The following is a 57,671-nucleotide window of genomic DNA, read 5'->3' on the forward strand; positions in this document are numbered from 1 at the left end:
CTTAATCGCAACTGGTTTATTACAACCATATGAATCCGGAAATGAATCACCAAATGCAATGACCGAAATGGCGTTGGCAAGATTGCGACAACTTTCTGCACATGAGGTTGGCCACACGCTAGGGCTGGCACACAACTTTGCGGCAAGTGTTAACAATCGAGCTTCTGTCATGGACTATCCACACCCGTATGTGAAAATGGATGAACAAGGTAACATTGATCTGAGCGAAGCATACGATGATAAAATAGGTGATTGGGATAAGGTAACTATCAAATATGGCTATGGTGATTTTCCAGGTGGGGAGAATGAAGAGAGACTGGATCAGATTCTGAATGATGCTTTTGACAATGACCTTCGATACATCACAGATCAAGATGCAAGGCCTGCGAGCGGACTGCATCCAGAAGCGCACCTTTGGGACAACGGCACCAACGCTGCGGTAGAACTGAATCGAATGATGAAGATTCGCAGAGCCATTCTCAATAAATTCTCTGAAAAAGCCATTCGTTCCAATATGCCGATGAGCTCAATTGAAGAAGTATTGGTCCCGATGTATCTTTTTCATCGCTATCAGGTAGACGGCACTTCTAAAATCATTGGAGGCTTAAACTACAGTTATGCACTCAGAGGAGGCAATCAGGTTGTAACTGAAATGCTTTCCTTCGATGAGCAGATGGGAGCACTGGAAGCTCTTTTAAACACAGTCAAGGTTGAAAACTTGAAACTCCCTGAAAACCTGCTCGGTCAGATTCCGCCAAGAGCGTTTGGGCACCCACGCTCCAGAGAAACATTCCAATCGAAAACCGGGCCCGCATTTGACTACCTGGCTGCTGTAGAAACTGCAGCAAGCGTTCCATTTAGCTTCATCCTCAATGCCGATCGATTCAATCGATTGCTTACCTACAAGGCAAGGGATAATAGTCAACCTGGTGTGGATGCTGTTTTAGATCGTATGATAAAAGCGGTTTGGATGAGCCCATCTCACAATAGTTTAGATCGCACCATTCAGCAAGTAGTAGAAATGGAAATGCTAAAGCACCTAATGGGACTGGCGATAAATGATCGTGCCTATGATGAAGTGAGGGCAAAAGCTACAGCTAAAATCAAAGAAATAAGATCTTATGCCAATAGCCGAAATGATCGAAAAACCAATGATGATGGTACCTATTATCGTTACGTGGTAGCACAAATTGATCGTTTTCTGGCAGAGCCAGAAGAGTTCAAAATGGAAAGTCCGATCCAGGCACCAGATGGGTCCCCCATAGGAAGCTGTGATTTTTAAAATGAAATATTATTGCTTTTAAAAAAATTATCACTTTCATTTGGCCCAACAATGAAAACGAACGTAACATATTTTAGCTATTTCTTTATTTATCTGATCGATAGATCGGGGTGGCTATAGTATGTGTTAAAAAATAAAACATAAGCCTCCCCATCGGGAGGCTTTTTTTTTGCCATGCAAAAACAAAAAGTAGCAATTCAAGGTCTAAGAGGAAGCTTTCATCACGAGGCATCTCATCATTTCTTTGGTGATAATATTGAGCTATGCGAGTGTGAAACATTCCCAAGTGTTATGGCTGCAGTCGTCTCAGGCCGTGCTGATGTTGCTCTCATGGCAATTGAAAATTCGCTGGCCGGATGTATCATCCCTAATTACGCATTGCTACGATCGAACCCTGTGGAAGTTTGCGGAGAGGTTGGTCTTCGGGTGAAAATGAACCTAATGACATTACCTGGAACAGATATTGAGCAAATAGCTGAGGCACATTCACATCAGATGGCTATACGACAATGTGGCGAATTTTTTCACAAACACAGGCACATGAAAGTGGTAGAAGCTTTTGATACTGCAGGGAGTGCAAAGAATATCAAAGACAATCAGCTGAAAAACATTGCGGCGATCGCAAGCTTACAAGCGGCCAAAGAGTACGACTTGGAAGTTGTAAAAGCTGGAATCGAAGACCATTCACTCAACTATACCCGGTTTTTGGTCATTTGCCCAAAAGGGAAATCTAATGTAGTAAACCCCAATAAGGTATCTGTGTACTTCCAGACAAAGAATGATGCCGGATCTTTGGCAAATACGCTCACCATAATCAGTGGTCTTGGTATCAATTTGAGTAAACTACAATCACATCCTGTGCCCAGCAAAAACTCATTGTATGGATTTTACGCTACATTGGAGATTCAGGATAGTTCACAACTTGATGATTTAAATCAAATCATGGAAAGAATGACCATTCAATTTGAGACACTGGGTATCTACAGAAAGGGGGAGACGCATGGTTAGTAAGCTCAAATCAAAAAGACTATCTGGGATTGGCGAATACTATTTCTCCAAGAAACTTCGGGAGATTGACACACTAAACGCAAAAGGTGAAAATGTATTAAATCTAGGAATCGGAAGTCCGGACATGCCTCCACCTTCTGCTGTGAAGGAAACCCTTGTCAACGGGTTTAATGAATTAAACTATCATCAATATCAGAGCTACAAAGGAATTCCTGACTTAAGAAATGCCTTTGCAAAATGGTATGCCAAATATTTTGGTGTCATGCTTGAGCCCGACGCTGAAGTGTTGCCATTGATCGGGTCCAAAGAAGGTGTCATCCACATCAGCATGTCCTTGTTAAATGAAGGGGATCAAGCACTTGTGCCAAACCCAGGGTATCCAACGTATGGTTCAGCCACCAATTTGGCTGGAGGGGAGCCGGTGTACTATTCGCTTGATGAAGCACATCAGTATCATCCGGATTTTGATGCGTTGGAACAACTAGACCTCAGTCGGGTAAAGCTTATGTGGGTAAACTATCCGCATATGCCGACAGGCGGAAACGGCTCAGACGATTTGTTTGCGCAGCTCATTCAATTCTCAAGAAAGCATCAAATAGTTATCGTCAATGACAATCCATATGGATTTATACTTACTGATAAGCGAAGAAGTCTTCTACAACAAAGACAGAATACTGACTTAGTGTTGGAGTTGAATAGCATATCCAAATCCCATAATATGGCCGGATGGAGAATAGGGGTTTTGGTTGGAAATGCTGACCTCATACAAACTGTTCTTGCTTTTAAAAGCAATGTGGATTCAGGTCAGTTTAAGCCAGTAATGAGATCTGCTGTAGCGGCATTGGAGGTGAGTGAAGATTGGTATGAATTGCTTAATGACGAATATAAAATAAGGAAAAAACTAGCTCAGCAGGTGGTTGAGTTAATTGGATGCACGTTTAGAGACGAGGAGGTTGGGATGTTTATCTGGGCCAGAATCCCAACTGAATTTTCAGATGGTGAATCCTTTGCTGATTTCCTTTTAAATAAATATCGAATCTTTATTCCACCGGGAAGTGTTTTTGGTAGCGAAGGCAAGTCATTCATTCGACTGTCTCTTTGCAGCCCAAGAGAGATATGGGAGGAAGTGATCAAACGCATAAAAGAAAAAGAATGAAAACGAACCCAATCCAATTATTTGAGCAAAAGAGGCCATTGGTAATTTCGGGTCCTTGCAGCGCTGAAACTGAGAATCAGGTGCTTTCAACTTGTAAGAAGCTTGCTGAAACCGGGAAGGTGGATGTGCTGCGGGCAGGCATATGGAAGCCGAGAACACGACCAAATAGTTTTGAAGGGATAGGGGCGGATGCATTGCCCTGGCTAAGTCGCGCAAAAAAAGAAACTGGCCTTCCAATAGCAGTTGAGGTTGCAAACTTTAATCATGTTTTTGAAGCACTTAAGCATAAAGTGGACATCCTTTGGATTGGAGCTCGCACCACTGTAAATCCATTTTCTGTTCAGGAAATTGCAGATGCACTTAAAGGAACAGATGCTACAGTCTTAGTCAAAAATCCAATAAATGCCGATGTAGAGCTGTGGACAGGTGCATTAGAGCGGCTCAATCAGGCAGGTATCACAAAACTTGGTATGATTCACCGTGGCTTTGCTCAACATGGCAACAGTATTTACCGCAATGAACCTAAGTGGCAACTAGCAGTTGAAATGAAAAGACGATTCCCTGAACTTCCGCTGGTATGCGATCCAAGCCATATCTGTGGTAACCGGGAGTTATTGCTAAGTGTATCACAGCAGGCACTAGATATGGATTTTGACGGGTTAATGATTGAATCTCATATTCATCCAGATGAAGCATTAAGTGATAAAGCACAGCAGGTTACACCCAATGATCTGGAGGCTTTACTGGATGAACTTGTGGTCAGAAGGCCAGACATTCCTGATGAAGAATTATCCAATAAACTTTCCCGATTGAGGAGTCAAATTGATTTAATCGATGACGATCTTATGAAACTACTTGGGGATCGGATGAAAGTGGCAGAAGAAATTGGCTTAGTAAAGAAGGAAAAAGGAATTACGATTCTCCAAACCAATCGATGGGAAGAAATTATCGAAAAGGCATCTGCCAACGGCGCCCTGCAGGGACTGTCTAAAAAATTCATGATCCGATACCTGAATGCTATTCATCAAGAGTCTATCGACCACCAAAATGATGTAATGAATACTTCTGAGTTAGAAGACAAATAAAACATACGAATCGGTTAGGGGTTTTATCTTGCAATCGAATGAAAGAACAACTTCAAAAAATTGAGGACGGCCTGGCTAGCCTGGCACTCGGTGATCAGCCCGAAAATCTGTATGATCCTATCCGATATTTACTTTCCCTGGGCGGAAAACGATTACGACCGATGCTGGTTCTGCTGGGGCATGGACTTAAAAAGGAAGATAACCAATCGGTGATTTCTCCGGCATTGGCTGTTGAGGTCTTTCATAATTTCACGCTAATGCATGATGATATCATGGATGAGGCACCTATTCGACGAGGACAGCCAACGGTGCATGAAAAATGGGATCAAACGGTGGCTATACTTAGTGGTGATACCATGATGGTCAAGGCCTACGATCAGCTGTTGGAAGGTCCAAGAGAATCGCTCTTAGATGCAATAAAAAAATTCAACAAGTGTGCAATTGAAGTGTGTGAAGGGCAACAGTTGGATATGAATTTCGAAGCGTTTGACACAGTAACCGAAGCTCAGTACCTAGAAATGATCCGTTTAAAGACTGCTGTTCTTCTGGGATTCAGTTTGGAGTATGGCGGTTTACTCGCTGGTATGGAGTCAAATCAATTAGCTCAGCTTAATGCCATCGGGGAAAAAGCCGGAATTGGTTTTCAATTGATGGATGACTTGCTGGATGTATACGGAGATAAAGCAAAATTCGGGAAGCTGGTGGGTGGTGATATTGTTTCCAACAAAAAAACGTATCTACTGATCAAAGCGCTTGAATTAGCAAACGATACTCAAAGAAAAGAAATGAATAAATGGCTGTCTGCTACTGACTTTGATATAAATGAAAAAGTAGCGGCCATTAAAAATATTTATGGAGAGTTAGGCATCTTTGAATTGACACAAAAGAAAATGAATAACTTTTATGATGAGGCTTTTGCTCTTTTGGATACAATGGACGCAAGAGAAGAAGGGAAGAAAGCTTTAATTGATTTCTTTGAAAAGTTGATGAAAAGAGAAAGATAAAAATGCTTAATTAAGCTTCTCTCACACTATTACTATTACTAAAAAGTACCTGATATGATCGCAGTAGTATCTCCCGCAAAAAATCTTGATTTCAAGACTCCACATCAGACAACTCCTACTCAGCCAAGACTGATGGAATGTACGGAGGAACTGATCCAAGTACTTAAGAAAAAGTCCGTTGATGAAGTAAAAGACCTTATGAGCATCAGCAGACAATTAGCTGGGCTAAATGTTCATCGATACAAGACGTTTGATTTTCTGCACAACGAGGAAAACTCAAAACCTGCAGCATTAGCATTTAATGGAGATGTTTATCAAGGGTTGAAAGCAGAGACCTTTGATGAAAAGAAAATGGTTTTTGCTCAAAAACATTTCCGTATTTTGTCCGGATTATATGGTTTACTCCGACCATTGGATTTAATCCAGCCGTACAGATTGGAGATGGGAACCAAGCTTGCTTTTGACGATTACAAAACGCTCTACGACTACTGGGACGAAAAAATTCTTAACCTCTTACTGAATGACCTTAAGGCTCAGGGAGATGATATTATATTAAATCTTGCTTCCAACGAGTATTTTAAATCAGTAGACAAGAAAAATGTGCCAGCAAGAGTAATCAACGTTGAGTTCAAAGACTTTAAAAATGGCAAGTACAAGATCATTTCATTCTATGCCAAGAAAGCAAGGGGATTAATGTCTCGATTCATGATCGAAAATCAAATAACTAATCCAGACGATTTACGTGCTTTTGATTATGAAGGCTACTATTTTGACGAGTCCGCAACGGAAGAAAACAAGCTGGCATTTAAGCGAGACAAGAAGAAATAGGAAACTCATTTTCATTTAAATATGATAGACCCACTCTTTATATTTAGCGTCTAAAGGATCAAAATCTGAGGGAACAAGAAAAGTTCTTTTTAAGATTTCTACATCTTCTATTTGCACCAGTGAGAGATTTCTATAGCCTTCAGAACCACCTCCTTTTGTATACCCTGAAACTTGTCTACATACCAGAACGACTTTGTTTGCAGTGGTTTGACAAACGCCAAAAGGTTGAACAACCCGCGGAAGAGGTTCACCCTTCAGGACTAGCCTACATTCCTTTCGACCATCTGAGGCAACCCAAAGTTGTTTTATAATATCTTCCATATTAGTTACTGCTGCATCCACCCAAAGAGTTCCATCAGCCAAGCAACTCCCAGGTGGATCAAAATGCCGCCCCAAATATTTCTGCTATTGTATGAAATAATTCCTAATAAATAACCACCGAACACCGAGCTAATAGTTTCTCCGATCGGCTTACCAAAATGAAGAAAAGCATACGTAACAACCATAGGCAAAACAGCATAACCACCCAGGGTTCTTGTGAAAGCAAAAATCAAAAAGCCTCTAAAAATCAGCTCCACCGAGATAAAATTGCTACCATAGCTCAGTTCGTAAATGGTAACCAGCCACGATTCAGAAATCCCTGGGTTGACACTTAAATAGAGATTTGCGCCTGAACCTCGATATCGAGGATAGAAGTCCTGAATTTCTCCCAAAAACGAACCAATGCCAATAAATACAGCCGCTATCCCAAGCATGATTAAGTACGGCCTTGGATCAAATTTTTGCCAGCTGAGACCATAGTAATTCTTAACATCATCCTTTTCCAGCAATGGATAAAGTATCAACATTGGGATGACCACCAGAATCAAACTAGATGCCCAGTTGGCGCATCGAATGACAAAATGGTATTCCATTTGAGGCAGGTACTTAAGCCATTCTGTAAATCCATAAAAAGATCGGTCCAAAGCCAATAAACCAAAGCCAACAATAAACTTAACCCAATAGCTCCGACTGCTTAGCCAGTCCCTTTTCTTGCCAAAAGCGAAAAGGATGAGACACACTATGAAAAAAGGCCCACCGTGAAATAAAAACATCCATAACCATTTGATCGGTTGGCCATTGTAGGAATCAATAACACCATCTTCAAAATCAAATTGATAATTTAATGTGATGCATATAGCAGTAAAGACGAATATCACGACGTACATCTTCAAATCGTAATGCTCGCGTTGATAGTCTTTGAGATATTGAAGAACTTTCTTCATTGGTCAGGTTAATGGAAATGAAAATCCTAAATTAGACCATTCATCCGAAAGCATTCATTCCATGTGTCTAATCACATTTGCATACAAGGCTCATCCAAAATACAAGTTTATTCTTGCCGCTAATCGTGACGAGTTTTATGCTCGTCCAACGGCACCTGTAGACTGGTGGAAAGATCATCCGGAAATTTTAGGAGGTAGAGACTTGCAAGCACTTGGTACCTGGATGGCCATCCATAAAAATGGACGATTTGCGGCAGTTACAAACTATCGGGATATCAAAAATATTAAGGATGAAGCCCAATCTCGTGGCGACCTTCCTGTCAATTTTTTACTAAGCGACCAAACGTCAGAGAATTACGCCAAAGATGTCTATCAAGCAGGCAGCAATTATAATGGGTTTAACCTGCTTTTACTAGCCAGGGAACTGGTACATGTGAGTAACTATGACAATGTCATTAATACATTAGAGCCGGGCATTTTTGGCCTTAGTAATGCACTTCTAGATACACCATGGCCCAAAGTGACACGAGCTAAACGGGCATTTAGTGAACTTATCCAAACAGATTTTACCAATGAAGTCCTGATTGAGATGATGCAAGATGATACGATAGCTCCAGATAATCATCTTCCTGAAACAGGACTGGATTATGATCGTGAGAAAGCCTTGTCAGCTATTTGTATTCGCACACCAGAGTATGGTACTTGCTGCTCTACAGCCGTCACCATAGATCATGAAGGAAACGTGGCATTTATGGAAAAAAACTATCCGGTAGGTAATCGGACAGAAGGAACAGTATCATTCAACTTCACCATTGATAACAACAGGCAATGAGTCAAAGTCATTTTGATAGACTAGAGCGGATGTACCTTTCAGCGAATGTCAATGCTATGATATTTGATACAACAACTATTAAGATCGAAGATGGTAGCGCACAAATTGGATTGACCATCCATGAGAAATATTTCCATGCACTCGGTGCTATTCATGGATCGGTATATTTCAAGCTGTTAGATGACGCGGCATTCTTTGCGACTAATTCTGTAGTTACCGATGTGTTTGTTCTAACCAAATCCTTTGAAATTCATTTCAGAAGACCAGTAGATAGTGGAGTCCTACGTGCAGTGGGATTGCTAAAAAAATCCACAGAAAATTCATTCATTGCTGAATCAGAATTGTTGAATGAAGATGGAAAAGTTGTAGCTCATGGTTCCGGAGAGTTTGTAAAAAGCAAGGTAAAATTGACACCCAAAATTGGATACAAATGAATTGGTTAAAGAAATATTTTGGTCCAAGCACACTAGTAACAGCGGCATTTATAGGACCGGGAACATTGACGGTGTGCACACTGAGTGGTGCAAATTTTGGCTATACACTATTATGGGTTTTGCTGTTTGCGACTATCGCGACCATTGTCCTGCAAGAGATGACTGCACGTTTGGGTTTGATTACACAAAAAGGATTGGGAGAAGCCATACGATCTCAAATTGAAAACCCAATCGCCAGAAGCACGGCTATTGTTTTGGTTTTTACAGCAATTATAATTGGGAATGCGGCGTATGAAGCAGGCAATATTTCTGGAGCAGTATTGGGAATAGAAGGTGTTTTCGGAACGACCCTGCCTTGGCCGGTAATCATCGGGGTAATTTCTTTTGCCGTACTTTTTGCAGGAAAATTCAAGCATATTGAACAGATTCTTGTTGTACTTGTCATCATAATGAGTATTGTTTTTGTGGCGACTGCTATCATCATAAAACCAGATGTTTCAGCCATTTTTTCTGGTTTATTTATTCCATCATTTACAGATAAGAATCAGTTGGCTATTTTGGGTTTGATAGGTACCACTATTGTTCCTTACAATCTATTTCTTCATGCCTCTTCTGTGAGTCAAAAGTGGAAAAGTGAAGATGACCTTGGTGATTTACAAAAGGAAAATGCAGTGGCTATAGGACTTGGTGGCTTGATCTCCATGGCAATTGTAATCACAAGTGCAGCCACAATCTATGGAATGGGTGTTTCTGGAATCAACGACATGGCAAGCCAGCTGGAGCCATTACTAGGTAGTTGGTCAAAATACTTTTTAGCAACGGGCCTGTTCGCTGCAGGTATCTCTTCGTCGATTACTGCACCACTGGCCGCAGCATATACAGCCAGAGGAATTTTTGGATGGAACACCGACACCAATGATAATAGATTTAGGACGGTTTGGATATTTATATTAGTAATAGGTACTACATTTTCAATGGCTGGCTATAAACCTATTCAAGTGATTCAAGTAGCGCAGATTGCCAACGGAATTTTACTTCCAGTTATCGTCTTCTTTTTGATCTACTTGTGCAACAAAAAAGAACTGCTTGATAAATATGTAAACAAGTCGTGGCAAAATGCTTTAGCGGGGTTAGTTGTTATAATTAGCCTTATTGTGAGTTTTAGGAGCTTAAATAGCGTTTTTAACTTTATTTAATGTCATTAAGAATCGATCTCAATGCAGACCTTGGAGAACACCCAAATTCCAATTTGGATGAACAGATTATGCCTTACATTTCATCATGTAACATCGCATGTGGAGGTCACATTGGGGATGAATCTTCTGTCAGACAAACCATTCTTCTTGCCAGGAAAAGTGGTGTTTCCGTTGGAGCACATCCATCGTATCCTGACCGAGAGAATTTCGGAAGGAAGATCATGCAAATGCAACCTCAACAACTAGCTGATAGCATTTCGGAGCAAATAGAATTGGTTAGACGCGTATGTGCAGAGGAAGATGTCATCCTTCATCACGTTAAACCACACGGCGCACTTTACAATCATGCTGCGTCTGATGGATTCATCTCAGAACTTGTTTTGAATGTACTTAAGGAAGTTGCAAATGGTGTTTATTGGATGGGTTTGGCTGACTCGCAATCAGCTCGCGTAGCACATAATAAAAACTATCCATTTATCGCTGAAGGCTTTGCTGATAGACAGTATGAGCCTGATGGCTCCCTGCGATCTCGAGCCATGGAAGGGGCTGTTTTGAAAAATAAAGCTGTGATTGGCCAAGTAGAGCAATTAGTTATTAATCATCGTGTGCACACGGACAATTGGCTGAAGTTAGACATTCAATCCATTTGCTTGCACGGAGATACAGAAGGCGCCGTAACTTTAGCAAAAGAAATCAACGATCATCTTGTCAGTAAAGGAGTCCAAATCGCTGCTGTTTAATGATATCTCCTGGAGAGTTTCACATCTTGGTGAAACTGTGATTCTTATGGAGTGCGGGAGCACAATTCCCATTGAAAAAATTCATCAAAGCAGCCATACCATTGTCAATATTCTTAGAGATAAGCTCGAAGACATTGTTCCTGCCTATCACTCAATAGCGGTATTCACTTCGTTAACTATTGACCAGCTAACAGTCCTATTGGCGAGTGCACCAATTGAAGAAAAGAAACCTTCTGATTCCAATGACATTATAAAACTCCCTATCTGCTATGAGTTGGGTCTGGATTTAGATCGCATCGCAAAACATGCAAATCTTTCCCATGAAAAACTCATAGAACGACATCTGGAAGGTGTTTACCGTTCGTTGTTTATCGGCTTTACTCCGGGCTTTATTTATGCTGACGGATTGGATGAAAATCTTAGTTGCCCAAGATTGGAAAATCCACGGAAAACTATTCCTGCAGGATCTGTTGGAATAGCAGGGAATCAAACAGGTATCTATTCATTGGCAAGTCCGGGTGGTTGGAATATTATTGGGTTGACGCCGGCAAAAGTCTTTGATCCAAATGAGCCAAAACCCATGTTGATAGATGTAGGGATGAAGTACAGATTTTATCGTATTGCGAAGAAAGAGTTTGAATCATGGGAAAGTTAAAGCTGATAAAAACAAGCCCATGGGCAGCTATCCAGGATTTTGGACGGTTTGGGTATCGAAGATTTGGCATTCCCCAATCAGGAGCTATGGACCGGGAATGGATGATCGCTGCGAATAGGTTGGTTGGAAATCCAGACGACTTTCCCGTTGTTGAAATTGCTATGATGGGGATGAAACTGGAAGCATTGGAGTCATCTTTCATTGCCGCTGTAGGCGCAACAATTAAAATTAACGGAGAAAAGAGGATCGGAGGCCTTTCACTGAGCATAGGAGATGTACTACAAATAGATGCTCCAGATCATGTTTATGCATATCTGGCTATCGGCGGGCGACTATCGGCAAAAGAAGATTTTGGTAGTGTTTCCACCTATCCAAGGGCAGGTTTTGGTGGTTTGAATGGTGATGTGCTCAAAGTTGGGGATGTCCTTGAATCTGATAATGCAAATGGAAGAGTAAAAGACAATTCTATTCCAGAGCGAAATAATCAGGATACTGTTATTCGAATTATGAAGGGCCCTGAGTGGGATTTGCTTAAGGAAATTCCTGACTCAAAACGATTTGAAATAGATGCATCAAGCAATCGAATGGGCGTCCGATTGAATGGAAAAATAGATTGTGACTACAAGGAAATTGCATCTTCGGCTGTCGTACCGGGCACCATTCAATTACCGGCTAATAACCAGCCCATAATACTAATGAGTGATTGTCAAACCACTGGAGGATATCCAAGAATTGGTAAAGTGTTTGATAAGGATTTGGGAAAATTAGCGCAGGTTAAAGTCGGATGTTCACTTAGACTTAAAACAGTTTCTTGATCTCCGCAGCTAGCATTTCTGCAGACTGCTCATTGTTTCGAAACCACATTTCAGGCTCTACCAACTCTAGTTCTGATACAGCCGGCTTTCCATTGTTATCGTTGACTATATCAACCCGAGCATAGAGTGGTTTAATCTCGCAAGCTGCCACTGCTGCCACTGCCAAATCAATCTCAGCTTGTGTAGGCGTGTAGTCTTCCACAGTCCCGCCAAAGTCATCTTGCACTCTGAAGTCTCCTGGTTTAGCCACTTTTAGAACAGCATGAGTATACATTCCGCCGATAAGCATGAGTGAGATTTCTCCTCGTTTCACCACATCTTCCTGAAAGGGTTGGATCATCAATGTTTCATCTTTGATGAGCTCTCGATAGCGTGGTTCAAGGTCAGCAATCTCTTTAGATCTCAATTTATAGGTATCCTTTGCAGCAGCTGAAATTGCTGGCTTTAGTACGGTATGCTCCCATCCCAACTCACTGTGTATCTCTTGCAGTAAACGACGATCTCCCGGCTCAATGAAATAGGTTTCTACTACATTGACACCAGCTCTTTCAAGGTCTTCTAAATAATGCTTGTCGAGATTCCAGATGATCGTTTCATAATCATTTACAAGTTTAGTCATCATGGACACTTCCATGAGCCAGTCGCTGAATTCGGTAAATTTTTCAGCATAATCCCAGGTAGTTCTGAAAAGTGCAATTTTAGTTTGAGACCAATTAAATGAAGAATCAGACCAAGCCACCTTCTTCGTTTGAAGCCCATTTCTCTCCAGTGCGTCCATCACCAATTGATCTTCCTTCAACACATTGTTGACATATGCACTTTGACTTTTGGGATCGATAAATCGCTCATCTGTGAGGATAACAACGTCAAACATGGGCTAATTGTGATTTTATTTGTGCTAATCCTTCCTTAAAGCTAACAGGTTCATAACCCAATTCCTTCTTTGCTTTGTCTAAAATAAATCCTGTCCTGGCGGGACGCTTGGCTGGTTGTGTGAAGATGGAACCATCTACTTCTTCAATGAGCAATTTGTTAAGACCGAAAAAATCGGCTGTGGCAATTGCCATATCATATGGAGACAACATGTCCTTTCCTGAAACATGAAAAATACCTTCTGCTTTTTTATCTGCAATTGAGGCACATCCCTTAGCTAAATCTTCAGCCAGCGTAGGGGTTCGCCATTGATCGTTTACAACCTTTATGTGCTTACTTTCTTCAAGACTCTTCTTTACCCAAAGAATAATATTCGATCTGCTCATATCATGAACGACACCATATACGAGCATTGTACGAACAATGGCATGTTTAATACCGCTCTCGATCAGTAGATGTTCAGACGCTAATTTACTTGCTGCATACTTGCTTAATGGGTTCGGCGAATCATCTTCTTTATAAGGACCGTTTGCGCCATCGAAGATAAAATCTGTGGAAAGATGTATCAGAAATGAATCAATCTTTTTACACGCTTCAATTAGATGAGAAACTGCTTCTACATTAATCTTTTGGCAGCTTTCAGGATCTAGCTCACATTGATCTACATGAGTCATTGCCGCGGTATTTATAACAACGTCTGGGTTGAAGTTTAGTAAGGTTTCAAAAACCTCATCAGAGGAAGTAATGTCTAACTGATGATAGGTATATGAACCCGGTAAATTCCTATTTTCACCTTTTCCGGTAGCAACTACATGTACATCTCCCCGCTTATCATAAAGACTAACTAGCTTCTGTCCGAGTAAGCCATTTGCACCGGTTATTAATATTTTAGTCATTCCTCCGATTCAGGGTATTCGTACCCGTAAGTTTCTGTTATTTTCTTTTTATTCATTTCGATCACCTCCATAGTCACAAAAATCGGCTTAATAGGGGATGAATTTTCGCCAGTCACATCGTTTCTTTTCGTTTCAACTGCAGCTATTTTATCAATGACATCTATCCCCTCAATTACTCTACCAAAAACTGTATACTCTCCATCTAAGAACGGAGATCCGCCTACACCTTGGTATTCTGTAGCATACTGTGAAATATCAGCATTAAGATCGATTCCATATTTTTCTTCTACCAGCGCTTTATTGGCTATAGCCAGATCATTCATCCCTTTGGTATCACGCTTTCTTGCCAGGTCTTGAAACTGCTTTAGAAGATCACTATATGCAGTATCCTGTAGTAGTTCACCCATTCTTCGGTTGAGTTGTCCTATATCAATAGACATCATCTCCCAGGGCGTCCCATCAACAATATAAAATTGAGTTGCAGAAGATTCTTTTTCAGGGTTGACATGGTCCGGTTGACGTGCAGCTGCAAGTGCACCTTTGGTGTGATAATAACCCTCAACAAACTCTGCGGGTATTCGTGCTTCCAAACTCTCCGGAATTCCTGTTTTTTCAGCGACGTTGCCACCTTGTATCATGAAATCTTTCATAACTCTGTGGAAATTGGTACTGTCGTAAGACTTTGCCCTTACAAGTTCAAGGAAGTTTTTTTTATGCAATGGAGTTTCGTCATACAACACCACGGTCATATCTCCATATTCCGTTTTTATTTTTACCAGATAGTCTTTGTTTTTATCGCCACACGCAGCTATTATTCCTACGATAAAAAGTGAGAGTATTAGTTTTTTCATTGTCTGATTATTTTGTTCAAATTTATTTCGAAATAGTTGATTTTATTTCCTCCAATACTTTCTTACCTCCACTTTGGAGTATTTCATTAGCCAAGCTTTTTCCTAATTCTTCAGGATCTGAGCCATACATGGTTCTCTGGATAAGCTCTTTTCCATTGAGACTAGCAATTCCACCTTTTAGAATGATCTGGCCATCCATTTCCATCTGTGCATGGCCAAATACCGGGATACTACATCCACCATCCATCCCTCTTAGGAATGAACGTTCTGTTAGGATCATCTTCTCGGTTAATACATGATTGGTTGCTGATTTAATTTTTTTAGCAATTTCTTGATCTAAATTGTCATGTATTTCAATCGCTATTGCACCCTGCCCAACCGGTGGAACAAACCTTTCAGTATCAAACCAGTAGCGCACTATTTGATCATAATTCATCCGCAGAACTCCGGCATAAGCTAGAACAAGCCCATCCATGATGCCTGATTTCATTTTTTCAAGTCGAGTCTGAAGGTTCCCTCTAACGTCAACAGTGGTGACGTGAGGGTAGTAGTGTTTCAGCATGGCAACCCTACGTGTACTGGATGTACCTAAAATGAGCTTCGGATTGTTAAGATCAATTTCTTTGTCTGAGACTATCACATCATCGGGGGATTCCCGCTCACAAAATGATAATACATGAAAGCCTTCGGGTAGCTGGGATTGAAGATCTTTTGCACTGTGTACTGCAACATCAATTTGCCTTCTACGAAGCATGGACTCCAGCTCCTCTGTAAATACACCTTTGCTTCCAATCTTTGAGAGAGCTACGTTTTGTATTTTATCACCTTTGGTTTCGATAGGCACAAGCTGAGGCTGAAACCCGCTGGCATCAAGCATGTCTGCCACATAATTGGCTTGCCACATAGCCAGCTTACTTTTTCTTGTTCCTATCTTTATGATCTTCCGCTCCATCTAGCTGGTTTTCTTTTTTAAGTATGAGAGATTCTTTTCGGAGACATCTACTATAAATTTTCGTGAAAGCATCTTTCTTCCAATCAATAATGGATTTTTCATTTCACTTCTATCAGTTAAAGAAATTGAGGCCATGTAATTTTTTTGAAAAATGCGTATCCTGGTTTTTATCACATACCTTTTTTGTGCTTTGCCATTTGAGCTTTTTACAACTTTTTGGGTCCAGTCTATTGTTTCATATTCTTGATACCCAGTATCAGTATGAATTGTGAAATATAGAACTCCCCCTGCTTCATGAACTTTTTTGCAATGCAGTGAAGAACGATAAGCACCCGTATCAACCTTGGCATGGATATCTTCTACACCGAGATCTGGAAGATCTACAATGTCCAATCGACCAATGATTAATTTTGCTCTTTTAACCATTTAACATTCTCGTGATTTCCAGCGATAAATTTAAATGAGTAATGCGTGGGTTGGAGTTTCTCTCAAGATGAATGAGTGCCTCATTATTCAATGTGTATATCTTTTCTAGCTTATGCAAACCAAGTTTATCTGCAAATTTGCCAACAAAAGAAGTTTCTGCCTCATTTTGTGTTGGCGGATGCTGACCTGATGCGTGAACAACGGCATTTCTAATTAGCGATATCGCAAAATTTAGGCTTGTTTTTTGAGAAGCTTTTCCAGATTTAGAAAAATCCTCACTTCGATGAACAAGTCCGGTCAGATTTCTATTCCAGCATTCCAGCATCCATTGTTGAAAATCCTCATATTCTTGTGACTCACCCACTTCTACGACATGCAAGGCCATTCCTAGCTTCCCTTCAGAAAGCTTGGCTGCCTGAGCAGCCTGGGAAGGGTCAACGCCATTGGCCTCTAGATACTTTTGAATTTCTTCAATATTGTTTGGAGGTACATTTACCAGCTGTGTTCTTGAGGTAATGGTCGCAAGCAAACTATCATAGTTGTATGAAACAAGAAGATATAATGTCTTCTCTGGTGGTTCTTCCAGAATCTTTAAAATTGCATTTGCGGAGCTGGAATTCATCAATTCTGGCACCCAGATCAATAATATTTTATATCCGCCCTCAACCGAGCGCATGCTTACATTTTTAAGCATTTGACGACTGTCTTGTCTACTTATCAGCAAGTTTTTATTTTCTTGTCCATACTTACGGGTCCAAGTTTCCATGTCGCCGAAAGGGGATTCGGTGACGAATTGTCTAAACCTGGGTAGTGCCTCAGCTAGCACTTTCTCGTACTTGTTTTCTGCAGCGGACACCTTCGGAAAGTGCAAATGAATATCTGGATGAATAAGTTTTTTTACTCTTACGCAGTTAGCACACGCTCCACAGCTATCTTCTGCTTTATTCTCACACATCAAGTAACTGGCATAAGCTAGTGCCATGGGTAAAGCGGCAGTTCCCGGCCGCCCAGCAAATAGTTGAGCATGCGCCACTTTTCCACGTTGATGAGCAGAAATAAGTTGCTTTTTAAGCTCTTCGAGACCTGGTATTTCTGAAAACTGCATGACTATTTCTTATCCCACACTCGATTTTCGGCTGTGATTTCAAAGATATGTGAAAGTACCGCTTTGTCAGCTTCGGTTAGATGTTTGTTTCGTCGCGTCATCACCAGCTCGGCGGTCTCAAAAGCTTTTCTTGTTTGATAGGTGGTGAAGCCAGATGAACCTCCCCAGGCAAATGAAGGGATGATTGTGCGGGGGAATCCATCACCAAAAATATTGGCTGATACGCCAATTGTAGTGCCAGTGTTAAACATGGTATTTATTCCACACTTTGAATGATCACCCATGATTAAGCCACAAAATTGTAAGCCTGTGTCTTTGAATCGATTGGTTGCAAAGTCCCACATCTTCACATTCGTATAGTTGTTTTTTAAGTTCGAATTGTTTGTGTCTGCTCCAAGGTTGCACCACTCGCCGATTACAGCATTGCCAAGAAAGCCTTCATGTCCCTTATTGGAATATCCAAAAATGACGGAGTTGGATAATTCGCCACCCACTTTTGAGTGTGGACCTACTGTGCTGTCGCCTTTAATCTTTGCGCCCATATTTACCACCGAGTGTTCGCATAGAGCAAATGGTCCGCGAATCAAAGCACCCTCTAAAACCTCAGCATGCTTGCCAATATAAATAGGTCCATTTTCGGCATTTAGTACGCAGGCTTTAACGCTCGCCCCTTCTTCAACAAAAATTTGATCACCGTAGGTTATTGTATGTGGGTCATCTATTGGTTGAGACTGCCTTCCGTTGGTGAGCAGCATGTAGTCCCTTTTTATTTCTTCTCCGTTGAATCTGAAGATGTCCCATGGATGTAATATTTGATTGATTTCTTCATGTGAAACTGGCTTTCTATTTCCAATCTCAAAAGATTCATCAATCTCATAGAAACCTGCAAGGACAACTCCATTAAAAGTAAGGGCCTCATCTTCCTTCAGATTTTTTATTGCATCAACTAAGGATTCGCTGGGCAAAAGATTACCAAGTATCGTAAGTGATTTTTGTTTAGGAGGGCTAAAAACTGAGCTTAAATATTCTTGTGACCTGAAAAATGTATCAGAAGATGAAAGGTGCCGTGCCCATTTTTCAGACACTTTCAATATGCCGATACGCACCTCAGCAACAGGCCGTGTGTAACTGATAGGAAGCATTTGCTTCCAGGTTTCCTCAGTATCTATGAAGGTGACTTGCATAAATCAAACTTAGCTTGTTTTGACAAAAGGGCACAAAAAAAGTCTTCAGGATAGCCTGAAGACTTTGTGTTTCTTTTTCGAATAGAGTTATTTCTTCTTGTACTTTTTGTTGAATTTTTCCACTCGACCAGCAGTATCCAAAAAGATTTTCTTTCCGGTGTAAAATGGGTGAGATGCAGAACTTACCTCTACTTTGATCATAGGATATTCATTGCCATCTTCCCACTTGATGGTCTCCTTAGAAGTCATTGTTGATTTCGTTAGAAATTTGAAATCACTAGTTGTATCAAGAAAAACAACTTCTTTGTATTCAGGATGTATGTCTTTTTTCATTTCTCTCGTCTCTTTTTCAAAAAGGATGGCAAAGATAGACATTATTTTATCTTCTTCAAACCCTATGATTCAACTAAAATCGAATATGTTTGATTCATGAGAAAAACAATTTGGATACTTAGCCTTCTCACGACCAGCATTTTATCAGCTCAGTCTACTGATTTTACGTTAGGACATGCAGCGTATCAGATAATTGAGCTGGAGCAAATACGTTCGTCAAGTCCATTTAATTCCACGTTTAAGCCTTTTTCAAGGCGCTCGGTTTATGATCTCCTTGGAGAAAATGTTGGTTCGTATCTGAGTATGGAACTTCGTACCTATTCCAAAGACTCTACAGCATCAAAGAAGCCATTGTTTGGTAAGTTATTTAAGTACCCCGCAGACCTTTTCTATTATCAGGATAAAAGCCTGGAATTACATGTAAATCCAGTACTTCATTTTTCTTATGGTAAAACGAATGATATGCTCGGATCTACTTTCATAAACAGCCGTGGTGCTGAAATTAGGGGGCGAATCGATGACAAAATTGCATTTTATACGCTTCTTACAGAAAATCAAGCACGCTATCCTGTTTATGTGAATGATGTACGGGATAGCACACTAGTGGTGCCTTATGAAGGTTTTTGGAAACAATTTGCTACTACCGGAGTGGATTTTTTTCGAGCCCAAGGCTATATCGATTTTGGCCTTTCTAAGAGTATATCAGCTCAGCTGGGATTTGGCAAACACTTCGTTGGTAACGGAGTCCGATCGCTCATTCTGTCAGATTATTCCAATAACTACCCTTACCTACGCATAAACACAGAAACGAAAGCTTTCGACTATACAAATGTATTTGCTGAGCTGATCCCGGGAGTGAGAGGAGGGACCTTCGGGCTTTCAGGTACTGGCGGATTTGGTAAAAAATACATGGCCTTTCATCACCTAAACATGAAGATTAAGTCAAATCTCCATATTGGACTTTTTGAGTCTGTGATGTATGGTGATTCTACTGGAGGATTGAAAGTAGAGTATCTGAATCCAATCATTTTTTATCGTGCAGTAGAGCAGCAGAATGGAAGTGAGGACAATGCGATACTTGGAATGGACTTTAAGTGGAATATCAAAAATCGAGTTTCGCTATATGGCCAGCTTGTGATTGATGAGATGATCATAAGTGAAGTACTTGCAGGTGATGGATGGTGGGGAAATAAACAGGGATTTCAGCTAGGTGCCAAATACGTAGATCCTTTTGGTGTTGAGAATCTAATAGTTCAGGGGGAAGTCAATCGGGTACGACCGTACATGTATGCACATGAGGATGGTTTCACAAGTTATAGCCATTACAATCTCTCGCTAGCTCATCCACTAGGAGCAAACTTTACAGAATATATTGGGAGAGCAAATTATCGTCTCAATGACCAATGGAATTTTGAAGGAATGGTGATGCTGGCCAATTATGGTAATGATATTGGAGATGTAAATTTTGGTCGGGATATTCTTAAAAACTATATAGAAAGAAGACCAGATGGAAGTGGAGGAAGCCTGGAGTTTGGTAATACTCACTTACAGGGAAACAAAACAAATCTTACGATGCTATTTTTAAGAACAACCTACATGCCAAGACACAATTTATTCCTTGATCTTGAGGCGACGATAAGAAAAGAATCAGATTCAAATGGGCAGATTGATACCTCAACTTCTGTGCTTGGATTCTCGTTACGATGGAATGTTCCTTCCAGGAGATACCTCTTCTGATTCAATTAGGTGATTAAATATGTCAGTAGTTATAATACTCTCCGAATCTTAAAAAAAATTATCTATTTCAAAACTTCAAAAGTTTCATAACTTTCAGCTTTCACTACGACACTAATGCAAAGGTTCAAACTCATTTTTCATATTATTTACGTCATCATTGCCGTGGTGATTATGTATTTCTCCGTGGATATTTTGCTACACACTGAGCAATATTTATCTAAGATTAAACTTTCTTCATACATTAAGTTTCCTCGCTATGTAATGGGTCTTTTTCTATTTATCTCAATCTTGATGATGGTAGAATTTGTTCTCCAACAGTTGAAGATTCATAGCATTAAAAATGGAGTGGCAGACTTAAAAGATGAAATCGTAGACTTGAAGGCAAAGCTTTATGACAAGTCTCAGGAAGATCAAGTAATCTCACCTGATGAGGACGAAGAAAGTCAGGTCGAAGAGGACGAGGATTAACATCCTTCAAAATACGCCACCATTTTTTTAGACATTTATTCAGTCACAAAGAATAGTTATGCTAGCTAAAACTTATGGTAGCGCCGTTTATGGCGTAGATGCGTATAAAATCACCGTAGAAGTAAACGTAGGTCAAGGGACCAAATTTTTCATGGTGGGCTTGCCTGACTCTGCTGTCAAAGAAAGTGAGCAGCGGGTGGAATCAGCGATTAAAAATTTTGGCTATCGGATGCCTCGACAAAAGGTTGTTGTCAATCTTGCTCCAGCGGATATCAGAAAAGAAGGATCTGCCTACGATCTCCCAATAGCTCTCGGAATTTTAAAAGCATCTGAGCAGATAATAGCTGAAAGCCTCGAAGACTATGTGATAATGGGCGAGCTAGCTCTCGATGGTGAGCTTCGCCCGATCAAAGGGGCATTACCTATCGCAATTGAAGCCAGAAGAAATGGGTTCAAAGGATTTATTCTTCCTAAAGAAAACGCCACGGAGGCAGCCATTGTGGATGGACTGGATGTTATCGGGGTAGGTGATATCAAAGAAGCCATTTTGCATTTGAATAACGAGGAAGTGATTCAGCCGTTGATCTACGATACTCGGGATGTATTTTTCGCAAATCTGGATAATTACGCTTCAGACTTTTCTGATGTGCAAGGTCAGGAGAATATCAAACGAGCGATGGAAATTGCGGCGGCTGGCGGTCACAACGTGATTATGATAGGACCACCAGGCGCTGGCAAAACTATGCTAGCCAAAAGGCTGCCTTCTATTCTTCCTCCTCTTACATTGCACGAGGCACTAGAGACTACAAAGATTCATTCAGTTGCAGGTAAATTGGGAACGGAAGGGAAGTTGATTTCTGAACGACCATTCAGGCAACCACACCACACCATTTCAGATGCTGCTTTGGTTGGAGGGGGAGGCATCCCACAACCAGGCGAAATTTCATTGGCTAATAATGGTGTATTGTTTCTAGACGAGCTACCAGAGTTTCAACGCTCGGTGTTGGAGGTAATGAGGCAACCGCTGGAGGAAAGAAAAGTCACCATTTCAAGAGCAAAAATTTCGTTGGACTATCCGTCTAATTTCATGCTGATAGCCAGTATGAATCCATGTCCTTGCGGCTATTACAATCATCCTGAGAAAGAATGTGTATGTGCTCCTGGTGTTGTGCAACGATATCTCAACCGAATCAGTGGACCTCTTTTGGATCGGATTGACCTTCATGTGGAAGTAACACCAGTTTCTTTTGATCAGATGACAGAAAATAGAAAAACCGAATCCAGCACTGAGATAAGAGAGCGAGTGATTAAGGCAAGAGAAATTCAGGAGGAGAGATTCAAAGATCAGCCTGGAGTATTTAATAATGCGATGATGAGCTCTAACATGGTAAAGGAAGTTTGTCAAATTAGCGAAGCAGGCAAAGCACTTCTTAAAACCGCTATGGAGCGACTGGGGTTATCGGCCAGAGCTTATGATCGAATATTACGAGTTTCACGAACGATCGCGGATTTAGCAGATTCTGAGTCGATCGCGATCGAACATCTCGCAGAGGCTATTCAATATAGAAGTTTGGATCGGGAAGGCTGGGCGGGGTAATATTACAGCATGTTTGAGTCTGTCATTCAGTCTATCACCTCATATGCGTCACTCTCTGAAAAAGAAATTGAGTGCTTTGTAGAGCAGATGACGCCTAGACAATTGGATAAAGGTGATCTTTTACTGCAAACCGGAGAAGTGTGTATGAGTTGGGCATTTCTTACTAAAGGTAGCTTTAGAGAATACTATTTGGATGAAGATCTCAATGAAGTCACAACGAACCTTTTTACAATTAATTCCTGGGTGATAAATAACAGCAGTTTTACGGGCCAGATTCCATCTAAGTGTAAAATTGAAGCATTCGAAGAAAGTGAAATATTGGTTATTGGTATACATGATCTTCATCACCTTATTAGCGAGTCTCCAGCATTTTTTGCTTTAGGTAAGATTCTGGAAGTCGATTCCAAGAAGCCAAAATCCTCAGCTACTCCCCAGGAAAAGTATCTTCAACTACTCGATCAAAACTCAGCAATCATTCAAAAGTTCCCCTTAAAGTACATTGCATCCTACTTAGGAATGACTCCTGAAACTTTAAGTAGAGTAAGGAGAAAAATCAAGTGACTATTTCTTGATTTCGATCAAGTGCTCTTTCCTTCAACGGCACCTAAGTTTGTTTTCAAAAAAATGATGGAAACAAACGAACAAAAAGGAGCAGGTCTGGCATTAATTATTGGCTCTTTACTGATGATAGCCACCATGGTGCTGCATCCGGTAGGCGGAGACTTTAACCAACTTCTCAAAATAGTGACGATCGGAATAGTGTCACATGCGCTGGCAATCTTATCGGTGCCATTTGTTGCGTATGGATTTTTCGGACTTAGCATGCGATTGAAATCGTCATCATTCCTTTCATATACTGCATTTTCCATTATGTTTTTTGGACTTATTGCTGTCATGATCGCAGCAGCAACTAACGGACTTATCCTTACAGATTACGCGAAATCCTATGAGGGAGCTTCAGAAGAAACCATTGCTTCACTTAAGCCAATCTTTGTATTCATACGGAGCTTCAACCATGCATTTGACTACATATTCATGAGTGCGATCTGCCTGGCAATGCTCTTTTGGTCTGTTGCGATTATTAAGACCAGAGCACTGGCAACATGGGTAGGGTACTTTGGAATTTTGGTGTCAATAGCTGGAATAATACTCTTCATATCTGGATTTGAGCTGCTACACCTGGCTAGTTTTAGAATATTTGTTTTTGCCAATGTGGCCTGGATTATTGTAGTTGGATACTATCTACGGAGAATTGACTGATGCTTATGGTCTGAGTTTGTTGCTATTAATCTTACTCAGACCTTAACTGTTGTGCTGGATTTATTTTGCTGGTTTGATACACCTTATACCCCACTGTAGATACTACTACCAACAATATCACAATTATGGCTAATATGAAATGATCCACACTCGGCGATACATGATAAGCGTAGATGATGTCAAATACGATATTCAATATTATGGTGCTTGTAGTTAATCCTACAATTGCGGCGATTCCTAGTATCCAATAAAGGTCTTTTCCAAGCAGGTGGATAATCACCTTTCTTGATGCACCAAGAACTTTGCGTACACCAAACTCTTTGCTTCTTTTCTGAACTTTCAGAGAGATAAGTGTATATAAGCCAAGTATGGAGATTAGGACAGAAATGATGGCCATGAACAGGTTGATTTTGATCATTACTCCATTCGTCATCTTCGCACTATAAAGCACCTCCTTTTGCAAAAAACCTTCATAAAGTTCTTGTGGAAAAGCTTTATACCAGATATGCTCTATATCTTGGTTGATATGATCTGAATTACCAGCGACTCGTGCAATCGCATATTGATAGTTTTCCTTCGGGACGTATCTAATAATTGCTGGGGTGATCTTATTGTCCATCATGATGTTTCGCAGATTGAAATCATTAACCACACCAATCACTACAAATCGATGGTCAGCTACTGTAATTGTTTGATTCAGTAAGTCTTTTCCAAACTGCTTTTCCAGCATTGAATTGATAATTATTTTATTAGAATTATCTCCTAGCTCGCTATGGAAAGAACCTTTGCTCAATCGCAGACCGAGTACTTCTGCATAGTTCTGTCCAACATGGACCACAGATACAGGAACACTGGTTCCTTCCTGATCTACATATTGATCCTCCACCGAAAAACCGATGAGATGAAAGGAACCTGCAATACTTTTTACCTGAGGTTCCTGGCTGAGGAAATCAGCAAGAATCTGATATTGTTCAGGCCGATTCAATGGAATATTGACTACTCCATCAATATCGTACCCCCGATCCAGTGTTTCTTGGTAATAAGAATTTTCAACATTAAGAAAAACTCCAAATATATTGTAGAAACAGAGTGCAAATTGGAAGGTAAGCAAGACCACCATCAATCTATTTTTTCCTGAAAGCGCTAATTTGTTTTTGAAGATTTTGAGTGCAGAGAATCTAGAAATATGTAGCGATGGATAAGCTGCAGAAAGAATAGTAACTATGAAAATGAGAATTAGTGCAAACTGTAAAAGTGTGCCAAATGGGACTTGGTCGAGTTGAATAAGCTCACGCTCAAAAAGGGCATTGTATCTGGGTATAAGTATTGAGGAAATCCCTACCGATAGAATGACCGCAATGGAGATCATGAATGTATTTTCGATCATAAACTGGGTAACTGTGCTCTTCCTGTTGCCACCCATAACCTTACGAACCGCGATCTCTTTCAATCGCTTACCAGACAAAGCAATGCTGGTGTTAATGAAATTAAAGCAAGCTAGGAGCAAGATTGAAATAGCAGCACTCGCGATACCGTAGACTGATGATGGGTGAAGATGATGACGGAATTCGCCTCTATACAGATAATTTTCAAATGCAGGCCAATCCAATATATTGGCAAGTGTATATCCTGCAATTTGAAATCCCGGATTATTTGCATTCCTAATCTCTACAAGATTCTTTAGCTCATGGTTGATTTGCTCAAGACCATCCTGATTTGAAAAGACAAAGGTGCCGTTCACACTTCTGTCCCAATCAGTCTCAGCAACGCCGTAGTTACGTAGATAATTATTGAAAGAGGTAATGATTGATTGAGAAAAACTTGTGTTAGTTGGAGGTTCTTCAAATACATCTTTAACTAGAAAAGACTCTTCTCTCTGATCTGTGAAAACCAATTTCACAAATTTTCCAACAGGGTATGGTTCATTAAAAAGCTTCATCGCCAATTTCTCAGAGATGGCCACTTCATTGATCCCTGGTGCTTTTACCGAAGCGCCATTCAAACTTTTAAGAGGAAGACGATGAAAGAATTCCAGATCGGCAAAAGCGACACTTGTTGAGAATAAATAGTTATGCTCTCGTACGGCGACTCTCCTTGAGGTATATCTAAATGCTTCAATCCCTGATGCTTTCAAGAGAGGAGCCAGTGCCACGGCGTTTGATCCAAGGGTTGACTCCCCAGTGCGCAGGCCGTGTATTTTATACATATTTTCTGCTTCTTTATATGATTCATTGAACGTTTCATTGAATCGATAATTGAAGTATCCGATGGTGCAAATTGAAATAGCCAGAGCCAACCCAAAGATGTTTGCGAACACATAGAATGGATTCAGCTTAATAGATCTTATTGATGTTTTGAGGTAGTTTTTAGGAAGCCTCAGGATATTGGCGGGTATTAAGTTGATAGACCTAATCACAGAAGGGCGAATCATTTTCAGCACTTCTTTCAAATAAATCTTGCTTGCTTTCTGTTTTCCCAGAAGCTCAGTATTTTCAAAGAAAGCTTCTTCCAAGTCCCCCTGAAGCTCTTCAAAAACAGAGGGGTCACAAAACCATCTAAATAGTTTTAAGGGAATTTTTGGTAATTGATTTTTCATTAGATGCTAAATTTTGGCGCCAAACTCCACATTTCTTCACGTAAGTCTTTGGCTTGTTTCAGTGCTGACTTGCCACTGTTTGTCAATGTATAAAATCGCTTACGTCTACCGCCTCGCTCAGCCGTTGCTCCTCCTACGAATGATTGGAGGAAGCCCTTTTCTTCAAGCCTGCTTAGCGCCGCATGCAACGCCCCGCGACTGAGTGTACGTTTCAGTCGGCTGCTTATTTCTTTTTGAATTCTCAATCCGTACGCTTCCTCGTCAAGTATGAGAATAGAAAGCAAAACGATCTCCTGAAATTCGCCCAGGTTAGTACCCTTCATAGTAGTATCGATTATCCGTTTTTGTCGTGTTTTCAAGACCACCCACTTTTGTATTTAAAAATTAATGGATCAAAAACCGCACATTTGTTTCTGTTATGAAGACCAAACGTACGCTAATATTATTTGTTTCACAAATGAAGACATAATTACTCCAATGAGTGGCGGAGATCTAATGCAACTCTTTATTTAATCATTCGTTATACTTTGGAATTCTATGTATATAGAATATTATGTATACTTGCATTGTAAAGTATAAACTCTAGTTTATGATTTCTAAAAATTTAACTGCTGCATCTACGAAACCAATTATCCTGGGAATCCTCAAACAAGGGAATAGCTATGGCTATTTGATAATTAAGAAGATAAAAGAGCTATCCGGAGGTAAAATGGAATATTCAGACGGCATGCTATATCCTGTGCTTCATCGCTTAGAAAAAGAGGGGCTTATTAAATCCAACTGGACAATGGATGGAGGTACCAGGCCGAGGAAGTACTATGAAATCACAGAGCAAGGCAAAACAGAATTAGTCACGGAAAAAGTACAGTGGCAGCAGGTCAATGCAGTGCTAAACACACTTTGGGATGTAAAACCATCAACTACTTAAGAGATGTTTAATCTAGAAAAGGAGATTATAAAATGGCTAAAACCCTTTCATAAGCAAAGAGCTTTTGATGAAGGAAGCATACATGAAATGGAAATGCATCTTAGAGATCATATTGAAGATCTGATCGCACAAGGACTAAGTGAGAGGGATGCATTTCAAAGAGCGGTGGAAGAATTTGGTGATGTGAAGCCACTGGCCAACGACGAATACTTAAACATAAAAAGAAAGACCACTTTAAGGTCAATATTATTTAGGACTATGCTAAGCAATTATTTTAAAACTACTCTGAGAAGTATGATGAAGAACCCACTGAGTTCGTTCATTAATATCTTCGGTTTGGCGGTTGCTATTGGAGCCTGTATGGTGACCTATGCATTCATAAATTTCGATATGGGAATAGATCGATTTCATGAAAATAAAGACGAAGTTTTTCTGAGCACCTATGTTGTAAATAGAGAAGGAAAAGAAGTGCAATATGGAAATGCTCCAGCTCCACTTGCAGAGATGATTAGAGATGATTTTTCTGTTATAGAAAAAGTATCCAGAGTACACGATGGGAATGCGGTTGTGAAATATGGAGACAATGTATTTCATGAAAGCGTGAGGTATGTAGATCCAGCATTCCTTGAAATGTTCACTTTCCCATTAAAATGGGGTGCAACTAGTTCCCTCAATGATATGAACAGCATTATCCTTAGTGAGGAGATGTCGCAGAAGTATTTTGGTGATGAAAATCCTGTAGGGCAAGAGATTAAGGTCATAGTTGGAAACGACCTCTATAAAGTTTTTAAGGTTGCTGGAGTAGCAAAGGAGTTTCCCAAGTCAAGAATCATCGATTTTTCATTTCTCACTAATATCGAAAATATGAAGGTACTGTATCCTTCATTTGATTTTCATAGTTGGAAAAAACAGCTAAATGCCACCTTCATCCAGGTAAAAAGGCCAGAGGACTTGGCAACTATCAAGGGTAAAATGGAAAAGTACAAGCGCTACCAGAATGAGGTAGAATCAGACTGGCCGATAAGTTCCTTTGATTTTGTTTCGCTCCATGATTTGCATCTGACTTCCGATCAGATAAAAAACGATATATCATACGATGCTTCTGAAGAGGGAAGGGTAGCATTACCTTTTATCGCAGGTTTTATATTGGCATTGGCCTGCTTCAACTACCTGAATATCGCTATTGTATCAGCAGCAAAAAGATTAAAAGAGATTGGCATGAGAAAGGTAATAGGTGCGAGCAAAAGGCTGATAATTTTTCAGTTTATTGCTGAGAACTTGCTCCTCACATTCATAGCGGGTATCATCGGCTTTATTTTGGCGGTTACTATTTTTCTGCCGTGGTTTGCTGCTTTTTCCGATATAAGCAGCGAATTCGATCTTTTGGATGGAAATATGTGGCTTACGTTGTTCAGCATATTGTTATTCACTGGGATTGCCTCGGGTGTTTATCCTGCTTTTTACATTTCTAAGTTCCAGGTCGTCAAGATTTTCAAAGGCTCAGTCAAGTTTGGAAAGAAGAATCTGGCAACTAAAATTTTCCTAACGGCTCAGTTAATCCTAACATGTGTAGGAATTGGGTTTGCGGTGATTTTTGCTCAAAACACGTATTATCAAGAAAACAGAGGGTGGGGCTACGGCCAGAAAGAAGTCCTATACGCCGAAGTTCAAGAGTCTTCTGATTTGGAAAAACTAAAGTCTGAAATGGTAAAAGAACCTGGAGTTATTTCAGCCGCAGGATCTAAGCACCATCTCTCCAAGAGGTATGAAACAACGGTGGTCCATTTACCTAATCACCAGTATGAAGTCCATGAGTTGGCAGTTGGAACCAACTATTTGGAAACTTTGGATGTAAGTCTGAAAGAAGGAAGGCTCTTCAACAAAAATCAAGAGAGTGATAAAAAATCGTTGGTTGTCAATGAAACATTTGTTCAAAACCTAGCGCTCAATCAGCCCATAGGAATGCAAGTGAAGATCGATTCTATTCCATATCAAATTGTAGGCGTTGTTGAAGATTTTCATTTCAATAATTTCTACTACGAGTTGAGCCCTACGATTTTTACGCTAGCTGATGAAGAGGCTCATCGATTTCTGACATTAAAAGTTACAGATCAATCTAAGGTGGCAAGCTATAAAGCTTTATTGAAAACCTGGTCCGCTTTATTTCCGGAAAAACCATTTAATGGGGGATTTCAGGAAGATTCTTGGGTTGGATTTTATGAAGAACTTGATACGATGCAGAGATTCACCAGAGCTATAGCCATTGTTTTTGTCCTCTTGGCGAGTTTGGGTCTCTATGGATTGATTCAGTTGAATATCAAGGGGAGAGTTCGAGAGTTTAGCATCAGAAAGACATTGGGAGCGGCGCCAGGTAACTTGACTAAAAACGTCGTAAATCAATACTTGATCATCTTTGGAATAGCCATTGTACTAGGTATACCGGCTGCGCATGTGATGAATACTGCTATGCTCGAGATGATGTTTGAAGATCCACTTCCATATGGCTATTTAGGGTCAATTATATCTGCTGTCTTACTAATTTTCGTGCTGGCTGCCGTAATTGCTGCCCAGGTAAGAAAGCTCTCAAAAGCGAATCCAGTGGAAGGCCTTAAGGTTGAATAATTCAATAAGCAACCTATTACCAGGAAAGTGCATCACTAGGATGTCACACGATTACTAGTATGAAAACGCTATTGGTTACACTTCACATTACAGGAGGCTCACTTGCTATTCTCGTAGGAATGGTTGCTCTTTTTCTTAAAAAAGGCTCCAAGCTTCATAATAACTTGGGACGCATTTTCTATTATTCAATGCTGGTAATGGCAGCAAGTGCCGTATACATGTCTATTGAAAATCATGAACAAACAAATATTGTTGTTAGTCTACTGGTAATATATTTAGTGACTACCGCCAGAAAAACATTAACGAACAAGAAAGGAGTCATTGGAAATTTTGAAAAGCTTGCGTTGGTATATGCTCTAATAATTGTTGTTGTAGGAATTTTTTTAATCGTCGAGATTATGGATTTACGAGGAAACAATCTGGAGCCAATAGATTACTTCCTTTTCTTTTATACTTTCATTGCCTTGCTAGGCGCCATTCTTGACACTGTTGTCTTAATCAATGGAAAAATAGTAGGATCCAGGAGAATTGTAAGACACCTCTGGCGTATGGTATTTGCTTTATGGATAGCAGTAGGTTCTCTTTTTCTAGGTCAGCCTCAGGTGTTTCCACAAGTTTTGCAGGACAATCCAATGACGCTAGCTTCACCCTTTTTATTAGTCACTGTTACCTTGCTCTTTTGGCTGGTGAGGGTGTGGTTTATCAAAAGATTTAAGCACGTAAAGTACTAATTATCCAAATAACTTCTATAAAGTATAACAAATAAAATTTGTTTCCGTATATTTGTTCTATAAAGTAGAATAAATCATGTCAAAAGATCATATCGGAGAGCTGGAAGAATTGATTTTGCTCCTTATCGTAATGTTGAAGGAGGAGGCTTACGGATTAGCCATTCGTAAGTCATTGAAAGATCAGGCAAATCGTAATGTCACGATTGGCGCGGTGCATGGTACTGTCAACAGGCTTGAGAAAAAAGGCTTCATTGAATCCACCATGGGTGGAGCCACAGAAGAACGAGGAGGCAGGCGTAAGCGAATATTCAGCATTACCGCTTCTGGTAAAAATGTGCTTCAGAAAAGTAGAGATGTCAAGGTAAACCTTTGGAAACAGATTCCTGAGTTAGCAATCAAAAACGCCTGATCATGGGAAAGTCGAAACCTCCAAAAATTGTAGACCGATTGCTGGGCTTCTTCATCAAAGGGGAACTTCTGGAAGAAGTACTTGGCGACTTATATGAATACCATGCTGAACTATCCGGTTCATCTCCATGGAAACGGAAGGTGTTTTATTGGTTCCATGTTCTAAATTTTATTCGCCCTGAATTGGTCAAAAAAATAGTAGGTCAAATGAAACTCAACAACCTTGGAATGATCCAACTGCTGTTCAAACTCAGCTTTCGTCACATGAGAAAGAAAATACTGATTACAGTAATTAGTCTGATTACATTGATAACAGGGGTTTTAAGCTTCCAACTTACATTCAGTTGGGTTCAGAATGAGCTTTCAATGGACGATCTTCATTCTAAACGAGACAGAATAACAGTAGGCGTGGCACGGCTGAGTCCTGAAAGCAACTTAATCGCCTTTTCAATATCTGGTTTATATCAGATTGATTATACAGAGTACCCGGAGATTGAAAAGTCAATGTTCATCCACACCTATATGCCAGATGAAATCAAATTCTATTCTGATGGTGTGGCTTATGGTGGAAAAGGTTTGGTTGTAGACAGCACTTTTTTTGACTTCTTTGATTTCAAACTCCGGGTTGGTCTGGAAGACGCGCTGGCAAGCCCGACAAATGTGATGATCACGAAAGATTTTGCTCACAAAGTATTCGGAGATGAAGATCCTATGGGTCAAATCATTGAAATTACCTGTGATCAAAAAGGTACTTACCAAGTTGCGGGTATTCTTGACAAGATTCCTTCCAATAGTTCTATAGTATTCGATTTTCTGATACCGCGACATTCCAAAAGTTTTTGGAGAAGAGCACCCCAAGATTTTATAATGCTAAAAGATGGAAATAGCCTTCTTCAAATCAACAATAAACTGACAGAAATTGCAGGTTCTAGTGAGCGGTTTCTAAATAGTGAGGCATTCTTATATCCGTTTCGAGAGGTATATGATGATAAGCCTTTCAACATAACATTGTTTTCCAAATATGGAAATGCAGGAAACCTAAAGACAGTGACATTGATTGCATGGGCATTACTGCTCATTACAATCATTTGCTATACCAACTTGCAAACCTCGGTTCAGCTGGCCGAAATGAATAAGGTTAAACTCAAGCATTTAATAGGTGCATCCAAAAGACATTTGGTTAGTGAGTGGATGGTTCGTGGGTTTATTTACTTCCTCATCGCAACCGCCTCGAGTTTGATACTCTATCATTCCCTTTATAGTGGGTTTGTAGACTTCATTGGATTAAACCTTGATAAACAGTCGCTTTCTGATAGTTTGGTCATTGCCGGAGTAATTCTCCTCTCTGTCTTACTTTCTTCATTGATTGCGTCCTCCAATGTGTTCAGGCGTCTGGTTAATCTTGATGTACAAAAGGAAAAAAACACACATGCAATCGGTCAGCCGAGACGTCTTATGGCTATTTTTCAATATGCGATCACAGTTGTCCTTCTCATCGGTTCTGTGATCGTTGCATTGCAGTTACGATTTATGCAAAACAAAGATTTAGGGATTCATCAGACAGAAATTGTATCGACCGGTTTTTTTGATGTAATACCAGACGCTCGCCAGGATAGCGCCAAAAGAGCAGAAGTAGAGCGCAATCATAAATATGTAATGGATCGTCTTAGCAAACATGCAGATATCCTGGCAGTGTCCCAAGCCAAGGAGCCATTAGGTTTTGCTTACGATTTGCCATTCAAGCTTTCTTCATCGCCAGAAGGCTTTATCCCCATAAAAACCCTGAATAGTGACCCTGGCTTTTTCAAAATATTTGAAACATCAATAATTGAAGGTCGATTTTTTGATGAAACAGACGAAAACTATGCGATCAAATTGATAATAAACGAATCAGCCAAAAAATTCTTTAAAATCCAGAACATAGAAGATGCCAGATTAACCTCTAAAATCAATAATGAATCGTACCAGATAGTTGGTGTGGTAAAAGATTTTCACTTCGAACACCTTTCTCAGGAAATTCAGCCATTAATTCTAACCTATTTCACTCGTCTGGACAATGAAATCATTGTTAGATACCGAAACGGAACAGCTAAGAAGACGCTCGAGTTTGTGGAAGGAATATATAGAGAGGTCAATCCGAAAGGAATATTCACTGCAAGCTTTTTTGAGGATAAAGTAGCTGCTCAATATGCCAAGGAGGAAAAGGTAGGCAGGCTCTACGCAATTTTTGGTTTCATTGCCATATTACTATCCTCAGTTACATTGTTCTCATTTGTTTATCACGAAACCAATAGACGAACCAAGGAGGTGGGTGTTAGAAAAGTGAATGGCGCCTCACCGGCAGACATATTCAAGCTGTTTAGTTTGTCATTTTTGAAATCAGTTGTAGTTGCGTTATTCTTATCGATCCCACTTGGTTGGTATGTGATGGAGCAGTGGCTTAGCGATTTCTCCAATAGAATAGAACAAGAATTTTGGATATATGCTACTATTTCAGGAATAGTACTTTTTTGGGCTCTGGCAGCAATCTTTTGGCACACATTTAAAGTAGCTCGTGTAAACCCTGTTCAGAGCCTTCGATATGAGTAATCACCAATCTTCATCAATGACAGCATTGGCGTCAAAGTGAACAACTTTATCACCATAGATAGGATCGTAATAGTGACCACCTTCTTTGTAGTCCTGATTCCAAATCTTGGATCCACTCTCGTCAAGTCGATACAAAAAAGGAGATATCAGCAGACGCTCGAGGTGCCACCGACCATCTTCACCTGACGGTATATCTTCTCCTTGCCCATATAGCATCAGTCCACCATCATCATATACTTCATGACCTGGATTTGTGGTCTTATATTCATGGCTGACATTCATAACCTTGTGGCCTAATTCATGCGCAATCGTTTTTCTATATCGATCTTCACGTTTTAGGTTTGTAAGTGTGATAACACCTCGGTAGGTAGAGTCCATGCGATCAACATATGAATAAGTTGGAAAAGAAAGTCCACCAGTCCGTACGGTTTTCATGGTCCAATTCCTTCCTTCAGAAACTTCTAAAAAAGGATAAAAAACATCTTGTAAAACAACTAAATAAATAGTGCGATGACTGAATGGTTTAGGTTCCACAATAGATTTGAAGGCCTCTTCCGCTAAGTCAGTAAGAACAGAAGGATGTCTCCTCGAATGCTCATACATATTCGCATACTCTGTTTGGGGAACCCCAGGAACCTCATTGGCTTGAATGGAAAAAAATTTTGGATTCACTTCTCCGCTTTTTACCCACAAGAGATTGAGCTGTACTCCACTAGGTTCGTAGATTTCTTTTGCAAATGCAAAGCTTTCCATCACTCGATTGAGTGTTACTTTATCAAATTTTGTATCCAGATTGGATGGGAAGTAGACGCCAATATCCATTGTCAAAGCACCGCGTTTTAGATTACCATTAATTGATTTTATATCAACGGAATCTACTTTAGTCCATTCAACGAGAGTGGTCTCACCTAAAACGTCATTGTTTGTTATTGGATGCTGCTTTTCAGTATTACAGGAAAAGATGACTAAGGTCAAAATAAAAATGCAGCTCTTTGTCATTTAGTCATGAATTTTTCCATTAAGATAACCACAAATCACTCATCTGTATTTTCGAAAATTCATTAATATGTAAAAAATATTTTACATTGAGTAAAACATATTTAACTTTATGTTCGTAATACTTTACATCAAGTAAAAAAACACTTACAACCACTTATACTAAAATGGACTATCACGAAAGAAAAAGTATTTTCAACATGTTCAGCACAGTCATTGTATTGGGCATTTATTATTGGTCAGTATTCGAACGTTTCAATGCTGAAATTATGAATACAGATGAGCAACTGCAGTTTTGGGCGAAAGCTATTCTCATTGCTATACCGATTTCAATAGCAACTAAAATAGTAATGATGATCATTTTCGCGATTAGTAATTATATCATCACCCGAGAGAAAATGCCTGACTTTGAAGACGAACGAGACAAACTAATAGAGCTAAAGTCTACCCGAAATTCCTATTTTTTCTTTGGAATGGGATTCGTTATTTCTTTGGTTGTTCTTGCGTTTGGCTACCCGCCCAAATACATGTTTATCGCATTGATTTTGGCAGGTATCGGATCAGAAATTTTTGATAACCTTTCCAAACTTTATTACCACAGAAAAGGCGTATGAAAAAGAGCAATCATAGCGTAACCAACAACATACGCAAGCTAAGGTTTGAGCACAATGAAATGACACAGCAGCAGCTGGCAGATACGGTGAAAGTGACCAGACAAACCATTGTGGCCATAGAAAAAGAAAAGTACTCTCCGTCACTTGAACTTGCCTTCAAAATTGCAGAGGTGTTTAAAATTCCATTGGAACAAGTCTTTACTTATAAATCGAAAAACGACTAAGCTGATGAAACTATTTATTCTAAAAACAAATATCAGATCTCAGCTGCAGGTAAATAAACTAAAGCCAGTATTTCAGAAATATGAGCATATCGCACGCTGGTCAGTGGATCTTGAGGATGCTGATCGTGTCCTAAAGGTAGAAACCAACATTGATTCTGAACAATCGGAACTTATCAAGTTGGTACGTCAGCAAGGAATTTATTGTGAAGAATTACCAGACTAGCTATGATTACTAAATCCTACTTTCGAAAAGTCATCCTACAGTACCGCATGATTGCTGATGGGCTGCTTTATGCACAACGAAACGAACAACTCTGCCAAATGATTAGCGATTTTCTGGAGCGAAGGGAATTTCAAAAGATTCATACTTTTTTGGCAATTAAGGAAAATAATGAGCCTGATATTTCACCACTTTTCGAACCATTATGGAAGGCTCAAAAACAAATCATCATTTCTAAAACAGATTTCATGTTCAAGCAAATGCGGCACTACCTGTTCGAAGAGCAGACTCAGCTTGAGGTCAATAGAAAAGGAATACCAGAACCGATCAATGCACGGGAAGCTTCCGTGAGTGATATTGATATCATATTTGTTCCACTGCTGCTATCGGATAAGCTAGGCTATCGCATCGGATATGGAGGTGGCTACTATGATCGGCTCCTATCCGAAACAAATTCTCTGAAAGTTGGGTTATCCTTATCTCCACCGGTAGACGAAATTCTTCAAAAAGAAGATTGGGACATACCTTTGGATTACTTAATTACACCTTTTAAAACTTACCAATATGGCTAAAATTACACTAGGCGGAACAGAAACGAATACAATTGGCAACTTACCGGAAATTGGCAGTCAGGCGCCTGACTTTCACTTGGTGAGAAAAGATATGAAAGATGTGACGCTGGCAAATTATCATGGGCAGAAAGTGATTATGAACATCTATCCAAGTATAGATACAGGTGTTTGTGCCATGTCAACTACCAAGTTCAACCAAGAAGCCTCAAAGCTGAATAATACACGAATCATTTGTGTGTCGAAGGATTTGCCATTTGCTCTCAACCGCTATTGTGAAGCAGAAGGGATCGACAAGCTGGACAACCTGACCAACTTTCGTGACAATGGCGATTTTGGGAAAAACTATGGAGTGGAAATTATAGAAGGAGCATTCAAAGGACTCAACGCTCGAGCAATCGTGGTTGCGGATGAAGACGGCAAAGTAGTATACACTGAGTTGGTACCAGAAGTAGGACAAGAGCCGAATTATGAGAAGGCTCTAGCTGCCATTCAGTAGGCAAAAGCAACCATTTGCCATCATTCTTCATTATGTGATTGTTAAGACCGAAACTATTTGAGCAGTTGTGCGTCTTTCGTAAAGTCTATCACTAAAACTAATTACCGTTTTGAAGAAATTTTTACTGCTTATAGCAGTCATGCCATGCTTATTGTTTGCTCAAGAGAACTATACCATTAATGGCTATGTAAAAGACGCCGCAAACGGCGAGGCACTGATTGGAGCTACAGTGCTAATCACAGAGCTTGGTACAGGTAACATTACTAATGTCTATGGATTTTACTCGATCACATTACCTGCTGGAGATTATACGGTAGAATACAGATACCTTGGGTTTGTTACTCAGCGCGAATCTGTATCATTATCGAAGAATAACCGCATTGACATTGAACTCTCAGAAGAGCAAACAACCTTACAAGAGGTTGTTGTGACTGCCCGACCAGAAGATGAAAATGTGACTTCTACTGAGATGAGTGTTGCGGAATTGGACATCAAGACCATAAGTAAGCTTCCAGTCTTCGCTGGTGAAATTGATATCATAAAGAGCATTCAACTGCTTCCAGGAGTAAGTTCGGTTGGTGAAGGAGCCTCTGGATTTAATGTACGAGGAGGAAGTGTCGGTCAAAACCTCATTTTACTTGATGAAGCACCGGTATATCAAAGCTCACACCTTTTTGGATTCTTCTCAGTGTTTAATCCGGACGCGGTGAAAGATGTTAAACTATATAAAGGCGGTATTCCTTCGAGATACGGAGGAAGACTCTCATCCATCTTAGATGTGCGAATGAAAGAAGGCAACAGTAAAGATCTGGATGTTTCCGGAGGGATCGGGACTATTTTTAGCAGACTTACAGTTGAAGGCCCCATCAAAAAAGATAAAGCTTCATTCATTGTTGCTGGAAGAAGGTCTTATGCGGATGTACCTATCAGATTGCTGACCGATTTTCTTAATGATGGAGCCGCACTTTATTTCTATGACCTGACAGCAAAGGCCAACTATAACATTGATGACAAAAACAAAGTATTTGTTTCTGGGTATTTTGGTCGTGACGTATTCAAATTTGACGCGCTGCAAGGATTCAATTGGGGAAATCAAACAGCATCTGTGAGATGGAATCACCTTTTCAACGATCGTTTTTTTAGCAATTTCACTGCCTTCTACAGCAACTACGATTACGCATTTGAAGTAGGAAATACCGATGACGATCAGTTCGATTGGAGTTCAAAAGTGCAAACCATCAATTTTAAACCTCAATTCTCATACTTTTTAAATCAGAAAAACGAACTCACTTTCGGAGGGGAGCTCCTCTATTACACCTTCTTTCCTGCAGATGCTGTTGGGTTTTCATCAGGCAATAGAATTGACCTGAGTCTTGAAAAAAAGAATGCACTTGAGACCAGTTTGTATGTGAGCAACAATCAGAAGGTCACAAAAGATCTATCAATAGAATACGGCCTTAGATATTCAAGCTTCAATCACCTCGGCCCCGGTAATAAATACGTCTTCGGAGATACGCTCGCAGGACTAAGAAAACCAGTTTCCAGCACAACCCGGATAGGCAATAATAAATCACTGGCTTTTCATCAGAATTTTGAACCACGACTCTCAGTGCGTTATCAGTTGTCTAGTTCGTCGTCTATAAAAATGAGCTACAACCGAATGAATCAGTACATTCATTTAATATCAAATACAGTCGCGGCGACACCAATAGACGTATGGCAGCCGAGCACCAATAATATTCAACCGCAGCAAGGTGATCAAGTCGCTTTGGGATACTTCAAAAACTTCAAAAACAATGCATACGAAACCTCAGCAGAGGTTTATTACAAGAAAACTAAAAATCAGGTAGACTACATTGATGGAGCTGATTTGTTTATCAATGATTTGCTGGAAGCTGATGTGCTGTCTGGCGATGGTAGAGCTTACGGACTTGAGATATATGCCAAGAAAAACGAAGGTGACCTCACCGGCTGGGTTAGTTATACACTGGCTCGCTCCGAGCTCAAAATTGACGGCATCAACTATGGGCTAAATAGTCCGGATAGAGCAGGTAGGTGGTATCCTACACGATTCGACCAAACACATAACCTTAAGGTCGTCGGAAACTACAAGCTTAAAGAACGCAAAAATCTATCCGCGACCTTCAGCTACATTTCGGGCACGCCAACAACTTATGCGACAGATCGAATTTTGGTTGCAGGACAGGTAATCCCAATCAACAACGGCAGCAGAAATAATTTCAGAATCCCGGACTATCATCGACTGGATGTGTCATATACCATTGATTACAATTGGGTAACCAAAAAGGGTAGAGAACGATCGAGCAGCCTGGTACTATCCGTTTACAATCTGTACAACAGAAAAAACGCATTTGCAGTCAATTTCACACAGGATGAAGATAGAATAGACTATAGCCAGCTAAATAATATCAACGTTCCAAATCAACCAGTGACAACATCCGCATTTGAGACTTCAATCTTATTTTTCGTACTCCCATCTGTAACGTATAATTTCAAATTCTAATGAGAAAGTTTTTATATCCACTCATCGCGCTGATAGTCCTTTCTTGTGAAACCCAGGTCGATCCTGAATTAGAGGCTTCTCTCAACGTATTGGTCATTGATGCATGGTTGACCAACAACGACCCCACTCAGCACATAAATATTACCAGATCTCAACCATACTTCGACAATAGCACTCCCGCTAAAGTATCAGGGGCCATTGTAACTATCACAGATTTGACTGAATCGACAAATCCAATATATATGTTTAATGAAGAGTCAGATAGATATACATGGGAAAGTGGTGATGGCAGTACGCTGGGGATAATTGGTCATCGCTACCGATTAGAAGTAGAGGTGGATGGAGCGCGATATATTGCAGAAACACAATTGAATGACTCACCACCTGTAGATAGCGTAAGCTTCAGGTTGGAAAAAGGAAATGCCTTTTTTGACGACCTTATATTCGGAGAATTTTTTGCTACTGATCTGGAAGGAATTAACGACACTTACTGGATAAAAGCCTGGAAAAATGGAGGTTTTTTAGGAGAGCCCGGTGAGATAAACATTGCCTATGATGCGGCTTTCTCAAAAGATGCCGACAATGATGGGGTTCAATTTATACAGCCGATTAGAGATGGAATCAGCTCGGTTGAGGAATCGAGAGACGAAGAATTTTTATCTCCTTTTAACCTGCCTGACACTTTGCTTTTCTCAGGAAACAACCTGATCTATAAAAACGACCGTTCATGGTATGGCCAGATTAGAAATAGCAAAATATTCTTTGAAGTTGAAGACAGTATCGCAAACAACAACGTGCCAGATTATCTCGAGTTCTTACCATTGAATGACGATAGATACGTCCCTCTGGGTGATACGGCATTGTACGTCAAGGGAGACACGGTGTATGTAGAAATCCACTCGATTTCCAATGAAGCTTATTTCTTCTTGAACCAAGTGATAATTGAAACTACCAGAGCCGGTGGGTTTGGAGCTTTATTCGCCACACCATTAGCCAATGTTCCAACTAATATTATTCCCGAAAATCAGGAAAATTCAGTAGCTGGGTTTTTCAATATTGCAGCTGTTAGCGGCGGAGGGAACAGATTAAGAGAAGAAAGGCAGATTAGAATAGTTGAATAATTCAGTACAAAAACACTTAATTTCAATTTTATAAAATCCACTTAACAACATAGCCTCGTACGTAGCTTAGATTTTAAAAAAATAAAAGTTTAAGCACTATGAGAAAATTAGTATTGTCACTAGGCCTTGTTATTTCAGCTGCCTTGGTGATTGTTTTGGTGGCCGCTGACCACATCGATGCGCCAGCTGTCGGAACGCTTGCTAATGGTAGTACGGTAGAAGATATCACCGACTATTACGCATTCGAAAGCCCTTCTAATTCAGACAATTATGTATTCGTCTGCAATGTGGCTGGCCTCAGCTCTGAAACATCCTTCAGTGATGATGTGATGTATGAATTCAACATCGATGGCGATGGCGACAATGTCGAAGATCAATTGATCCAGGTATATTTCGAAGATGGACAAGCAATCACCTATGGAGTGGTTGATGCAAGTGGACAAACAGGACTGAACAGTCAGATTGTAATGAACTCCACAAGAGTGTCTACCGCTGTCGGTAGTTCTTCATCTTCTGGAGACACACAGCTCTTTGCAGGTTTGAGAGATGATCCATTCTTCATGGATTTCTTCCAATTCGTAGACGTTTTAAACGGAATTGGAGCTTCACTAAGTGATGACACCAATACCGGAGTGTATGACGCCAACCGAGATTCAGACCCTGATACGGATGGTGTGCAGCCTTATCCTGCAGCTTTCAAAGCAGATGGTGAAGCTTTAGACACTTTTGCAGGTGCGAATGTACTATCTGTTGTAGTAGAAGTGCCGAAGAGCAGCATTAATGATACCGACGGGAAATTCACTTCGTGGGTAGAAGCTAAGGCGAAACAATAATTCAAAAATTTATAAGAACTGAAATTATGAAAAAGAGAAATAATATATATGCAATGTTGTCTGTCATGACGCTACTTGTTTTTTCAAGCTGCGGAGATGATGACGGAGGAGACATTCAAGTAGAAGCAGACACATATGCTACAGTAGATCAAATGGGAAGACCAGCTATCAATACTGTCTTCAACTTCTTTGGGACTGCCAATGTGAAAAATGCATACAATTCAACGCTTCCGTCAAACGGATCAGCGAATGCAACGGCTTTCGCGGGGATTTTAAATGCTGTACAAACGTACATATTCCTGGACCCGGAACAGTTTGAAAACATTCTAGGCATTGACAATGATGCTCTTGCTGGAGTACTTGCAGTTGATGTACTTCAATCAGACAAAAACTCGGCCTCAAGCTATGGCTCACTAAATGGAAGAACACTTAGTGATGATGTAATCGACATAACCTTATTGTTGGCATTTTCAGATCAGTCTGAAGCAGGTGCTGATAATCCTGTTAAAGATGGAGTATCATCAGACAATGTGGACGCAAACGATAAGTCGTTTAGCTCAAGTTTTCCATACCTCGCAAGCCCTCACTAATGTCCAATGAAAAAGCTATCAGCACCGTCTTGTGATTGCTGATAGCTTTTTCTTCTAAAACCAATAGCGATGAATGATGTATTAAAAGTATTGGGATTAATGCTTGTCATTGCCAGTTGCTCTCAAAGCCCACAAACTGAATCGATAAGTAACAACGCTGACTATGCGAAATACCTAAACACTCAGCCAACCAACCTTGAACCACTTGAAAAACAAGAAGTTTTTTGGATCAAAAAGATTGTGGAGGAACCACGAGGATTCACTTTTTATGAAAAACTAGGGAGCACCTATCATCAATTATTTAAAAAGACCGGAGATGTAAATTATCTGGATAAAGCAGATAGTGTATTTGTCATCGCTCAAAAGTTAACTCAAGGAAGGTGGAAAATTCCAAGCCTGCTCAGCCTAAGCAGTCTTGCGATAAAAAAGCACGATTTTCAAAAGGCCGTGACATATGCCGTGATGGCAAATGAATTGACGGAGGAAAAATTTGGACCCTTGCTGATGCAGTTTGATGCAGAAATGGAATTGGGAAATTACCAAATGGCACGAGCGATCCTTGACAAAACCAAACGCATGAATTCTTTCGATTATTTAGTGAGATTATCAAAGTATAAAGATCATGAAGGAGATCTTGACTCTGCTATTTACTACATGGAAAAGGCCAATGGATTGATACTGCGTCACCAAAAAGAACAAAAACTATGGGCAACAGCCAACTTAGCAGATATGTATGGCCATGCTGGCCGTATCAAAGATTCATATGCCAATTATTTAAAAGTGTTGACTTTGGATTCTACTTATGATTATGCGATGAAGGGCATAGCCTGGGTTGCCTACTCTCACGATCGAAATACCATCGAGGCAAGAGAAATTCTAAAAAATCTTCAGCAGAAAACCGCTTTGCCAGATTACTTCTTATTACTAGCAGAAATTAGTGAACTTGAAGAGAAAAAGGTTGAAGCAGAAAACTATAAAGACCTGTTTCTTGTCGAAGCTGGCAAATCCAAATATGGAGGGATGTATAATAAATACGTCATCGATATTTTGATTGGTCAAAATAATTTTGATGAGGCAATAAAATTAGCTGAAGAAGAGGTATCCAAAAGGCCCAATCCCGCAACGTACGATTGGCTTGGATGGACACTATTTAACCAAGGAAAGTCGGAAGAAGCGATAAAGATATACCGGGAAAATGTGCAAGGTGAGACATTCGAGCCTGAAGTTATTTATCACATGGGTGTCGTCTATCATGCCTTGGGGATTAGTGAAGGTCAGGATTATCTGGAAGAGTCATTGCAAGCATCCTACGAATTAGGACCATTAGTCACTTTGGAAATAAAGTCAAGACTGAAAGGATAATTTTTTGAAAACTAAAATCCAAAGAAAATAAGTACTACGTAAGTTGAATGTCAATTATTTATCGTAGCAATACGGTACATAGCTGGTTGGTGATAGATGCCCTGATCATACTGTGATCAGGGTTTTTTATTTAATGAAATGTTAATGGCTATAAAAACAAGAGTGATGACGTGCACGACTATTATTTTAGTAAAAAAAATCACCTGCGTGTCTCGACTATTTTTTGTATTTCTAATTTTAGTTGCATGTAATCAGCAATCAGCCAAACATCCAGTTTTGAAGTATTATCCTTCAGAAAATGTGTTTGAAGACGGGTATGTAAGCAAGTATTACAGACACTACTATCCAAAAAATAAAGATGCGCGGGCGTCTACAGAAATCACCTATTCGAAATTTCGAAAGGAGGGAAAACGCATCTTCATAGAAAGATTTAATGCAGGCTTTGACTTAGTAGGAACCACTGAACTTTTGGTTTCAGGATCCGAGATTCTGGTTGAAAAATTAGTAGACATTCGACGAACGGATACCATCGATATTGAAATAATCACTCCAGTGAGATCCCGATGGGACGGAGGAACAATAGAGCCATACATACTTAGATATATGTTTGGAGAAAAATACTATCGCTATACTGAGCAGCAGTTGGATGTTTACGACACACTGATTGATGGCAAGCCAGGTAAAATTTTGTTGATGGATGCAGCATATACAGAAGAAGATAGCGAAGAGCAAACCAATAAGTTTACTGATAAATCAATTTACCTGGCGGGACTAGGTTTTTACGCTTCATCTAGCATGAACGAAAACTACAAACTAGAAGTGGAGTTGATAGAGCAAATGTCAGTCGTTGAATTTGAGCGCCGGGCCGATCACAATAAGCATCGCATTGCGTGGATAGATCCTGATAACACATTAGATCCTAGCGAAGAATTCAATATTTGTGGTCCTGATCAGTTCATTGCAGATTACTATAATTCAACGCCTGATGGAAGATATCTCCATGGAAAACGAGCCATGCTTGACACGGTCTTTCAGAATCTGGATGAATCTAAACTATTGGAGCAAAATGGTATGCTCATCTTTCGTTTTGTTGTAAACTGTGAAGGCAAGGCAGGGAGATTTATCGTAGATGGATACGACTTCATGTACCAGCCGATACAATTTGAGCAGGAAACTATTGAGCATTTACATAGTATTCTAAAAAAGCTTGAAGATTGGCGTCCTGTGGTAATTGATGCTGAACCCAGAGATGCATATTTCTATGTGAACTTTAAAATAGAAAATGGAAAAATCACTGATATACTTCCTTAGTATCTGTTTTATGCTCATCACATTTTCTTCCTGCACGGAACAGCAATGGTATAAGAATGAGCTCAGTGCGGCCACAAAGAAGCAATATGCATCTCAGCTGAGGCTGGGTGGTGGGTATTATTATCAAGGCTCAGTTCCCGAGCAATTCCAATTGGAAGAATCCATGAAAATGGATTCAACAGATGGAGATCTGTGGCGCGAAATAGCCACTGCAAGGTTGAAACGAGGCATTGCTGATGAAATGTACTACTACTACAGTGAGGCTGTAAAAAGAAAACCGAATAAATGGGTTGGCTTTCGAGGGTATTGCTATTTGTACTTTTATCGAGATTACTACAGAGCTATCGAAGACTTCAAGTATGCCGATGAAATGAGTGGTCAGGTAGATTACTCTCAAGGTCAAAGTCATGATTACATGCGTGGCATTTGTTATTATGGATTGGAAGACTATAAAGCTGCCCATGAATCGCTAGACAAGTACATTACGAAAGTGGTGAAAGATGAAGGAGAAGAATGGGTAGATGTTTATGCATTCTTATACAAAGGACTCTCACTCATCAAGTTGGAGAGGTTGGATGATGCAATTGTAGAATTTGATCGAGCGTTGAAGTATTACAAAAACTTGTCGGATTGCTTCTACCATAAGGCTCGCATTCATGTTGCTAGAGGTCAGTTTGATCTGGCCATGGAAGAACTAAGGCAGGCAGAAAAATATCATAAGGAAGGCTACTATCATCAGCGACCCTATGTAGAAGTTCTAGAACAAGTCTACATACAGGACATCAGACGGCTGATGATGGAAATTAGTACAACTTGACTCAAGCCGCTATTCTTACTCTCGATAATCCAAATAGCAATTTTCTATGTTGCATCACCTGAGTGTCTTCAATCGACTTGGAATCGATCATGGAAGACTCTGTGATAACTTTAAAATCAAAGTTGCACATCATGCTTAAATCCAAAGCCGCCTCTGTCATTTCGTCATTTCGATCAGCATCCACCTTCCAGTAAATTTTTACAGCCTTTCCTGCTTTGTGTGCTCGATTCATAAATTTTATAATAGACAGCAAATACTTAATGGTAGTTGTATTAAACATCTCGAATTTGAAGCTAATAATTAGCCCATCACCCCGATCTAGAAACAACTGAACTTTACGTATTAAATGTTCATATCTATCACATAAATCTTCGCCAACTGACCACCCTTTCACTTCAATGAAATTAAGGTTTGGGTGAATGCCAATTTGAAGACTTTTTTCGATTTGATTTTGAGAGCCTCTAGCTGGTCGAGCTTCTCCTTTAATTGATTGTACGTCCATAATAGTGAGTTTTAATTTTCTAAATGATTTCTTGTACAAAATTTCAAAAATCGACGTAACTACACGAGCGTATTTTTCTGATTCTTAAGATTTACGTGCTTTACGTATCCGTTGTAAGTGGAACTCGAGAAACAATTAGACTTTCTTCACTTTCTGATTCCCAGTGATGGCGTCTATCATTTTGACATAGCTGACCTTTTTATCAGAATGTTGGGAGACGTAGAAGTATTGAAGACCTTCTAGCTCAACGGTGCATTTACCGAGCTCGTATCTGTGAGCAAAAACTTCATCCCCTTCCAAAATCTGAACACCTTCTTCGTCAAGGATTTCTGGTGGGAGTTTTTCTTTAGGTTTTCTTTTAAATATTCCGAACATCTACATGCGGTTGAAGCGTGCAATACTAAAATGAATTGGCGAGTTAGTGAAATAGAGGAGTAGTTAAATTAGTGAGTTACTAGCGAACAAGTGACAAATTGCTTATTAACTGATCAACTAGACATTACCAACCACTTGCATGGTCTCAAGTGAAGGACTTTCGCTGCCACCACGAGGTTCAATTGTAACAGCAAAGGCTGCCGCATTAGCCCCTATATTTTTCATATGTACCAAGAAGTTGGAACCATCTGGATCAAATACACCGGCATCTACTGGCTTACCATCAATGATTGCCCAAAGTTGATATTGCTGGTTTTGAGATAGCTCTTTCAAATTTTGAATGTTGAGGTAAACATCCGCAGTGGCTTCATTCCAGTATACGGTGGCTTGAGATTCTGGAGAGTTATCAGTGCCATTCATTATTACTCGCTGATAAGCAGTATTGTTCATGATAGCTACCGCATTTTGGATGTCATCCAGCTGCTGGTTTACCTGATTATAGTTTTCTGCAAACTGTTCATTCTGAGCAATGAGTGTAGAGAGTCTGTCTTCTGCAGACTGCCACTTATTCCAATAGTTGAATGCCATTATAGCAGAACCTAAAGCAATGATAATCGAAGCTGCCGCAGCAAACCGGAGCATACCAAATGAGCTTTCCGGCCGCATCTCTACAACAGGTGCTTCTTTCTTGACTTTCTGCTGTGTTTCAATTTGAGCCAACAGCTCACCCTTCACACTTGCAGGTGGTTTCACAGCAGTAGCAAAGGCAAGGGTTTCCATAGACAATTCGATCCTCTCCAGCTCATACCTTATCTCAGAATGTTCTGAAGCAGCATTTTCCACCTCTGTGCGTTCAGCTGACGAAAGCTGATCCATCACATAGGCTTCTAAAATGCCTGACGATATGTATTCTTCTATGTTCACACTACTTGCAATACTTTTCTCATGTTCTTCAATCCCATCCTCAGGCGTGTTTTTACCGTCCCGAGTGGAATATCAAATTCCTCCGAAATTTCTGATTGGGTATAGCCTTTAAAATAAACCATCTCCAGGATGAATTTTTCTTCATTGCGAAGAGAAGTTAACGTTTCTTTCAAGCCAATGCCATCGATATTCAAGTGGCTTAAATTGTTTCGTTCTATTCCAGATACGTAAGTTTCTATATTATCGGTTTTTCCCACCTTCTTCATTTCTTTCGAACGAAGTTTATCGATTGCCAAATTACGGCTAATATTTACCATCCAGGTAAAAAATCGACCCTTTGAAGAGTCGTATTGCTCAATCTTATCCCAAAATTTCATGAAGGCGTCCTGCAGCACCTCCTGTGCTACATCAACGTCGTTGACTATGCGGGAAATTGCTCCATAAATCGCAGCAGAATAATTATCGTATAGATAGCTAAATGCGTCGGCCTGTCTCGCTTTCATACGAGCGACAAGTTGATCTTGATCGATTTGTTGATTAGGTAGGCTCACTTTGACTATTGCGGGGCAAAATTATCCATTTATTGATGTTCTCTCATTAGGTACCCAACTTAAAATTAACCATACATTGATTCTTTGTCGTCTGGCTGGCAATTAAATAGACCATTACTATGGTCTATTTCAACTTACGTAGACTGATTCTTTTTGGATTTTTTATATTTATCGGAGTAGCTATTCAATCCACTTCTGTAAATCCAATCATCGTAGCTCATCCGTATGTTAGTGCAATTATTACCTTGAATCAGCATCTAACATTTTATGATTGTCCAGAATAAAATTTATTCCTTATTTTTTTACCTTCTTGGCCTTCCGGTTTTTTCTCAAACCATCACAGGCAACATCAAAGACGCCTCTTCAGGTGAATCCGTTGAGTTTGTAACTGTTTATAATCTTACAAATGAGGTTCACTCACACAGTAATGTGGCAGGTACTTTCTCTCTCACAAATACTGCAATTGGTGATTCTATCTTTATATCAATGGTTGGTTATGAGCGCATACAGTTTGTTGTATCTGAGGAGACCAATTGGAATATTATCATTCAACCTGCACCTGTGCAGTTATCGCAAGTAACCATCACACCGGATATCAACACCTTAAATAAAATCAAAGACGTTGACCTGAAATTGAATCCAGTGAATTCATCGCAGCAAATCTTGCAGAAAGTGCCAGGACTTTTCATCGGACAACATGCTGGTGGCGGCAAAGCGGAACAGATCTTTTTAAGAGGTTTTGATATTGATCACGGTACAGATATTCAAATTTCAGCAGATGGCATTCCAGTTAATATGGTTTCACATGCTCATGGCCAGGGTTATGCAGATCTCCATTTTTTAATTCCAGAAACTGTGAAAGGCCTGGATTTTGGAAAAGGTCCATACTATGCTGAGAAAGGAAATTTCACTACAGCAGGCTATGTTGACTTTAGCACGTATGATCGGATTAGCAGTAGCAATGTGAAAGTAGAAGCAGGAAATTTTAATACACTTCGCACAGTCAGTATGATCGATTTGTTAGATGGAGATGGGACACATGATGCTTACATAGCCACTGAATTTATAATGTCAGATGGCCCTTTCGAATCCCCACAAAATTTCAATCGACTGAATTTGTTTGGAAAATATAATGCGCAGATAGGGAATGATTTTCTGACCATTCAGGCGTCTACCTTTCAAAGCAAATGGGATGCCTCTGGACAAATTCCAGTGCGGGCAGTTGAGTCTGGTCAAATCGGACGCTTTGGTGCAATTGATGACACTGAAGGCGGTGAAACAACCAGGCAAAACTTTCTTATCGATTATACTTCTTCCTTTTCCAATGGAAATTTTATGCAGACCAAGGCCTTTGTTTCAAAGTACGATTTCGAGTTGTATTCCAACTTCACCTTTTTTCTTGACGATCCAGTCAACGGAGACCAGATCAGGCAAAAGGAATCGCGGACGATTTATGGCATTCAAACTTCGTATAACCACGGTGCCCGGTTGCTGTCGGGTGATCTTACCATCGAAAGCGGGATCGGTTTTCGGTATAATGATATCAATGGAGTAGAGCTTTCCCGCACTCGAAACAGGAGCGAAACACTGGAACGAATTGCGCATGCAGATGTTGATGAGTTTAATGGTTTCGTATTTTCTGGTGGTACATGGGAGTCGGGCAATTGGATGGTGAATGCGGGACTTAGAATAGATCAGTTTCGCTTTGAGGAAGTGGATTTTCTTTCAACTAATTATGAAAGGAAGTCTTTCATGCAAAGCATTGTTTCACCAAAGCTGAATGTGATCTTTAGCCCTTCAAACAGGTGGCAATTTTATGCCAAATCGGGGAAGGGATTCCACAGTAATGACACACGTGTAGTGTTGAGGGAACAAGGTCAAAACACACTTCCTGCTGCATGGGGGTATGATTTGGGGACTGTATATCAACCAATTAAGCGACTGTTTATCGATGTAGCATATTGGGAATTGTACCTTGAGCAAGAGTTTGTTTATGTAGGGGATGCGGGCATAGTAGAACCAAGCGGAAGGACGAAGCGCACGGGTCTTGATGTTGGCATCAACTATCAGCTTACAAATGAGCTGTTTATCAATTCCAATTTAAACTATGCAAATCCTGTGGCTATAGATGAGCCTGAAGGATCAGATTTTATTCCGCTAGCACCAACTTTGACAAGCGTCGGAGGCCTTACATACAAAGGCAAAAATTTGAGTGGAGGTATACGGTACAGATACATCAAAGACAGAGCTGCTAATGAGGATAATTCTATAACAGCCAAAGGCTACTTCCTTACAGATGCAAATCTGGCATATGATATTTCTAACTGGACTTTTTCATTGGCAGTTGAAAACCTATTTAATGTTAACTGGAGAGAAGCGCAATTTGAAACGGAATCTCGACTAGCAGGAGAATCTGAATCGATTTCAGAAATTCATTTCACACCTGGAGTTCCATTCTTTTTGAAGGCAGGATTGATAGTTAAGTTTTAGAGTTTCCAATTATTACCTAAACCGTCTAAAAAGCACCTTCAAAAACTCCTTCACCTCATCAGACTGCATGTCCCATTCATTATGTTTGGCATATCCCTGCACAAGGAATTCGACAGACTCATCAAAAGAGCTATAGTCTTCCAATTCGATGAGTGCATTTTCGAATTCATGCTTGTCGTTTCGAAAAAGCTCTTTTATGAACATGTATCTATGGTTGAGCGAGATTAGCTCAAGAATACCACTTTCCTTCTTCGAGTTTCCCAGGTGATCAGCCACAGTCTCCTCCTCGCTTTCAAACTGCTTATTGATGGTCTCTTCTGGAAAGTCGTCTTCTTTGTCTTCATCTTCCAGCAATATAGGAGTTCGTATTTCTTTTTTGGTTTCCTCTTCTTCCGTAGGCTCTTCTTTTTCTTTCGGAGCTTCTGATGTCGGAGCTTCCTCTTCTTTTGTTTCCGGCTTAGATTCTTCTTTAACCTGCTCCACTTTCTGTTCCGCCTCGTTCATGTCATCAATATCCTCCTCTATCATCGCCTCATCTTCCGCATTCATCTCGATGTTGGCAGTCTCTTCATTTGCATCTGGAGCTGTCTTTTTGGCCTTTGGACGCATTTCAACCAAATCTTCTTCTCCAGGCTCAAAAAGGTCATCCTCATCAAATTCATCCATTTCAGGATCATCTGAGAATATTTTTTCTGCAGTTATTGGAAGTATTGTCGTAAGCAACTCACATTCGGCATTAACTGCTTCTGTAGTGTCAAAATCATCAAACTCTTCAGGCAATTCATCAACTACATCATCGATGGTAAGCCCTTTCATGTCTGACAGAAAATTTTGAATTTCTTTTTTATGAATCTTGAGGTACTTCACTGTCCCTTCAACGGACTTTTCCCTGATGCTTTCAACACCTCTGCTATCTAAATCAATTTCAACATATGCTTGAGGCATTGCAGCCAGATAGATCGTGTCTTTTACTGCATGATTGAGAAGTGTTTCAAATTTTTCTTTATTGATTTCGATGTGCTGTGATAACACATTCATAAATTGAATCATGGCCTGACGTACCTCGTCATGCTTATAATTGAAAAAAGGGCTTTCAAGTTTTTTGGTTTCCTCTTGCCAATACCTGAAAAGCAATTTTATTACAAAAAAATTGACCTGCTTAGATGGAGTTACCTTTAAAATTTCCTTACCCGTAATGACTTCCTTTCCGCTTTTAAAAAAATCAGCGGTCACTTTCGATGCAAATTTCTCACAATAGCCGTCAATAAAGTCTTCGTTTAGTTTCTTTTGCATTCTTGAAAATTGATGGTATGCCTACAGTAGTAATTGCTAACCTAAAGAGTAAATCTATTCATTGTGAGGATAAAAGGGAAAGTTTGCTGAATATTTTGCTTACAGCGACAGACTGGATGCACGCATGTGGAGCCAAGGGAAGATGCACCACATGCAAAGTAAAAATCATTACTGGAATGGATCATCTAACACCCAGAACAAAAGCAGAAGAGCACTATTCGAAATTGAATAAATTGCGGGAGAATGAGCGCCTGACCTGTCAGACATTTCTAGGTGGAGATGTGACTATTGAGGTGCCACTAGAAACTCAATTACCTCATCTGACTTACTCGGAGTAAAATGTTTGTAGAACCTCATATTGGAAAAGGTACACTCAGGCGTGGAGGCTGGATTGAAGTCGTATGTGGATCCATGTTTTCTGGAAAGACCGAGGAGCTGATTCGGCGTTTGAATCGCGCAATGCTTGCTAATCAACATGTGGAAATTTTTAAGCCAGCTGTTGATAAGCGCTATCACAAGGTTAAGATTGTCTCCCATAAAGACTCCACTATTCCATCGACACCAGTAAATTTTGCAAATGACATTTTATTAAGAGCAGGTAATTGCGAAGTAGTAGGTATTGATGAGGCACAATTTTTTGATGAAGAGATAGTAAATGTTGCAAATGAACTGGCCAATCAAGGGAAGCGTGTCATTGTAGCTGGTTTAGATATGGACTTTAAGGGCGTTCCGTTCAAACCAATGGATGCATTGATGTCTATAGCTGAGTACATCACGAAAGTTCATGCCGTATGTATGAAGTGTGGAAATGTGGCATCTTATTCCCATCGACGTACTAAATCGAAGCAAACCATAGTTTTAGGTGAAAAGGATATTTATGAAGCACTTTGTAGATCATGCTTCTTTGAGGCGGTTGGCGCTCAGTAGTCTGGCACTCATCATTGGATGGAATGCCTTTACGCAGAACATCCCTGTAGGTACGTGGCGTACACATTTTAGCTACAATGATGCACGGCATCTTGCAGTCACCGAAGATAAAATATTTTGCTCGACAGCCATCGGACTTTTCTCTAGAGAAAAGTCCGATGGTTCGCTAAGAAGACTGTCAAAAATAGATGGACTTTCGGATGTAGGAGTTTCTGCACTTGCGTACAACCAGAATCTGAATATGTTAGTTATTGGTTATGAATCAGGATATTTGGATTTTGTTTTTGAAGATGACTTGCTCAGCATTTCAGATATCGCAAAAAGTAACTTGGAAGGAGATAAATCCATCAATGACATGGTCTTTGGGCCATCAATGACATTTCTTGCTACAGACCTTGGGGTGATTGTTGTCAATTCTTCAGACGCATCAATTATAGAAAACTATGTACAAATCGGTACTGGCGGGATTTCAGTAGAAGTTTTCGAAATCCTTTTTCGAAATGATTCATTATTTATACGTACGACAGAAGGAATACAATCTGGCAGGTTAGATTCCAATCTACTAGACTTTGGGAATTGGACAAGGTACCCATCTACCTCAGCCTACACTAACCTTATTCATATTGGTAATGAAATATATTCGGTTGTGGGCACTGATTTGAGAAGGCTATCAGGTGGAACCTGGATCGACACAGGGTTTGATTTGCCCGCCGGAGCTACGAGTCTTTACGATGTGGATAGTCAACTTTTTACAGCATCAAACGGTACAATCTATCGGTTAGAAGAAAGTGGTTTTACTGCGAATTTGGTTACTTCAGCCTCATTAGTAAATGATATCACCAGTATTGGAGGGGAAATGTTCTTAGCTGATGGCGTTCAAGGATTGATCAATCAAGCTGGTGATCAGCTCTCCCCAAGCGGCCCCATCTCGGATTCTTTTAGCAACTTCCGCGTCATTGCAAACGAGCTATACGGATTTCATGCGCCATCACCATTTTCTTATAATGGCTCTGCACAGATTGAAGGGTACTCCAAATTTTCAGAAGGCAAATGGGAAGCGGTTTCAATTCCGATTTTTAATAATGTTTCGGATGTCGCCAGGTATAATGGTAATTTTTACTTTTCATCCATTGGGGACGGAATTTATGATGAATTGAATAACACAACGATTAAAAATATTCCAGCAAGTTCATCCCAATTGGATACCATAATTACTGCGCTAGCAAGTGGAGAAAGGCTTTGGGCATCATCTTTTCGAAATGATAATTCCATGCATATCATGGATGAATCTTTGGAATGGACATCATATGCTTCAACCTTTTTAAATGAAGATGAATATCTAACAATTGACCTTTCAGAAACTGGAATTGGATGGTTAGGTGCTTCCTCTGGGATTATTACTGTATTAGATCCCGAAGAAATTCAGGTAGATCAAATTAGCACTTCTGATGGTCTTCCATCTTCATTTATTGACATAGATATAAGTGTTGAAGACAATGCTTGGGTGGCTACAACACGTGGGCCTGCATTTTTTTCCGATGCTTCATTTATCTTCTCAGACTCAGAAGGTATTCAGCCCACATTTGAGAATCGAATCTTGTTTGATAATGAGCAGATCAATGCTGTGATGACGGATGGTGGTAATCGTATTTGGTTCGGCACAAATCAAGGACTTTGGATCTTTGATGAAAATACTTCTGAACAGGTGGCTGTCTTTAATGAAGCAAACAGTCCACTACCTTCAAATAAGATTATTCAATTAGCCTATAATGGAAGCAATGGAGAAGTGTTCATTTTGACCTCAAAAGGAATGGTTTCATATCGAAGTGCATCTTCCATTGGAACGCGAGGCCACAGAAACGTTACTATTTTTCCAAATCCTGTACGTCCCGATTATCAAGGATTGGTAGCTCTTACAGGTCTTGCTAGAAATGCCAGTGTGAAAGTGACAGATATAAATGGCAACCTTGTAAAGACGATAAATGCAAATGGAGGATCAGCCTCATGGGATTTAACAGATGCAGATAGCGGAAAGATAAGCACAGGCGTTTACCTGTTTTTTAGCTCAGATTCAGACGGGGAAGAAACTTATGTTGGAAAGATTGCTGTGGTGCGATGATCGTCAAATCCAAAGGCATTGTTCTCAGCTATATGAAGTATGGAGATACTTCGATCATCGTTCGGATATTCACCGAAGAAGGAGGTTATGGCTCCTATATTGTTAATTCAATAAGAAGCCAGAAATCGAAAAAAAGTATTGGCCACTTTCAGCCATTTACGATTCTTGACCTTGTCCTCTATGTAAAAGAAACTCGAGATTTGCAGAGAATCTCTGAGTTTAAAAGCCATTACCCGCTGCACAATATCCATCAGGATTTGATAAAAAGTTCGATCACGCTTTTTCTTACAGAAGTAGTATCAAAATTGCTACAATCGGAACAATCTCCAAACCCTGAGTTGTACGTCTTCGCAGAAGAATCCATAAAGGCGTTTGATGAGATCGTCAAAGGGGTTGGTAACTTCCATTTACAATTTTTGCTTAAAATGGGACCCTTCCTGGGATACGCCATCGACGATATTGACAACCTCTTTAGCTCAACAGACAAATTAGTGCCAACAAATGAGAATCATGAAATCATGGATTCGCTAATGAAAGAGCCATATGGTTATGAAGTGAAGATGACAAGAGAATCAAGAAGCACTATGCTTGATACCATTCTTGAATATTACCAGCATCATGCACATATTTCTAAGCCAAAATCACTTGAGGTACTCCGTAGTATTTTGAATTGATTTCCACTGTATTCTGAACTAAATTGTAGACCTAACTATCTTGACAATGGCTGATATACTTTACGACAAAGTTCCGTCGCTAGACCTGGCAGATTTCACCAATGGTACACCGGAACAAAAAGAGAATTTTGTTAAGTCGCTTGGAGAGGCCTATACCAACATCGGTTTTGTTTCTATCAAAAATCACGGCCTGTCAGATGAGCTAACGAAGAATTTATATGAAGCAGTTGAGAAATTTTTTAGACTGTCCGATGATGTAAAGCAGAGATATGAAAAGACTGAGCTAGCAGGGCAGAGAGGCTATATCAGTAAAGGACGTGAAAAAGCCAAGGGAAGAAATACTGGAGATTTGAAAGAATTTTTTCATGTTGGTCAGCCAAAAAAAAATCAGCGAGAAGACTATCCTGACAATATCTGGCCGAGTGAGGTGCCAGAGCTCGAAAGATATACCTCAGAGGCGTATCTCACATTACTTCAAGCAGGCATAAGCATGCTTAAGGCTATCGCTCTCTACCTGGAGCTTCCAGAGAATTATTTTGATGATAAAGTAAAAGAAGGCAACAGTATTTTGCGCCCAATTCATTACTTCCCCATTGAAAACCCGGATGAGCTACCCCCGGATGCGGTTCGTGCAGCTGAACATGGAGACATAAACTTGATTACACTTTTGATGGGAGCTAGTGCTGATGGACTGCAAGTGCTCCGAAGAGATGGAAAGTGGATACCAATTACAGCGCTACCTGATCAAATCGTGGTGAATGTTGGCGATATGCTAGAAAGGCATACCAATGGGATGTTGAAGTCTACCATCCATCGAGTTGTAAATCCACCTCGCGAACTTATGCACACTTCCAGGTTTTCAATTCCATTTTTTATGCATCCAGTTTCAGAAATGGACTTATCCTGCTTAGGTAGCTGCATTGATGAAGAGCACCCGAAAGCATTTGAAGACATTACAGCTGGTGAGTTTCTGGATGAACGTTTAAAGGAAATTGGACTGAAAGCGTAATACATGTCTATTCGAAGAGTTCGAAATATAATTTTTCTTAAAGATGTCTGGTTGTTGTCATTGACTGCTTTTGGAGGTCCACAGGGGCATTTTGGAATGTTTTTGGATTTGTTCGTATCGAAGAGAGCCTACCTCACCGAAGAAGATCTGATCGAACTATATGCATTATGTCAGATACTCCCCGGACCAACATCTACTCAAACTATAACAGCCTTAGGGTATAAAATTGGGGGCCCCAACTTAGCCTATTTGACGTTGTTCGTTTGGGCACTTCCAGCCGTTTCTATAATGACTGCATTTGCCATCTTTGTCACTTCAGCAGAAGCAATGAAGATTTCTTTGGACTTCTTGCGATTTATTGAACCAATAGCGGTTGGAATAGTTGCGTACTCGTCTTATAAGATTGCTATTAAGGTTGTAAACACAAAAGTTGGCTTTGGGCTGATGATCTTTTCAGCCATCGCGTCCTATGTTTTGAAATCACCGTATGCATTTCCTACTTTAATCATCCTGGGAGGATTGGCCACCACATGGAAATACAAAAGACAACCCATAGAAGAAAAAGAAAAGATTAGTATCAACTGGTCAAATCTGATTCTTTGGATATCGGTATTAGTTGCAGCAGCTGTTTTGGGTGGAGTTACTCAATATCAGCCCATCAAGATTTTTGAGAATTTTTACCGTAATGGAAGCTTAATTTTTGGAGGAGGTCAAGTGTTGGTTCCACTGCTTTACACTGAATTCGTTGAGTTTAAAGAATACCTTACTTCGCAAGAGTTCATTTCTGGATATGGCTTTGTACAAGCCATTCCAGGTCCTGTCTTTTCATTTAGTGGGTATGTAGGCGCCATTATGGCTAAAAATTATGGTGTAGGTGGACAGCTTCTAGGTTCAAGTATGGCTGTAGCTGGTATTTTTCTGCCGGGCACATTTTTGATATTCTTTATTATCCGTTTTTGGGAACAGCTTAAGAAGTATCGAATTGTGAAAGCATCCTTAGAGGGCATAACGGCCGTCAGTGCTGGAATGGTGATTGCAGCAGCTTTTCTTTTATTCATGCCTATGGATCAAAAGCTAATCAATTATATCCTACTATTTAGTACGGTTGGGATGATGCATTTCACCAAGATACCTACACCATTGATCGTTTTGGCGGGACTGATTTTTGGAATTGTGATCGCATAAAAAAACCCTGCCGAAACTCGACAGGGTCATTGAATCAATCCGCTATATTTCTTATTTGTTTGCTGGAGGGTTTATTCCCAACTTCT

Annotated in this window: 60 protein-coding genes (2 of these 60 running past the window's edge); 41 read left to right on the plus strand and 19 right to left on the minus strand. The window is 40.1% G+C overall.

Features of this window, described 5'->3' with window-relative positions:
• The 6 genes from ABJG98_RS11850 to yaaA all read left to right on the plus strand — a co-directional run.
• On the plus strand, positions 1-1,282 hold the 3' portion of the coding sequence (locus tag ABJG98_RS11850) for a zinc-dependent metalloprotease (protein WP_348279732.1). Its footprint begins 1,169 nt before the window's first position; the window shows 1,282 of its 2,451 coding nt (coding positions 1,170-2,451); its start codon lies beyond the left edge, outside the window; its stop codon occupies positions 1,280-1,282.
• Positions 1,283-1,456: 174 nt separating this feature from the next.
• Positions 1,457-2,290 (plus strand): prephenate dehydratase domain-containing protein, encoded by an 834-nt coding sequence (locus ABJG98_RS11855; protein ID WP_348279733.1) that lies wholly within the window; start codon positions 1,457-1,459, stop codon positions 2,288-2,290.
• Positions 2,283-3,446 carry an aminotransferase class I/II-fold pyridoxal phosphate-dependent enzyme gene (locus ABJG98_RS11860; protein WP_348279734.1) on the plus strand — a complete coding sequence of 388 codons (1,164 nt, stop codon included), beginning with the start codon at positions 2,283-2,285 and terminating at the stop codon, positions 3,444-3,446. Before ABJG98_RS11855 ends, ABJG98_RS11860 begins: the two co-directional genes overlap by 8 nt.
• Positions 3,443-4,531 (plus strand): chorismate mutase, encoded by a 1,089-nt coding sequence (locus tag ABJG98_RS11865; RefSeq protein ID WP_348279735.1) that lies wholly within the window; start codon positions 3,443-3,445, stop codon positions 4,529-4,531. The genes ABJG98_RS11860 and ABJG98_RS11865 overlap by 4 nt, the downstream gene beginning before the upstream one ends.
• 38 nt (positions 4,532-4,569) lie before the next feature.
• Positions 4,570-5,535 carry a polyprenyl synthetase family protein gene (locus tag ABJG98_RS11870; RefSeq protein WP_348279736.1) on the plus strand — a complete coding sequence of 322 codons (966 nt, stop codon included), beginning with the start codon at positions 4,570-4,572 and terminating at the stop codon, positions 5,533-5,535.
• Between the two features lie 54 nt (positions 5,536-5,589).
• Complete coding sequence (gene yaaA, locus ABJG98_RS11875; RefSeq protein WP_348279737.1) at positions 5,590-6,363, plus strand: peroxide stress protein YaaA; 774 nt, start codon at positions 5,590-5,592, stop codon at positions 6,361-6,363.
• A 15-nt stretch (positions 6,364-6,378) separates the two neighbouring features.
• Here the strand turns inward: yaaA and ABJG98_RS11880 are convergent, their stop codons facing one another.
• Positions 6,379-6,726 carry a hypothetical protein gene (locus ABJG98_RS11880; protein ID WP_348279738.1) on the minus strand — a complete coding sequence of 116 codons (348 nt, stop codon included), beginning with the start codon at positions 6,724-6,726 and terminating at the stop codon, positions 6,379-6,381.
• Positions 6,690-7,628, minus strand: coding sequence for a CPBP family intramembrane glutamic endopeptidase (locus ABJG98_RS11885; protein ID WP_348279739.1), 939 nt, complete (start codon positions 7,626-7,628; stop codon positions 6,690-6,692). Before ABJG98_RS11885 ends, ABJG98_RS11880 begins: the two co-directional genes overlap by 37 nt.
• A 61-nt stretch (positions 7,629-7,689) precedes the next feature.
• Here ABJG98_RS11885 and ABJG98_RS11890 point away from each other — a divergent pair, with 61 nt between their 5' ends.
• From ABJG98_RS11890 to ABJG98_RS11915, 6 genes are read left to right on the plus strand one after another with little or no spacing between them, the layout of a single operon-like run.
• Positions 7,690-8,460 carry an NRDE family protein gene (locus ABJG98_RS11890; RefSeq protein ID WP_348279740.1) on the plus strand — a complete coding sequence of 257 codons (771 nt, stop codon included), beginning with the start codon at positions 7,690-7,692 and terminating at the stop codon, positions 8,458-8,460.
• Positions 8,457-8,894 carry a PaaI family thioesterase gene (locus ABJG98_RS11895; RefSeq protein ID WP_348279741.1) on the plus strand — a complete coding sequence of 146 codons (438 nt, stop codon included), beginning with the start codon at positions 8,457-8,459 and terminating at the stop codon, positions 8,892-8,894. Before ABJG98_RS11890 ends, ABJG98_RS11895 begins: the two co-directional genes overlap by 4 nt.
• Complete coding sequence (locus ABJG98_RS11900) at positions 8,891-10,090, plus strand: Nramp family divalent metal transporter (RefSeq protein ID WP_348279742.1); 1,200 nt, start codon at positions 8,891-8,893, stop codon at positions 10,088-10,090. Before ABJG98_RS11895 ends, ABJG98_RS11900 begins: the two co-directional genes overlap by 4 nt.
• Positions 10,090-10,830: a 5-oxoprolinase subunit PxpA gene (pxpA, locus tag ABJG98_RS11905; protein WP_348279743.1), complete on the plus strand. Its 741-nt coding sequence runs from the start codon at positions 10,090-10,092 to the stop codon at positions 10,828-10,830. Before ABJG98_RS11900 ends, pxpA begins: the two co-directional genes overlap by 1 nt.
• Entirely contained in the window at positions 10,796-11,485 is a 690-nt protein-coding gene (gene pxpB, locus ABJG98_RS11910; protein WP_348279744.1) for a 5-oxoprolinase subunit PxpB, read from the plus strand. Before pxpA ends, pxpB begins: the two co-directional genes overlap by 35 nt.
• Complete coding sequence (locus ABJG98_RS11915; RefSeq protein ID WP_348279745.1) at positions 11,473-12,300, plus strand: biotin-dependent carboxyltransferase family protein; 828 nt, start codon at positions 11,473-11,475, stop codon at positions 12,298-12,300. The genes pxpB and ABJG98_RS11915 overlap by 13 nt, the downstream gene beginning before the upstream one ends.
• On the opposite strand, the gene ABJG98_RS11920 is transcribed toward ABJG98_RS11915, so the two are convergent.
• From ABJG98_RS11920 to ABJG98_RS11955, 8 genes are all read right to left on the minus strand, one after another.
• A complete protein-coding gene (locus tag ABJG98_RS11920; protein ID WP_348279746.1) occupies positions 12,284-13,174 on the minus strand; it encodes a hypothetical protein in 891 nt (296 codons plus the stop codon). The two genes, ABJG98_RS11915 and ABJG98_RS11920, sit on opposite strands and share 17 nt — an antisense overlap.
• Entirely contained in the window at positions 13,167-14,069 is a 903-nt protein-coding gene (gene rfbD / locus ABJG98_RS11925; RefSeq protein ID WP_348279747.1) for a dTDP-4-dehydrorhamnose reductase, read from the minus strand. The genes ABJG98_RS11920 and rfbD overlap by 8 nt, the downstream gene beginning before the upstream one ends.
• Positions 14,066-14,920, minus strand: a complete 855-nt coding sequence (locus ABJG98_RS11930; RefSeq protein ID WP_348279748.1) for a peptidylprolyl isomerase — start codon at positions 14,918-14,920, stop codon at positions 14,066-14,068. The genes rfbD and ABJG98_RS11930 overlap by 4 nt, the downstream gene beginning before the upstream one ends.
• 22 nt (positions 14,921-14,942) lie before the next feature.
• On the minus strand, positions 14,943-15,872 hold the full coding sequence (hemC, locus tag ABJG98_RS11935) for a hydroxymethylbilane synthase (RefSeq protein WP_348279749.1): 930 nt from the start codon (positions 15,870-15,872) through the stop codon (positions 14,943-14,945).
• A complete protein-coding gene (locus ABJG98_RS11940; RefSeq protein WP_348279750.1) occupies positions 15,873-16,298 on the minus strand; it encodes a RimK/LysX family protein in 426 nt (141 codons plus the stop codon). It lies immediately after the preceding gene.
• A complete protein-coding gene (locus ABJG98_RS11945) occupies positions 16,291-17,403 on the minus strand; it encodes a DNA polymerase III subunit delta (protein ID WP_348279751.1) in 1,113 nt (370 codons plus the stop codon). The genes ABJG98_RS11940 and ABJG98_RS11945 overlap by 8 nt, the downstream gene beginning before the upstream one ends.
• A gap of 2 nt (positions 17,404-17,405) precedes the next feature.
• Positions 17,406-18,587, minus strand: a complete 1,182-nt coding sequence (locus ABJG98_RS11950; RefSeq protein WP_348279752.1) for a GlmU family protein — start codon at positions 18,585-18,587, stop codon at positions 17,406-17,408.
• 87 nt (positions 18,588-18,674) lie between these two features.
• Complete coding sequence (locus ABJG98_RS11955) at positions 18,675-18,920, minus strand: type B 50S ribosomal protein L31 (RefSeq protein ID WP_348280096.1); 246 nt, start codon at positions 18,918-18,920, stop codon at positions 18,675-18,677.
• Positions 18,921-19,016: 96 nt separating this feature from the next.
• Here ABJG98_RS11955 and ABJG98_RS11960 point away from each other — a divergent pair, with 96 nt between their 5' ends.
• From ABJG98_RS11960 to ABJG98_RS11980, 5 genes are all read left to right on the plus strand, one after another.
• Positions 19,017-20,657: a hypothetical protein gene (locus tag ABJG98_RS11960; RefSeq protein ID WP_348279753.1), complete on the plus strand. Its 1,641-nt coding sequence runs from the start codon at positions 19,017-19,019 to the stop codon at positions 20,655-20,657.
• A 114-nt stretch (positions 20,658-20,771) separates the two neighbouring features.
• Positions 20,772-21,125, plus strand: coding sequence for a hypothetical protein (locus ABJG98_RS11965; protein ID WP_348279754.1), 354 nt, complete (start codon positions 20,772-20,774; stop codon positions 21,123-21,125).
• Between the two features lie 58 nt (positions 21,126-21,183).
• Positions 21,184-22,722 carry a YifB family Mg chelatase-like AAA ATPase gene (locus ABJG98_RS11970; RefSeq protein ID WP_348279755.1) on the plus strand — a complete coding sequence of 513 codons (1,539 nt, stop codon included), beginning with the start codon at positions 21,184-21,186 and terminating at the stop codon, positions 22,720-22,722.
• A gap of 9 nt (positions 22,723-22,731) precedes the next feature.
• On the plus strand, positions 22,732-23,283 hold the full coding sequence (locus ABJG98_RS11975; protein ID WP_348279756.1) for a Crp/Fnr family transcriptional regulator: 552 nt from the start codon (positions 22,732-22,734) through the stop codon (positions 23,281-23,283).
• 63 nt (positions 23,284-23,346) lie between these two features.
• Positions 23,347-23,982: a hypothetical protein gene (locus tag ABJG98_RS11980; protein WP_348279757.1), complete on the plus strand. Its 636-nt coding sequence runs from the start codon at positions 23,347-23,349 to the stop codon at positions 23,980-23,982.
• 31 nt (positions 23,983-24,013) lie between these two features.
• Here the strand turns inward: ABJG98_RS11980 and ABJG98_RS11985 are convergent, their stop codons facing one another.
• Together ABJG98_RS11985 and ABJG98_RS11990 are read right to left on the minus strand one after the other, a co-directional pair.
• The gene (locus ABJG98_RS11985) at positions 24,014-26,578 is read right to left on the minus strand and encodes an FtsX-like permease family protein (RefSeq protein ID WP_348279758.1); all 2,565 of its coding nucleotides are present in this window, start codon (positions 26,576-26,578) and stop codon (positions 24,014-24,016) included.
• Positions 26,578-26,937 (minus strand): helix-turn-helix transcriptional regulator, encoded by a 360-nt coding sequence (locus ABJG98_RS11990; protein WP_348279759.1) that lies wholly within the window; start codon positions 26,935-26,937, stop codon positions 26,578-26,580. The genes ABJG98_RS11985 and ABJG98_RS11990 overlap by 1 nt, the downstream gene beginning before the upstream one ends.
• Positions 26,938-27,167: 230 nt before the next feature.
• On the opposite strand from ABJG98_RS11990, the gene ABJG98_RS11995 reads away from it, so the two are divergent.
• The 5 genes from ABJG98_RS11995 to ABJG98_RS12015 all read left to right on the plus strand — a co-directional run bounded on the left by ABJG98_RS11995 (position 27,168) and on the right by ABJG98_RS12015 (position 33,856).
• Positions 27,168-27,506 carry a PadR family transcriptional regulator gene (locus ABJG98_RS11995; RefSeq protein WP_348279760.1) on the plus strand — a complete coding sequence of 113 codons (339 nt, stop codon included), beginning with the start codon at positions 27,168-27,170 and terminating at the stop codon, positions 27,504-27,506.
• Positions 27,507-27,509: 3 nt separating this feature from the next.
• A complete protein-coding gene (locus ABJG98_RS12000) occupies positions 27,510-30,128 on the plus strand; it encodes an ABC transporter permease (protein WP_348279761.1) in 2,619 nt (872 codons plus the stop codon).
• 59 nt (positions 30,129-30,187) lie between these two features.
• Entirely contained in the window at positions 30,188-30,859 is a 672-nt protein-coding gene (locus ABJG98_RS12005) for a hypothetical protein (protein ID WP_348279762.1), read from the plus strand.
• Between the two features lie 76 nt (positions 30,860-30,935).
• Entirely contained in the window at positions 30,936-31,268 is a 333-nt protein-coding gene (locus ABJG98_RS12010) for a PadR family transcriptional regulator (RefSeq protein WP_348279763.1), read from the plus strand.
• 2 nt (positions 31,269-31,270) lie between these two features.
• Positions 31,271-33,856 (plus strand): ABC transporter permease, encoded by a 2,586-nt coding sequence (locus tag ABJG98_RS12015; protein ID WP_348279764.1) that lies wholly within the window; start codon positions 31,271-31,273, stop codon positions 33,854-33,856.
• Here the strand turns inward: ABJG98_RS12015 and ABJG98_RS12020 are convergent, their stop codons facing one another.
• Positions 33,857-34,855: a hypothetical protein gene (locus ABJG98_RS12020; protein ID WP_348279765.1), complete on the minus strand. Its 999-nt coding sequence runs from the start codon at positions 34,853-34,855 to the stop codon at positions 33,857-33,859.
• Positions 34,856-35,019: 164 nt separating this feature from the next.
• On the opposite strand from ABJG98_RS12020, the gene ABJG98_RS12025 reads away from it, so the two are divergent.
• From ABJG98_RS12025 to ABJG98_RS12080, 12 genes are all read left to right on the plus strand, one after another.
• On the plus strand, positions 35,020-35,466 hold the full coding sequence (locus ABJG98_RS12025; RefSeq protein ID WP_348279766.1) for a hypothetical protein: 447 nt from the start codon (positions 35,020-35,022) through the stop codon (positions 35,464-35,466).
• The gene (locus ABJG98_RS12030) at positions 35,463-35,690 is read left to right on the plus strand and encodes a helix-turn-helix transcriptional regulator (protein ID WP_348279767.1); all 228 of its coding nucleotides are present in this window, start codon (positions 35,463-35,465) and stop codon (positions 35,688-35,690) included. The genes ABJG98_RS12025 and ABJG98_RS12030 overlap by 4 nt, the downstream gene beginning before the upstream one ends.
• Positions 35,691-35,694: 4 nt before the next feature.
• Positions 35,695-35,913 carry a hypothetical protein gene (locus ABJG98_RS12035; protein ID WP_348279768.1) on the plus strand — a complete coding sequence of 73 codons (219 nt, stop codon included), beginning with the start codon at positions 35,695-35,697 and terminating at the stop codon, positions 35,911-35,913.
• 2 nt (positions 35,914-35,915) lie between these two features.
• Positions 35,916-36,482, plus strand: coding sequence for a 5-formyltetrahydrofolate cyclo-ligase (locus ABJG98_RS12040; RefSeq protein WP_348279769.1), 567 nt, complete (start codon positions 35,916-35,918; stop codon positions 36,480-36,482).
• Positions 36,475-36,978 carry a thiol peroxidase gene (tpx, locus tag ABJG98_RS12045; protein ID WP_348279770.1) on the plus strand — a complete coding sequence of 168 codons (504 nt, stop codon included), beginning with the start codon at positions 36,475-36,477 and terminating at the stop codon, positions 36,976-36,978. Before ABJG98_RS12040 ends, tpx begins: the two co-directional genes overlap by 8 nt.
• 109 nt (positions 36,979-37,087) lie before the next feature.
• A complete protein-coding gene (locus ABJG98_RS12050; RefSeq protein ID WP_348279771.1) occupies positions 37,088-39,502 on the plus strand; it encodes a TonB-dependent receptor in 2,415 nt (804 codons plus the stop codon).
• On the plus strand, positions 39,502-40,623 hold the full coding sequence (locus ABJG98_RS12055) for a DUF4249 family protein (RefSeq protein ID WP_348279772.1): 1,122 nt from the start codon (positions 39,502-39,504) through the stop codon (positions 40,621-40,623). The genes ABJG98_RS12050 and ABJG98_RS12055 overlap by 1 nt, the downstream gene beginning before the upstream one ends.
• 98 nt (positions 40,624-40,721) lie before the next feature.
• Complete coding sequence (locus ABJG98_RS12060) at positions 40,722-41,456, plus strand: DUF4331 family protein (protein WP_348279773.1); 735 nt, start codon at positions 40,722-40,724, stop codon at positions 41,454-41,456.
• A 26-nt stretch (positions 41,457-41,482) separates the two neighbouring features.
• A complete protein-coding gene (locus tag ABJG98_RS12065; RefSeq protein WP_348279774.1) occupies positions 41,483-42,046 on the plus strand; it encodes a DUF4331 family protein in 564 nt (187 codons plus the stop codon).
• Between the two features lie 69 nt (positions 42,047-42,115).
• Positions 42,116-43,408 (plus strand): hypothetical protein, encoded by a 1,293-nt coding sequence (locus ABJG98_RS12070; protein ID WP_348279775.1) that lies wholly within the window; start codon positions 42,116-42,118, stop codon positions 43,406-43,408.
• A gap of 207 nt (positions 43,409-43,615) precedes the next feature.
• The gene (locus ABJG98_RS12075; RefSeq protein ID WP_348279776.1) at positions 43,616-44,719 is read left to right on the plus strand and encodes a hypothetical protein; all 1,104 of its coding nucleotides are present in this window, start codon (positions 43,616-43,618) and stop codon (positions 44,717-44,719) included.
• Complete coding sequence (locus tag ABJG98_RS12080) at positions 44,691-45,536, plus strand: hypothetical protein (RefSeq protein ID WP_348279777.1); 846 nt, start codon at positions 44,691-44,693, stop codon at positions 45,534-45,536. Before ABJG98_RS12075 ends, ABJG98_RS12080 begins: the two co-directional genes overlap by 29 nt.
• A gap of 1 nt (position 45,537) precedes the next feature.
• Here the strand turns inward: ABJG98_RS12080 and ABJG98_RS12085 are convergent, their stop codons facing one another.
• The 4 genes from ABJG98_RS12085 to ABJG98_RS12100 form a co-directional block, all read right to left on the minus strand.
• The gene (locus ABJG98_RS12085) at positions 45,538-46,038 is read right to left on the minus strand and encodes a SiaC family regulatory phosphoprotein (RefSeq protein WP_348279778.1); all 501 of its coding nucleotides are present in this window, start codon (positions 46,036-46,038) and stop codon (positions 45,538-45,540) included.
• A gap of 135 nt (positions 46,039-46,173) precedes the next feature.
• Complete coding sequence (locus tag ABJG98_RS12090; RefSeq protein ID WP_348279779.1) at positions 46,174-46,413, minus strand: hypothetical protein; 240 nt, start codon at positions 46,411-46,413, stop codon at positions 46,174-46,176.
• A 117-nt stretch (positions 46,414-46,530) separates the two neighbouring features.
• Entirely contained in the window at positions 46,531-47,337 is an 807-nt protein-coding gene (locus ABJG98_RS12095; RefSeq protein ID WP_348279780.1) for an anti-sigma factor, read from the minus strand.
• A complete protein-coding gene (locus tag ABJG98_RS12100) occupies positions 47,334-47,840 on the minus strand; it encodes a sigma-70 family RNA polymerase sigma factor (RefSeq protein ID WP_348279781.1) in 507 nt (168 codons plus the stop codon). Before ABJG98_RS12100 ends, ABJG98_RS12095 begins: the two co-directional genes overlap by 4 nt.
• 315 nt (positions 47,841-48,155) lie before the next feature.
• Between ABJG98_RS12100 and ABJG98_RS12105 the strand changes: the two genes are divergently transcribed.
• Positions 48,156-50,378, plus strand: coding sequence for a TonB-dependent receptor (locus ABJG98_RS12105; protein ID WP_348279782.1), 2,223 nt, complete (start codon positions 48,156-48,158; stop codon positions 50,376-50,378).
• 12 nt (positions 50,379-50,390) lie between these two features.
• Here ABJG98_RS12105 and ABJG98_RS12110 read toward each other — a convergent pair whose 3' ends face one another.
• Positions 50,391-51,671: a hypothetical protein gene (locus tag ABJG98_RS12110; protein WP_348279783.1), complete on the minus strand. Its 1,281-nt coding sequence runs from the start codon at positions 51,669-51,671 to the stop codon at positions 50,391-50,393.
• A gap of 17 nt (positions 51,672-51,688) precedes the next feature.
• Here ABJG98_RS12110 and ABJG98_RS12115 point away from each other — a divergent pair, with 17 nt between their 5' ends.
• From ABJG98_RS12115 to chrA, 6 genes are read left to right on the plus strand one after another with little or no spacing between them, the layout of a single operon-like run.
• The gene (locus ABJG98_RS12115; RefSeq protein WP_348279784.1) at positions 51,689-52,009 is read left to right on the plus strand and encodes a 2Fe-2S iron-sulfur cluster-binding protein; all 321 of its coding nucleotides are present in this window, start codon (positions 51,689-51,691) and stop codon (positions 52,007-52,009) included.
• A gap of 1 nt (position 52,010) precedes the next feature.
• The gene (locus ABJG98_RS12120; RefSeq protein ID WP_348279785.1) at positions 52,011-52,598 is read left to right on the plus strand and encodes a thymidine kinase; all 588 of its coding nucleotides are present in this window, start codon (positions 52,011-52,013) and stop codon (positions 52,596-52,598) included.
• Positions 52,549-54,717, plus strand: coding sequence for a hypothetical protein (locus ABJG98_RS12125; RefSeq protein ID WP_348279786.1), 2,169 nt, complete (start codon positions 52,549-52,551; stop codon positions 54,715-54,717). Before ABJG98_RS12120 ends, ABJG98_RS12125 begins: the two co-directional genes overlap by 50 nt.
• Complete coding sequence (recO, locus tag ABJG98_RS12130) at positions 54,714-55,391, plus strand: DNA repair protein RecO (protein ID WP_348279787.1); 678 nt, start codon at positions 54,714-54,716, stop codon at positions 55,389-55,391. The genes ABJG98_RS12125 and recO overlap by 4 nt, the downstream gene beginning before the upstream one ends.
• Positions 55,392-55,437: 46 nt before the next feature.
• Positions 55,438-56,400: a 2-oxoglutarate and iron-dependent oxygenase domain-containing protein gene (locus ABJG98_RS12135; RefSeq protein ID WP_348279788.1), complete on the plus strand. Its 963-nt coding sequence runs from the start codon at positions 55,438-55,440 to the stop codon at positions 56,398-56,400.
• Between the two features lie 3 nt (positions 56,401-56,403).
• Complete coding sequence (gene chrA, locus ABJG98_RS12140) at positions 56,404-57,585, plus strand: chromate efflux transporter (protein ID WP_348279789.1); 1,182 nt, start codon at positions 56,404-56,406, stop codon at positions 57,583-57,585.
• 51 nt (positions 57,586-57,636) lie between these two features.
• Here the strand turns inward: chrA and ABJG98_RS12145 are convergent, their stop codons facing one another.
• Positions 57,637-57,671: the 3' portion of an OmpH family outer membrane protein gene (locus tag ABJG98_RS12145; protein WP_348279790.1), read on the minus strand. 493 nt of this gene lie beyond the right edge of the window; 35 of the gene's 528 nt are visible here — the last part of the coding sequence; the start codon falls outside the window, past its right edge; the stop codon is at positions 57,637-57,639.

Source organism: Ekhidna sp., assembly GCF_039960695.1.
Lineage (GTDB): Bacteria > Bacteroidota > Bacteroidia > Cytophagales > Cyclobacteriaceae > Ekhidna.

Coding starts and splice junctions, on each gene's coding strand:
- ABJG98_RS11975 (WP_348279756.1), top strand. CDS start 22,732: ATGTTTGAGTCTGTCATTCAGTCTATCACCTCATATGCGTCACTCTCT.
- ABJG98_RS11995 (WP_348279760.1), top strand. CDS start 27,168: ATGATTTCTAAAAATTTAACTGCTGCATCTACGAAACCAATTATCCTG.
- ABJG98_RS12100 (WP_348279781.1), bottom strand. CDS start 47,840: ATGAAAGCGAGACAGGCCGACGCATTTAGCTATCTATACGATAATTAT.
- ABJG98_RS11865 (WP_348279735.1), top strand. CDS start 3,443: ATGAAAACGAACCCAATCCAATTATTTGAGCAAAAGAGGCCATTGGTA.
- ABJG98_RS12080 (WP_348279777.1), top strand. CDS start 44,691: ATGGAAAAATCACTGATATACTTCCTTAGTATCTGTTTTATGCTCATC.
- ABJG98_RS12105 (WP_348279782.1), top strand. CDS start 48,156: ATGATTGTCCAGAATAAAATTTATTCCTTATTTTTTTACCTTCTTGGC.
- ABJG98_RS11930 (WP_348279748.1), bottom strand. CDS start 14,920: ATGAAAAAACTAATACTCTCACTTTTTATCGTAGGAATAATAGCTGCG.
- ABJG98_RS12020 (WP_348279765.1), bottom strand. CDS start 34,855: ATGACAAAGAGCTGCATTTTTATTTTGACCTTAGTCATCTTTTCCTGT.
- ABJG98_RS11915 (WP_348279745.1), top strand. CDS start 11,473: ATGGGAAAGTTAAAGCTGATAAAAACAAGCCCATGGGCAGCTATCCAG.
- ABJG98_RS11945 (WP_348279751.1), bottom strand. CDS start 17,403: ATGCAGTTTTCAGAAATACCAGGTCTCGAAGAGCTTAAAAAGCAACTT.
- ABJG98_RS12040 (WP_348279769.1), top strand. CDS start 35,916: ATGATTACTAAATCCTACTTTCGAAAAGTCATCCTACAGTACCGCATG.
- ABJG98_RS11950 (WP_348279752.1), bottom strand. CDS start 18,587: ATGCAAGTCACCTTCATAGATACTGAGGAAACCTGGAAGCAAATGCTT.
- ABJG98_RS12115 (WP_348279784.1), top strand. CDS start 51,689: ATGCCTACAGTAGTAATTGCTAACCTAAAGAGTAAATCTATTCATTGT.
- ABJG98_RS12085 (WP_348279778.1), bottom strand. CDS start 46,038: ATGGACGTACAATCAATTAAAGGAGAAGCTCGACCAGCTAGAGGCTCT.
- ABJG98_RS12110 (WP_348279783.1), bottom strand. CDS start 51,671: ATGCAAAAGAAACTAAACGAAGACTTTATTGACGGCTATTGTGAGAAA.
- ABJG98_RS12090 (WP_348279779.1), bottom strand. CDS start 46,413: ATGTTCGGAATATTTAAAAGAAAACCTAAAGAAAAACTCCCACCAGAA.
- ABJG98_RS12135 (WP_348279788.1), top strand. CDS start 55,438: ATGGCTGATATACTTTACGACAAAGTTCCGTCGCTAGACCTGGCAGAT.
- ABJG98_RS11940 (WP_348279750.1), bottom strand. CDS start 16,298: ATGGTTAAAAGAGCAAAATTAATCATTGGTCGATTGGACATTGTAGAT.
- ABJG98_RS11870 (WP_348279736.1), top strand. CDS start 4,570: ATGAAAGAACAACTTCAAAAAATTGAGGACGGCCTGGCTAGCCTGGCA.
- pxpA (WP_348279743.1), top strand. CDS start 10,090: ATGTCATTAAGAATCGATCTCAATGCAGACCTTGGAGAACACCCAAAT.
- ABJG98_RS11980 (WP_348279757.1), top strand. CDS start 23,347: ATGATGGAAACAAACGAACAAAAAGGAGCAGGTCTGGCATTAATTATT.
- ABJG98_RS11955 (WP_348280096.1), bottom strand. CDS start 18,920: ATGAAAAAAGACATACATCCTGAATACAAAGAAGTTGTTTTTCTTGAT.
- ABJG98_RS11985 (WP_348279758.1), bottom strand. CDS start 26,578: ATGAAAAATCAATTACCAAAAATTCCCTTAAAACTATTTAGATGGTTT.
- ABJG98_RS11960 (WP_348279753.1), top strand. CDS start 19,017: ATGAGAAAAACAATTTGGATACTTAGCCTTCTCACGACCAGCATTTTA.
- yaaA (WP_348279737.1), top strand. CDS start 5,590: ATGATCGCAGTAGTATCTCCCGCAAAAAATCTTGATTTCAAGACTCCA.
- ABJG98_RS12060 (WP_348279773.1), top strand. CDS start 40,722: ATGAGAAAATTAGTATTGTCACTAGGCCTTGTTATTTCAGCTGCCTTG.
- ABJG98_RS11900 (WP_348279742.1), top strand. CDS start 8,891: ATGAATTGGTTAAAGAAATATTTTGGTCCAAGCACACTAGTAACAGCG.
- ABJG98_RS12120 (WP_348279785.1), top strand. CDS start 52,011: ATGTTTGTAGAACCTCATATTGGAAAAGGTACACTCAGGCGTGGAGGC.
- ABJG98_RS12065 (WP_348279774.1), top strand. CDS start 41,483: ATGAAAAAGAGAAATAATATATATGCAATGTTGTCTGTCATGACGCTA.
- ABJG98_RS11885 (WP_348279739.1), bottom strand. CDS start 7,628: ATGAAGAAAGTTCTTCAATATCTCAAAGACTATCAACGCGAGCATTAC.
- ABJG98_RS12000 (WP_348279761.1), top strand. CDS start 27,510: ATGTTTAATCTAGAAAAGGAGATTATAAAATGGCTAAAACCCTTTCAT.
- ABJG98_RS12055 (WP_348279772.1), top strand. CDS start 39,502: ATGAGAAAGTTTTTATATCCACTCATCGCGCTGATAGTCCTTTCTTGT.
- ABJG98_RS12070 (WP_348279775.1), top strand. CDS start 42,116: ATGAATGATGTATTAAAAGTATTGGGATTAATGCTTGTCATTGCCAGT.
- ABJG98_RS11890 (WP_348279740.1), top strand. CDS start 7,690: ATGTGTCTAATCACATTTGCATACAAGGCTCATCCAAAATACAAGTTT.
- ABJG98_RS11970 (WP_348279755.1), top strand. CDS start 21,184: ATGCTAGCTAAAACTTATGGTAGCGCCGTTTATGGCGTAGATGCGTAT.
- rfbD (WP_348279747.1), bottom strand. CDS start 14,069: ATGACTAAAATATTAATAACCGGTGCAAATGGCTTACTCGGACAGAAG.
- ABJG98_RS11895 (WP_348279741.1), top strand. CDS start 8,457: ATGAGTCAAAGTCATTTTGATAGACTAGAGCGGATGTACCTTTCAGCG.
- ABJG98_RS12035 (WP_348279768.1), top strand. CDS start 35,695: ATGAAACTATTTATTCTAAAAACAAATATCAGATCTCAGCTGCAGGTA.
- ABJG98_RS12015 (WP_348279764.1), top strand. CDS start 31,271: ATGGGAAAGTCGAAACCTCCAAAAATTGTAGACCGATTGCTGGGCTTC.
- ABJG98_RS11860 (WP_348279734.1), top strand. CDS start 2,283: ATGGTTAGTAAGCTCAAATCAAAAAGACTATCTGGGATTGGCGAATAC.
- ABJG98_RS12005 (WP_348279762.1), top strand. CDS start 30,188: ATGAAAACGCTATTGGTTACACTTCACATTACAGGAGGCTCACTTGCT.
- ABJG98_RS12125 (WP_348279786.1), top strand. CDS start 52,549: ATGAAGCACTTTGTAGATCATGCTTCTTTGAGGCGGTTGGCGCTCAGT.
- ABJG98_RS12025 (WP_348279766.1), top strand. CDS start 35,020: ATGGACTATCACGAAAGAAAAAGTATTTTCAACATGTTCAGCACAGTC.
- hemC (WP_348279749.1), bottom strand. CDS start 15,872: ATGGAGCGGAAGATCATAAAGATAGGAACAAGAAAAAGTAAGCTGGCT.
- ABJG98_RS11855 (WP_348279733.1), top strand. CDS start 1,457: ATGCAAAAACAAAAAGTAGCAATTCAAGGTCTAAGAGGAAGCTTTCAT.
- ABJG98_RS11965 (WP_348279754.1), top strand. CDS start 20,772: ATGCAAAGGTTCAAACTCATTTTTCATATTATTTACGTCATCATTGCC.
- ABJG98_RS11920 (WP_348279746.1), bottom strand. CDS start 13,174: ATGTTTGACGTTGTTATCCTCACAGATGAGCGATTTATCGATCCCAAA.
- recO (WP_348279787.1), top strand. CDS start 54,714: ATGATCGTCAAATCCAAAGGCATTGTTCTCAGCTATATGAAGTATGGA.
- tpx (WP_348279770.1), top strand. CDS start 36,475: ATGGCTAAAATTACACTAGGCGGAACAGAAACGAATACAATTGGCAAC.
- ABJG98_RS12030 (WP_348279767.1), top strand. CDS start 35,463: ATGAAAAAGAGCAATCATAGCGTAACCAACAACATACGCAAGCTAAGG.
- chrA (WP_348279789.1), top strand. CDS start 56,404: ATGTCTATTCGAAGAGTTCGAAATATAATTTTTCTTAAAGATGTCTGG.
- ABJG98_RS12010 (WP_348279763.1), top strand. CDS start 30,936: ATGTCAAAAGATCATATCGGAGAGCTGGAAGAATTGATTTTGCTCCTT.